The organism is Clostridium nigeriense, assembly GCF_050585265.1.
Classification (GTDB): domain Bacteria; phylum Bacillota; class Clostridia; order Clostridiales; family Clostridiaceae; genus Clostridium; species Clostridium nigeriense_B.
On the sequence record NZ_JBNOOE010000017.1, the window covers coordinates 1 to 57,671 of the forward strand.

A 57,671-nucleotide genomic window follows, 5' to 3' on the forward strand; every position below is an offset into this window, starting at 1 on the left:
AAAAGAGCAAGATATTAATTTATATCTTGCTCTTAGTAGATTTTTTTAAAACCAATTTCTTAACTTAATGACATTGGTCAAAGGACAGCTTCTTACAATAATTATTCATTTTTAATTCTTAATTATTAATTTTAAATGAGCTCTTAAGTGACACTATTCTATTAAATACTAATTTATCATCTGTAGTGTACTTTGGATCTACATTAAAGAATCCATTTCTAACTAATTGGAACTTATCTTGTGGTTTTGCTACTTTAGCAGTAGTATCTTCAATATATCCTTGTAGTACTTCTAATGAGTTAGGATTTATTTGTTCTAAGAAATGCTTACCCTCATTTTCAGGAGCATCATCTAAAATTAAAGGTTCATAAAGTCTAAATTCTGCTGGTTTTGCAGTTTTAGCATCTACCCAGTGAATAGTTCCTTTAACCTTTCTTCCAGTAAATCCAGAACCACTCTTAGTTTCTGGGTCATAAGTACAATGTAATTCAACTACATTTCCATTTTCATCTTTAATTACATCATTACATTTAATAAAGTAAGCACCGATTAATCTCACTTCGTTTCCTGGGAATAATCTAAAGTACTTTTTAACTGGTACTTCCATAAAGTCTTCTTGTTCTATATAAATTTCTCTTGAAAAAGGAACTTCCCTAGTACCAGCAGCTTCATTTTTAGCGTTATTTGGAACTGGTAGCATTTCAGTTTGACCTTCTGGATAGTTAGTTATAACAACTTTTAATGGTCTTATAACAGCCATAGCAGCATTTGCTTTTAATTGTAAATCTTCTCTTATGAAGTATTCAAGCATTTGAGAATCTACAACAGAATTAGCCTTAGAAACACCAATAGCACCACAGAAATTTCTAATAGCTTCAGGGGTATAGCCTCTTCTTCTTAATCCAGATACTGTAGGCATTCTTGGATCATCCCATCCATCTACTACATTTTCATCAACTAATTGTTTAAGCTTTCTTTTACTCATAACTGTGTTAGTCATGTTAAGTCTAGCAAATTCTATTTGTCTTGGAGTGCTGTCCATTTCACATTCTTTAACAAACCAATCATAAAGAGGTCTATGATCTTCGAATTCTAAAGTACAAATTGAGTGTGTTATTCCCTCAATAGCATCTTCAAGTGGGTGAGCAAAATCATACATAGGATAAATACACCACTTATCTCCAGTGTTATGGTGTGTAGCATGAGCAATTCTATATATTATAGGGTCTCTCATATTGATATTAGGAGAAGCCATATCTATTTTAGCTCTTAGAACTTTTGTTCCATCTTCAAATTCACCATTTTTCATTCTTTCTAATAAATCAAGATTTTCTTCTACTGATCTATTTCTATAAGGACTTTCCTTTCCTGGTTCAGTTAAAGTTCCTCTATATTCTCTTATTTCTTCTGGAGTTAAATCACAAACGTAAGCTAATCCCTTTTTTATTAATAACTTTGCCTTATCATACATAATATCGAAATAGTTAGAAGCAAAATAGATATCATCCCAATTACCGCCTAACCACTTAACATCTTCTTTAATTGACTCAACATATTCAGTATCTTCTTTAGTTGGGTTAGTATCATCGAATCTTAAATTAAACTTCCCTTTAAATTCTTCTGCAAGACCTGAGTTTAAAACTATTGATTTAGCATGACCAATATGTAGATATCCATTTGGCTCAGGTGGAAAACGAGTAATTATTTCATCGTGTTTTTTTGATTCTAAATCTTCAATAATTATATTTCTTATAAAGTTAGATGACATGTTTTCATTTGACATATGCAAACCTCTCCTATACAAATTATCTTTTATTGTTATATATAGTTATACACTATTTTTTACTTTTAAATCAAAGATTAAATAAATATGTATCTATAATTTTAAACTAAGGTTAGAAAAAAATAAAGGGATAGAAGATAAATTAAAGGTTATAGATATTTATTTATCAATATTAAGTGGATAATAGTTATAAATTATGGAATAAAAAGTAAAAATAATATATAATTAAAGTATAAACTAATTAAGTATAAAAGGGAGGATTATATGAAAGAAAAATTTAAAGCATTTTTCGCTTCTATTGGGTATTTACTTTTAACGGTTTTAATACAACTAGCTGTATCTATAGTAGGGGGAATTGCAATTGGCTTTTACTATGTAATTAATGGAGTCATTCAAATGGAGAATGGATTAACATTAGAATACGAAATGGATAGTACGATTAATTCTATTTTAAGTTTAACAAATATTTTCTTATTAATTTCATCAGTAATAACAATATTAGCTTTAATACTTATATATAAAATTAAAAGGAGAAATTATAAAGAGGAGCTTCAAATTGTAAAAGCTAATAGGTTTAATATTTTTTTTGCAATTATATTAGGGATTTCTTGTTGGCTATTTAATTCAGGAGTATTAAGCTTAGTTGAGGAAGCAGGTTTCTTTTCAAGCCAATTTGAATATATGAATGATATATTAGCTCCAATAAGCCAAGGAAGCATATTAATTTCAATGCTTACTGTTGGAATTGTTGCACCTATTGCTGAAGAGTTTTTATTTAGAGGTGTAATTTATAATACTTTAAAGAAGAAAATCTCTATTAAGTGGACAATAATTATTCAAGCAATTTTATTTGGTGTATTCCATGGAAATTTAGTTCAAGGTACCTATGCAACACTTTTAGGATTAGTATTTGGTTATGTTACTTATAAAACTAAATCTTTATGGCCAGCTATAATAATGCATATGGTAAATAATTTAACTGCAAATATAGCTTCTTTTATGCTAGGAGATTATATTGGTGGGACTTTACTTTATATTATATTTACAGTAGTAGGTACTATAGGAATGGCATTATTGATATTATTAATTAGAAAGAGCAATATTAATAATGAAGAGAAAATAATGAATTTTGAAGATTTTAATAATTTAAATTAATAACAAAAAGCTAGTAAGAAATTGTATAGATGATTTTACTAGCTTTTTCTATTGATAATCTAAAGAAAATAATACAAAATGGTAATAGAAGATAATAAATAATAATAAACGAGAAGAAAAGATGGTGCAGAATAATCTTAAAGCACTATATTAATATTTTACAATGGAGGAAATTAGATTATGATAAAATTAATAGCATCTGATATGGATGGAACTTTATTAAATAAAAAAGATGAAATAAATGAAGAATTTTTTGAGGTTTTTAATAAACTTAAGGAAAAAAATATAATATTTGCTGCAGCAAGTGGAAGACAATATTATAATCTATTAAAGAGATTCGAAAGAATAAGTGATGATATTATGTTTATTGCTGAAAATGGAACTTTTGTAGTGTATAAGGGAGAAGAAATATTACTTAATTCATTAGATAGGGAAATAGCAGTAGATCTTTTAAAGATAGCTAGAAATATAGATAATGCATTCCCAATTCTTTGTGGTAAGAAATCAGCTTATATTGAAAATAATGATGAAAGATTAATTAAAGAAACTGAAAAATATTATGAAAGATATGAAATAGTTGATGATTTAACAAAAGTAGATGATGATGTTTTGAAAGTTACTGTTTGCGATTTTTCAGGATCAGAATTAAATAGTAATAATCACTATAAGGAATATTGGGACAATCTTCAAGTAACAGTTTCAGGAAAAATATGGTTAGATATTACGGCTAAAGGAGTTAATAAAGGAGTAGCAATTGATAAGGTACAAGAAATACTTGATATAACTCCTGAAGAAACTATGGTTTTTGGAGATTATTTAAATGATCTAGAAATGATGGAGAAGGCTTATTACAGCTTTGCTATGGAAAATGCTCATGATGATTTAAAGAAAGTTTCTAGATTTATAGCAAAGAGTAATAATGATAATGGAGTAGTTGAGGCTATAAAAGAAGTTGTCAAATTGTAAATATTATAAATGGGGATATTTTTTTATATCCTATTTTAATCTTTAGGAAATTATATAGAAGAACTTTTTTAATAATTGCAATTAGATAATAGTTAAATAGGGGATTATAAATGAAATATGAAGAAGAAGTATTTAAAGTTATAAATAACATAGAAAAGGGAAACAAATCAGCCATAGATAAGGCTAAAAAAAGAGTAGATTCTCTAGCGAAGCCTTTAGGTAGTTTAGGAAAACTTGAAGAAATAGCGATAAAATTAGCAGGAATAACAGGGAAGATTAATAATGAAATAAATAAAAAGTGTATAATAATTTTATCTTCAGATAATGGCGTTGTAGAAGAGGGGGTTGCTTCATCTCCACAATATGTTACATTAGCTCAAACTATTAATTTTTCTAAAGGAATTACTGGTGTAGCTGTATTAGCAAAAGAAAATAATACTGATTTATTTGTTATAGATATAGGAGTTAATTGTGATGGGGAAATTCCGGGAGCTATTAATAGGAAGATTAGAAAAGGAACTTATAATATAGCTAAAGGGCCTGCAATGAGCTATGAAGAAGCATTAAAAGCTATTTACATAGGAATAGATATGGTTAGAGAAGCTAAGGAAAAAGGATATGAAATAGTTGGCGTAGGGGAAATGGGTATAGGAAATACTACAACAAGCAGTGCAGTCTTAGCTTCTTTATTGAATTGTGAAATAGAAGAAGTTGTAGGTAAGGGGGCAGGACTTACGGATGAAGCCTTTAAAAGGAAGATAGAAGTAGTAAGAAGAGCAATAAATATTAATAAACCAAAGAAAAATGATCCAATAGATGTACTTTCGAAGGTTGGTGGATTTGATTTAGCTGGAATGGTAGGAGTTTATATAGGAGCTGCTTATTACAAGCTTCCAGTGGTAATTGATGGATTTATATCAGCAGTAGCAGCCTTATTAGCAACTAAGTTATGCCAAGATATAAAAGACTATTTAATAGCATCACATATTTCTAAAGAAATAGGATATAAAATTGCTATAGATAACATTGGAATTGATCCAATGATAAATTTAGATATGAGATTAGGTGAAGGTAGTGGGTGCCCTATAGCATTTTCAATAGTAAATTATGCATGTGCCATGATGAATAATATGGCAACTTTTGAAGAAGCTGAAATAGATCCAAGCTACTTAGAAGAAATTAGAGATAAAAAAAGTTATATAGTAAATAAGAAATAAAGAGGCTTGATAAATATGATTATTTTATTAGTAGGTGGTTCAAAAAGTGGAAAATCAATGGCTGCGCAAAGATATGCAAAAGGGTTAGAGAATAGAGAAGGTTATTTATATTATATAGCAACAATGAAGCCATATGATGATGAGGATTTAAAAAGAATAAAAAATCATGTTGAAGATAGAAAAGGATGGGGATTTAAAACCATTGAGAAGAATCAAGATATAAAAGATATACTTTATAAGATTGATAATAAGGATACTATATTAATTGATAGTATAACCTCCTTAGTTACAAACGAAATGTTTCCTAAAGATGCTTTTATTTCTGAGGTTAGTGATAAGATTATTAGTGAAATAAAGTCTATAAGTAATAATGTAAAAAACTTAGTTATAGTTACAGATTATTTATTTAGTGATGGAATAATATATGATGATTATACAGATTCCTTTAGAAGAGAGTTAGGAAGTATTAATATATCATTAGCTTCTATAGCTGATATTGTTATTGAATTTTCCTTTGGTAATGAAATAATTCATAAAGGTAAAAATTATGTGAGGGATTTAAATGAAAAATTTATTTAATGGTTTTATAATGGCCATAAGCATGTTTACAATAATACCAATGCCTTATAAAAGTTGGAGGGATGAAGCAGTTAGACATATGATGAAGCTTTATCCTTTAGTTGGTTTAGTAGTTGGACTTATTAATTACTGTGTTTATAGAATTGTAGATTATTTTAATCTGTCTATAATTTTAATATCTGCAATTACTATGGTAACTCCTTTTGTAATTACAGGAATGTTACATTTAGATGGATTTATGGATGTAAGCGATGCTTTATTATCTAGAAGGGATCAAAAAGAAAAGATAAGAATACTGAAGGATCCAAATACAGGTGCTTTTGCAGTTATTTCTCTAGCTATTTTGTTTATTATTGATTTTGCAGCAACCTATACTTTAGTAGAAAATAAAGTAAATATAATTGGAATTATAATTATCCCTATAATATCAAGATGTTTAATGGCACTTATGCTTATAAAAAAAGATTCTATGAAAGAAAGCTCTTTAGGATCTTACTTTAAAAAGGACACTAGTAAAATAGATACAGTTATTTTATATTTATTTTTATTAGTTTCTTCAATTTCTTTTATTATAATATTTAATTTTAAAGCTATATTAGTACCTATATTTATGATAGTTTCTGCAGTATTATCTGTAAATAAAAGTACTAAAGAACTTGGAGGAATGTCTGGAGATAGTGCAGGGTATGGACTTGTAATTGCAGAAGTAGTAGGAATACTATGTTTATGTATAATATAGTAGGGGGTGATATTTTTGATATTAGTTTTTGGTGGTGCTTATAATGGAAAAGTTAATTTTGTTAAAGAAAAATTTAATATATCAAATGAAGATATTTTTACAGTTAATGATGATTTAAAAGACTTAAATGTAGATTTCTCTAAAAAAGTGATTAATAATTTTCATAAGTTAACTTATAAGCTTTCCTTAGATAATATAGATGCTTTAGATTATATTATAGAAAATCAAGAGTTATTTAAAAATAAAATAATAGTATGTGATGATATTTCCCAGGGAATAGTTCCATTAAAGAAAGAAGATAGATTTTGGAGAGAAAATACAGGAAGATGTCTTCAATATATAGGTAAGAACTCAGAAGTTATTTATAGAGTTTTCTGTGGAATACCAATGGTGATTAATGATGAATAAGATAGATATTTTTTTAATACGTCATGGAAAAACAATAGCTAATGAAAAAAAGTTGTACTGTGGAAAGACTGATTTAAAATTAAGCCATAAAGGAATAAATGAACTTATAGATTTAAAGAAAAAAATAAGTTATCCGGATTGTGAGATGTACTTTACTAGTGGTGCAAAAAGAGCAAATGAAACTTTTAGGGTTTTATATAAAGATTGCTATTATAAAGAATTAAAAGGTTTTTTTGAGTATGACTTTGGTGAGTTTGAAATGAAATCCTATGAGGATTTAAAAGAAGATAAAAATTATATTAATTGGATAATGGATAATACTGGTGAAGTTTTATGTCCAAAGGGAGAAAGTAAGAAGAGTTATAAAGCTAGGATAAAATCTGAATTTGTAAGATTTATTAATGATTTAAGAAAAAAAGAAATTAGATCAGCTTTATTAGTTTCTCACGGAGGCACTATAGGAACTATATTAGAAGAATTTTATGATGATAGTAAGAATTTCTATAGCTGGCAGCCAAGTTTTGGAGAAGGATATAAACTTTCAGTAGAATTTCTAGTTGATAGTTTTGAAATTAGAAAAGTTATGGAGTTAAAGAAATAATAGAAGTTAGGAAGAAAAAAATGAAGGAATTAACTATTGGTTATTTATTAGATTTAATAATTGGAGACCCTCAAAATCCAATTCATCCTATTAGATTAATAGGAAGCTTATGCAAGAAGTTAGAAAAGATATTTAGAAAAATTTTAAAAAATTCATTAAAGATTGCAGGATTATTAACTTGGATTTTTAGTGTTTTAATAGTTTATTTAGTAAGTTGTTACATTGTAAAGATAAGCTTTAGTATTAATCATATAGTTGGAATAGTTATTAGTGGTATAATGATATATTTTACTATTTCTACAAAGGCTCTAAAGGTTGAGGGATTAAAAGTAATAAAATTTTTATTAAAAGATGATATAGAAGGGGCTAGAAATCAGCTTTCATATATAGTTGGAAGGGATACGAAGTCATTAGATAAGGAAGGAATATTAAGAGCAGTAGTTGAAACTATAGCTGAAAATATGTCAGATGGAGTAGTTGCACCAATTTTTTATGCAGGACTTTTGGGAGCACACTTTGCTTTTGTTTATAAAGCTGTAAATACTATGGATTCTATGTTTGGATATAAAAATGATAAGTATAAAGATTTTGGCTTTTTTCCAGCAAAGCTAGATGATGTATTTAATTATATACCAGCAAGGCTTACGGGATATTTAATCGTGCTGGCATCATTTATATTAAGGTTAGATTATAAAAATTCATATAAGATTTATCATAGAGATAAAAGTAATCATAGTAGTCCTAATAGTGCTCATCCAGAAGCAGCAGTGGCAGGTGCTTTAGGATTAAAATTAGGTGGAGCTAATTATTACTTCGGTAAATTAGTGGAAAAGCCAACTATTGGTGATGAAATAAAGAAAATAAATATTGATGATGTAAATAAAACTAATAATATTTTATATTTAGTTTCATTTTTAAGTTATTTAATTGCTATGATTTTAACTTTAATAGGGAGATTTTTAATATGAGTAAAGTAGTTCATGGTGGAAATTTAGATGAATTGTCTAGAATTTATAAATTAAATAAGGAAAATTTAATTGATTTTTCTGCAAATATAAATCCTTTAGGGGTAAATATAAAAGTTAAAGAAGCAATTATTAATGCTTTAGATGAAATAGAGAGATATCCAGATATTACATATTACAATTTGAAATTAGCTATTAGTGAATTTGAAAAAATTAATTATAATAATTTAATATTGGGGAATGGGGCAGCAGAAATTATATTTAATTTAGTAAGGGCTATTAATCCAAAGAAGGTGCTGATTCCTGGACCGACTTTTGGAGAATATGAGGAAGCAGTATTAAGTGTTGGTAGTAATATTGAATATTACTATTTAAAAGAAAACAATAATTGGATGATAGATGAAGATATAATTAACCATATTAATGAGGATATAGACATGATATTTATTTGTAATCCTAATAATCCAACAGGGATACTTACTGATAAAGAAGTTATTATTAATATTGCTAAGAAAGCATTATCTACAAATACAATATTAGTAATAGATGAATCATTTTTGGATTTTGTAAGAGATGGAGAAAGCTACTCTGTAATTAATTTACTAAAGGAATATAATAATATTTTTATAATTAAGTCTATGACGAAATTATTTGCAATACCAGGTATTAGAATTGGTTATGGTATGTGTGAAAATAAAGAAATTATAAATAAGATGGAATTGGTTTCAGTACCATGGAATATAAATATTTTAGCTGAGAAAGCTACTTTGGAGGCTATAAAAGATAAGGAATATATTAATAGAACAATATCATATATACAAAAAGAAAAAAACTATTTATATAAAGAATTAAATAAATTTAATGATATAAAAGTATTTAATCCATCTGTCAATTTTATAATGTTTAAGATAATTAATAATATTGATTTAAAGCTAGAGTTAATGAAAGAAAATATAATTATTAGAAGTTGTAATAATTATATTGGATTAAATGATAGTTATTATAGAGTTGCAGTAAGAACAAGAGAAGAAAATGATAAATTAATCATGGCTTTAAAAAATGCAATTAATTAATACATTTTAATTGACATATAATAGCATTAATAATATAATTCAAATTGGAATTTAGGCTATATAACTATATTAGGTGCTTTTAAAAGCTTAATAGGGAATCAGGTATATTCCTGAGCTACCCCAGTAACCGTGTAATGGACGAAATCTATTAATGCCACTGCAATAGCGGGAAGGTTTGAGAGTAGGATGAAGTAAAGCCGGGATACCTGCCTTTTATGGGAAAACTATTATCTTCTGAGGGTTGGATAATAGGAATACTAACATAGTTTTGAAGTATATTTAAAATTCAAAACTATTAAAAAGTATTTAGGGCATACTCTTAGTATGTCTTTTTATTTTGTAAAATAATTACAGAATAACCCTAATAAAAAATTAGGAGGATTTATTATGAAAAAAAGAAGTAGAATTCTTTCATTAGTTTTTGCCATGATGTTTTCTTTAGCACTATTTACAGGCTGTGGCAAGACTGAAAAAACTATGACAGACAGGGAAGGTAATGAATTTACTTTACCAAACAAAATTGAAAAAATAATATCAACTGCACCATCTAATACTGAGGTATTAGTAGAACTTGGGCTTTCTGATAAACTTGTTGCTATAGATAAGTATTCAGCAGATGTGGAAGGTGTTAATACTGATTTACCACAAATAGATTTTAGAAACCCAGATGCAGAAACTTTAATATCATTAGATCCAGATATAATTATAGCGTCAGGACATAATAAGTCTGGAGAAGAAGATCCATTTCAATTAGTTAAGGAAGCAGGAATTCCAGTTGTATATATTCCAAGTAGTTATAGCATAGATGGGATATATGGAGATATTGAATTTATTGCAGACATAACTAACACTGAAAAACAAGGTAAAGAAATAGTTGAAAATATGAAAAAAGAAGTTGAAGCTATAAAAGAAATAGGAGACAAGATAACTGATAAGAAAACAGTTTACTTTGAAATTGGTTCAGGTTCATCTTTATATAGCTTTGGAAAAGATACTTTCTTAAACGAAATGATTCAAATAATTGGAGCAGAAAATATATTTGCAAATGAAGAATCTTGGATTTCACCAACTCCTGAATCTGTAATTGATGCTAATCCAGATGTAATATTAACAAATGTTCCAGATTCTAATGGAGTAAGTGCTGTTGATGACATAAAGAGCCGTGAAGGTTGGGATAGTATAACAGCAGTAAAGGAAGGTCAAATATATAGTATAGATAAGAATTCTTCATCTAGATCTTCTCAAAATGTAATTAAAGCATTAAAGGAAATGGCTAAGGCTATTTATCCAGATGAATATAAGTAGAGATAAGAAAAATAAAACCTTGATGATATTATCAATGCCACTAGTATTTATAACAATTTGTATTGGAACTTCCATAGGAAGTTCCAATATTAGCATTATGGATATTATTTCAATAATTGTACATAAATTATTTAATATAAATTTATTAGAGGGCATTGAGGCTAAGGATGTTTCAATAATTTGGAGTATAAGGTTACCTAGAGTATTATTAGCCTTTTCAGTTGGAGGAGCCCTAGCAGCTAGTGGAGCTGTTGTTCAATCAATTTTGAAAAATCCACTAGCATCTCCTTATACACTAGGAGTATCATCAGGTGCTTCATTAGGAGTAGGGCTTTTAGTAGTTTCTGGAGTTGCTATCCCATTCATAGGAAACTTCTCTATGCCCGTAGTTGGATTCTTATGTAGCTTAGCTACTATGATTATAGTATTATTATTTGCAAGTAAAGTGGATAAAAAGCTATCGAATAATACTATTATTTTAACAGGAATGGTTTTTTCACTATTTTTCAATGCTGCCTTAACTACTTTAACAGCATTATTTACAAAGAAAATGGAATCTGTAACATTATGGCAAATGGGTTCTTTTTCTATGAGAGGTTGGAGTTATCTAAGGGCTGGACTTCCATTTTTCTTAATTGGCATAATTGGTATTATGCTTTTTGTTAAAGAAATGGATGTATTAACTTTTGGAGAGGATCAAGCGAAAGCAATAGGAGTTGAAACAGAAAAAGTTAAAAGATATCTTTTTTTATTTGTAGCTATATTAACTGGAGCTGCTGTTGCTATAAGTGGAACTATTGGTTTCGTAGATTTAATTGCTCCACATTTAGTAAGAAAAGTTTTTGGTTCAAAACATTCTTATGTTATTCCTATGTCGGTAGTTTTTGGCGGATGTCTTATGGTTATTACAGATTTAATTTCGAGAACTATCATAGTTCCTTCAGAGTTACCAGTAGGTGCTGTAACTGCAATGATAGGTGCACCATTCTTTGCATATCTATACTTTAAAAAGTCAAAGTAGGTGATTGATTATATGTTAGAAGTTAAAAATTTATATTGTGGTTATAATGGAGAAGACGTAGTAAAAAATGTTAATTTTAAGGTGAACAGAGGAGAAAATATTTGTATAGTTGGTCCAAATGGATGTGGTAAAAGTACATTGCTAAAGGCTATATCAAATTTAATTACCTTTAAGGGAAGTGTATTTTTAGATGGAAAGGATACTAAATCATTAAAAAGAAAGGATTTAGCTATAAGAGTAGCATTAATGACTCAAAGTTCCAATATACTATTTCCATATAGTATATATGATACAGTTGCATTAGGAAGATATGCTCATTTAAATGGTGTATTTTCAAGATTAAATAAAAATGATGAAGAAATAATAAATAGTAGTTTAGATAAGGTTGGACTTTTAGATATTAAAGATAAACTTATAAGTGAATTATCAGGTGGACAGCTTCAAAGAGTATTTTTAGCTAGAGCATTTGCTCAAGATCCAGATGTAATATTATTAGATGAGCCGACAAATCACTTAGATTTAAGATATCAAATTGAAATGTTAGATTATTTAAAGCTTTGGGCAAGAGAAAATAATAAAATAGTAGTTGCTGTACTTCATGATTTAAATCTAGTACAAAATTTTGGTGACAAGGTATTAATGCTTAAAGATGGAGTAATTAAAAATAATGGAAACACCAGAGAAGTATTAAATGGTAGTGATTTAGAAGAAGTATATGGAATAGATATAAAAGCATTTATGCTAAGAACTTTAGGTAAATGGAAATAGGAGGAGAGCTATGAGTAAAAAATTTGTAATGTCATATAGTTGTGGAAAAGATAGTACACTAGCTTTATATAGAATGATAAGAAAAGGCCATAAACCAGTTGCATTACTTATAACTGTGGATAAAAAGGCTATAAGATCTTGGTTTCATGGAGTTCCAGAAGATTTATTACAAGAAATATCAAAATCTTTAAATATACCATTACTCTTAGTTAAATGTGAGGGAGAAGAATATGAGGATTCTTTTGATAAAGCTTTAAGTAAAGCAAAAAATGAGCTAGGAGCAGAGATATGTGTATTCGGAGATATTGATATAGAAGCGCATAGGAAATGGTGTACAGATAGATGTAATGAAGCTGAAATTGAAGCTGTTTTTCCTTTATGGCAGGAAAGTAGAGAGGGATTAACTTTTGAATTTATAGATACTGGATTTAAAACAGTTATTAAAAATGTAAGGTTAGATGTATTATCTACGGATTTCTTAGGGAAACAATTAACAAAATCAGTAGTTAAGAATATAGTTGAAGCAGGTTCGGATGCTTGTGGTGAAAATGGAGAATACCATACATTTGTTTTTGATGGACCATTATTTAAATATCCAATTAAGTTCAAAGATAATGGAATTATTACTAATGAGACACATGGATTTTTGGATATAGTAGGTGTTATGAATGAGTAAGAGTATTATGATTTTAGGAACAGCCTCATCAGTAGGAAAAAGTACTATTGCAACAGCTTTTTGTAGATATTTTAAAAATAAAGGTATGAAAGTTGCTCCTTTTAAAGCCCTAAATATTTCTTTGAATTCCTTTGTAACTAAGGATGGTCTTGAAATGGGAAGGGCTCAAGTAGTTCAAGCGGATGCTTGTGAATTAGAGCCAAAGGCATGGATGAATCCTATATTATTAAAACCAAGTGGAAATATGAAAACACAGGTTATAGTTAATGGTAAAGTAAAATGTAATATGGATTCATATAAGTATAAGGAGTTAAATAAGGAGTTAAAAGAAGTAGTTAAGGAAACTTATAATGAAATATCGCAATTCTTTGATATTATGATATTAGAGGGCTCTGGAAGTTGTGCAGAGATAAATTTAAAAGAAAGCGATATAGCAAATATGTATATGGCTAAAGCAAGTGATTCCAAAGTTATCTTAGTAGCAGATATTGATAGGGGAGGAGTATTTGCATCAGTTCTAGGAACTATAATGTTATTAGATGAGGATGAAAGACGTAGAGTTAAAGGTGTAATAATTAATAAGTTTAGAGGTAATATAGAATATTTTAAGCCAGCTATGAAGCAATTAGAAAATATTATAAAAATACCTGTTCTTGGAGTTATGCCTTATTATAATTTAGATATAGAGGATGAAGATAGTGTAACGGAAAGAATAACTAATAAAGGGAAAAAGAGTGATGGATTAGATATTGTAGTAATTAGATTACCGTATATGTCTAATTTTACAGATTTCAATTCTTTAAGTAGATTAGAAAATGTATCTTTAAGATATGAAAATGAGGTTAAGGATATTGGAAATCCACATTTGTTAATAATTCCAGGAAGTAAAAATACCATAGAGGATCTTAAATTTTTAAAGGAAAAAGGTATTTATGATGAAATTATTAAATTAGAAAAAACTAATACTATAATATTTGGAATTTGTGGTGGATATCAAATGCTTGGAGAAGCAATTGAAGATAAGTTTGGTGTTGAAGGAGAAATTAGAGCTGAAAAAGGTTTTGGATTATTACCTATTAAGACTATTTTAAATAAGGAGAAAGTAACTAAACAAGCTTCTGGGAGAATTATATCTAGTATACTAGAATCTATTAATGAGATTGAAGTTTCAGGTTATGAAATCCATAATGGAGAAACTACGATAAATAATAAAGATAATATATTTATAAAACTAGATAGTGGAGAAATAGCAGGGGCAATTAACAATAGTGGAAATGTGTTTGGAACATATTTACATGGAATATTCGATAATGGAGATTTTTTAAAAGCTTTTATAAAGTTACTATTAGAAAAAAATAATATAAATAATGAATTTAATGATACTATGTCTTATAATGAATATAAAAGTAATGAATTAAATAAATTAGCTAATATACTTGAAGAAAATATAGATATGTTAAAAGTTGAAGAAATTCTTAAGAAGTAGTAGGAAATCTTATAAAATTCTTAATAATAAAAATTTGAAGTACAATGTAAGTTTTATATTGTAAAATAAATATATGGAAAATTTTTATGTTCTAAAGAATCTAGGAGGAGTTTTTATGTCGAATATTTTTAAGAGTTTTATGTTAAAGCATAATTTAGAAGAAATTAAGTGGATAGACTTGATTTGGCTTTTAATTTTACCGGTAATAAATATAAATTATGTAATAGCTAGTGCATTATCTCAAAATGGTAAAAGCCTAGATTTAATTTTAGATAGGGAAATCCCTTTTGTATCTTTATTTGTTTTTCCTTATGTATATTGGTATATTTATATTTTTATTGGATTAATATTTATTTTATCTAAGGATAGAAAAAGATACTTAAGAACTCTTATGGCAATTTATATTGGAATGTGTATATGTTATGTTTTTTACTACTTATATCCAGTAGAGATATCAAGACCAGTAATTGATAATAATACAATAGCAAATAGACTTGTAAATATAATTTATGAAAATGATAGACCTGTTAATTGCTTTCCTTCAATCCATGTATTAAATACCTATATAATTATGAGGTTTACAAAATTTAAGGATAATAAATCTTGGTTTTATTATACAAATATAATTGGAATATTAATAATGCTATCAACATTATTTATAAAGCAGCATTTTATATTGGATGGAGTTGTAGCAATAATTTTAGCTGAGGTAGTTATATTAATAGCTAAAAAAGTTGAAGATAAATATATAAAGCATATATTAGGTTTACCGTATAAACTTTTAGATAGAATAAAGGAAAGTAAAGATATTACAATTAGCTAAAATAGTCAAAAGCTTGATTATGAGATATAATTAAAAAGTAAGTAAAAGATGAGGGCTACTTAGATTTACTCTCATCTTTTACATTTTATAAACAAAATTAAAATAAATTTTAATAAAAACTATTTACAACGGATAATAATTATTATATAATAAACACATCAAAGAAAATAATTAAAATAAATAATGTGGAAATTAGGAGGAGTTTAATTATGAAAAAATTTGTTTGTACAGTATGTGGATATGTTTATGAAGGGGAAGTGGCACCAGCACAATGTCCAATATGTAAAGCTGGAGCTGATAAGTTTGTTGAACAAACAGGAGATTTAAGTTGGGCAGATGAACACAGAGTTGGAGTTGCTAAAGATGTAGATCCAAGAATTATGGAAGGATTACAAGCTAACTTCATGGGTGAATGTACAGAAGTAGGAATGTACTTAGCAATGTCAAGACAAGCTGATAGAGAAGGATATCCAGAAGTAGCTGAAGCTTACAAGAGAATAGCTTTCGAAGAAGCAGAACATGCTGCAAAATTTGCAGAACTTATAGGAGAAGTTGTAGCTGCAGATACAAAAGCTAACTTACAAGCTAGAGTTGATGCAGAACACGGTGCTTGCCAAGGTAAGAAAGATTTAGCTACATTAGCTAAGCAATTAAACTTAGATGCAATCCATGACACAGTTCATGAAATGTGTAAAGATGAAGCTAGACACGGACAAGCATTCAAAGGTTTATTAGATAGATATTTTGGACAAAACTAATAAATATTATAGAGAAAAGGTCTAGTACAAGCTGTACTGGACCTTTTACTTTCTTTAGGAAATTATAAGACTGTTATCCATTAAGTAACCTTTTATAAATAAATTCCGTAAGCTTTGATGTAATTCTATTAATTTTGCGATGACTTGGAGCTTGCAATGTAGTAAGAAAAATTATACAATTACTTTTTTATAATTATGAATATTATAGTATTAAAGTAATAAAATAAATAAAATTATATAAGAAAACGCTTGCAAAGAAATAATTAATATGTTAATATAAAGTCAATAGAAATTAGGATGGTAATTGCCTTGAGCAAGCTAGACCTATTTATAAATAACGTAGATAGCTTTTATCTTCGTTTATTTATAAATAGGTTTTTTCTTTTGGAGGATATTAATATGATAATAAATAGAATACTCAATAATAATGTAGTAATTATACTTGATGAAAATGGTGAAGAACGTGTTGTATGTGGAAAAGGAATAGCTTTTAAAAAGAAGGTTGGAGATGAACTTGATAGTAAACAAATTAATAAAGTATTTGTTTTAAAAGATCAAGGTATGAATGAAAAATTTAAACAGTTATTATTAAATATTCCATTAGATCATATTCGATTAGCAGATGAGATTATAAATTTAGCAGAAGTAAAGCTAGGAAAACGTCTTAATGAAAGCTTAATAATATCATTAAGTGATCATATATATACCTCTATATCTCGTTATTTGGATGGAATTACTATCAAAAATGCTATGCTGTGGGATATTAAGCGCTTTTATGAAGATGAATTTGAAATAGGTATGAAAGCATTAAATATGATTGAAGAAGTATTTCATGTTCGTTTACCAGAAGATGAAGCTGGATTTATTGCATTACATATTGTAAATGCAAGTATGGATGAAAGTAATATGGAACAAATAATGGATATAACACGCATTATGCAGGAAATATCTAATGTTGTAAAATATTATTTTAGAATTGAATTTGATGTTAATTCAGTATATTATTTTAGATTTATAACACATCTTAAATTTTTTGCTCAAAGATTAGTATTAGGGAAAACAATTGATGATGGAAGCAATGATGGATTATTGGATGTTGTGAAGTTAAAATATCAAGCTGCATATAAATGTGTAGAAAAAGTTAATACATTTTTGAAACATAAATATAATTATGAATTATCCCATGAAGAAAAGTTATATCTCACAATTCATATTGAACGTGTGGTTTATAAAAGTAAAAATTAAAAAAATACCATTATAGGTATGATATAGATTTGAAAGGATGTGGTTAATGGTCGTATTTAAATAATAATAAAGGTTGTTTTTAAGTTTGGATGGTAACATTAAGTTGGCTAAACCTTCAATTTCTAAAATTTTAGTTAAAATGGAGGTAAAGAAAATGGGAAAATACTCAAAATTAGCTGATGATATTATTAAGAACGTCGGCGGAAAAGAAAATATTATTGGATTACAACACTGCATTACTCGTTTACGTTTTAATTTAAAGGATGAAAGTATTGCAAATGATGATGTTTTAAAAAATATGGATGGCGTAATTACAGTTATGAAAGCCATGGGACAATATATGGTTGTTATTGGTGAACATGTACCTCATGTATATGCAGAAGTTTGTGATAAAATCGGCATGAAACCTTATAGTGGGAAAGACGACACTGGTAATGAAGAGAAAAAAGCAAGTCTGTTTAATCGTGTTTTAAATGTAGTTATGGGAGGAATGGGCCCTTGCTTAAATATGATTTGTGCAAGTGGTATTATTAAAGGTCTTACAACTTTATTAACATTTTTAGGCGTTGTTAAACCAGAAGATGGAGCATATCTTCTTCTTACTGCAATTGGAGATGCAATTTTTTATTTCTTACCACTAATGCTTGGATATAATGTGGCTAAGAAAATTAAGATGGATCCTTTCTTAGGATTTCTTATTGGAGCAATTATGTGTTATCCAGCAATTAATGGTGTAGACATTAATTTATTTGGATATGTATTTAATGCTACTTATACAGGTACATTTTTACCAGTAGTATTTATGGTTGCAGCAGCAGCACCTTTAGAAAGATTTTTCAAAAAATATATACCAGAGCTTGTTAGTAATTTTATTGTACCAGTAATTGTATTACTAATTATTGTTCCAATAGGATTTGTTTTAATAGGACCTATGGCAAATTTAATTGGAGTAGGAATTAATACTGGAATTAATTCATTACTTAAAGTTAGTCCAATAATAGCAGGAACTCTTTTAGCTGGATTTTATCAAGTATTTGTATTATTTGGTGTGCATGGAGTATTATTTATGTTCCCATTCATGGATTTAATGCAAGGTATTCCTAGTCAATTAATGGCATATACATTCTTTGCATCTTTTGCACAAATTGGTGTTGTTTTAGCAATTTATTTAAAAACTAAAGATAAGAAGTTAAAATCAATTGCTTTACCAGCATTTATATCAGGAATATTCGGTGTTACTGAGCCAGCTATTTATGGTGTTACATTACCACGTATAAAAATGTTTGTAATTTCTTGTATTGCTGCAGCTACATCTGGTATTTTAGTATATTTAACTAATATTATGATGTATACATATACAGGTACAGGAGTAATTGGGTTAATAGGTTTAATAAGTCCACAAGACCCTAAAATATTACCACTTATTATTACATCTGTAGTACCTTTTGTTGTTGCTTTCGTTTTAGCATATATGTATTTCAAAGATGATAAAGTTGAAGGAAAAGTTAATAAAGAAGATAAAAAAATGGCACAAGAAATTATTTTTTCTCCTGCTAAAGGTGATTTAGCACCTTTAAAGGAATCATGTGATGAAGCATTTGCCTGTGAAGCATTAGGAAAAGGAGTTCTTATAAAACCTGTTGAAGGAAAAATAGTTGCTCCATTTGATGGAATAGTTAGAACTTTATTCCCTACAAAACATGCTATTGGTATTGTATCTGATAATGGCTGTGAACTACTTATTCATATTGGTTATAATACTGTACAATTGCAAGGAAAATATTTTGAAAGTTTTGTAGAACAAGGAGATACTGTTAAAAAGGGAGATGTATTAGTAACCTTTGATATAGATGCTCTTAAAAAAGAAGGGTATTCTACAGAAACACCTATTATTATTACAAATACTGATCATTATCTAGATGTTATAGAAATAAATAATAAAAATGTAGAAGTTGGTAATGAGCTTCTAAAAGTTATATTATAGGAGGAATTAAGTATGGGCTTTCCAAAAGATTTTTATTGGGGCGGTGCTACTGCTGCTAATCAATGTGAGGGTGCTTATAATATAGATGGTAGGGGACTAGCAAGAACGGATGTTACAACTGCTGGAACAGCTAAAACACCACGTGGTATAACTTATCGTTTACCAAATGGTGAAACTGGACTAGCTCCTCAATTTACACCATATCCAAAAGAGGCAAAAGGTGCTATTTTAGATGGTTATTACTATCCAAATCATAATGGAATTGATTTTTATCATCACTATAAGGAAGATATTGCATTATTTGCTGAAATGGGATTTAAAATGTTCCGTATGTCAATTTCATGGTCAAGAATCTTTCCAAATGGCATAGAAGAGAAACCAAATCAAAAGGGACTTGACTTTTATCGTAAGGTTTTTGAAGAACTTAAAAAATATAATATTGAGCCATTGGTAACAATTTCTCATTATGATACTCCACTATATTTAGAAGAGGAATTAGATGGTTGGAAAAATCGTGAGTTAATTTCATTATTTGATCGTTATACTGAAGTTTTATTTAAAGAGTATAAAGGTTTAGTAAAATATTGGTTAACATTTAATGAAATAAATAGTCTTTTAATGTTTAAGGATTTTATTCCTAATATGTCAAAAGAAGATATAGCAAATAATTATCAATGTTTGCATAATCAGTTTGTTGCAAGTGCAAGGGCTGTGAAACGTGCACATGATATTGACCCAGAATATAAAGTTGGTTGTATGATAGCAGGAGCATGTTCTTATCCATTAACATGTGCTCCAGAAGATGTATTAAAGAATCAAAAAAAGATGCAAGATAGTTTTTATTACTGTGGAGATGTTATGGTTCGTGGAGAATATCCGGTATTTGCAAAAAGATTATGGAAAGAAGATAATGTTAATTTAGAGTTTATAGAAGATGACTATAAAGATCTAAAAGAAGGAAAAGTTGATTTCTTTAGTTTTTCTTATTATTCAACAACTTGTACTTCAGCAGATGAAAGCGTTGCTAAGGATGGATTAGGTAATTTTAGCCTTGGATCTAAAAATCCATATATTAAATATTCTGAATGGGGATGGGGAATGGATCCTATTGGTTTAAGATACTATCTAAATGAAATTTATAATAGATATGAAATTCCTGTTATGGTTGTTGAAAATGGACTAGGAGCAATAGATAAACTTACAGAAGAAAATAAAGTACATGATGAATATCGTATTGAATATCTAAGAGAACATATTAAATCTATGGAAGGTGCCTTAGAAGACGGAGTTGATTTAATTGCATATACTCCTTGGGGATGTATTGATTTAATTAGTGCTTCTACTGGTGAAATGAAAAAACGTTATGGATTTATTTATGTAGATCTTGATAATGAAGGTAATGGAACAATGAAAAGATATAAAAAAGATTCGTTTTATTGGTATAAAAAAGTTATAGAAACTAACGGTAAAAATTTAGAATCATAAAAGTAATTTAAATAATTTGAAGAGCTATAGTACTAAAAATAATTAGTATATAGCTCTTTTAAAATAGAAATAATATTTTAAAGATGTGTTTATTAAGTAGAAAAAAAGGAGATATTTATAGATAAATTAGTTAACATATAGTTTACAAAATTTATACATTTATATATTGTACATATGATATAATATGGACGACTAGATTTAAGGAAAAGAGGTAAGCATATGAATATAAAGAAGATATCAGCACTTTTAGCAGCTGTAGTTTTAACAGTTGGACTAGCAGGATGTACAAGTGAAGCACAATTACCAGAAGGTGATGTTAAGATAGTAAATCAAGAAGTACAAGGAGTAGTTGAATTACTTTTAGAATCAGCTAATTATGGTAATGATAAGAGTACAGTAGCATCAATGGTATTACCAAAAGATTCTCAATATAATATTGATTTATTTGCTGAAAAGTATTCAAATGGTGATTTAATAGAAACTAATGAGATAGCTAATTATTCTACAGATACTATAGAAAAAGATTCAATAATTCATATTGTTGTTAATACAGCTAAGATTAATGATGGTGAAGCTGATAAATCCATATATTCCATAGCTGAAGTAGATAAAGAAAATACAGAAGATAGTAGTAATCCTGAATATAAGATAAGTAAATTCTATGGAGAAGCTTTAGATTTTGACAGTAAATCGGCTATAACTAAAGTTGGTAAAAATTTAGATGAGGATGTAGTATTAGTTGGATTAGTTAAATTCAAAGAAGATGATAGTGAAAAAAATACGATTAACTTAGATTCATATAAAGATGAAGTTGGTAAATATTCAGAAGTAACTATAATAAAGGCGAGAGTTACAAAAAAATAACTTAAGCAGTAAATATAGAAATAAATCCATTAGAAAAATAAAATTTGATATAATTATTATAAATTTGTATAATTGTAATGAATTATAGTAAATGGAGTGAATAATAAGATGAGATTAAGAAAAAAAACATGGGCTAGACCAGAATTAGAAGCATGTAATTTCTTTATAATAAATCCAAGCCAATATAAAGGAAAATGGAGAGAAGCTTTCAATAATAATAATCCAATATATTTAGAACTTGGATGTGGAAAAGGAACATTTATAGCTGTTCATGGCTCAGAAAATCCTGATATTAATTATCTAGCTATAGATATAAAGGATGAAGTTCTAGTTTTAGCTAAGAGAAATATAGAAAAAGCCTATGATGAAAAAGGTTTAGAAGTAAATAACTTAAAGTTCATGGCTCAAGAAATTTCTTTAATTAATGATGTATTTAGTGAGGAAGACATAGTAGATAGAATATATATTAATTTTTGTAATCCTTGGCCAAAGAAAAAACATAAAAAAAGAAGACTTACTCATAGTAAGCAATTAGAAAAGTATAAACAATTTTTAGCTAAGGGTGCTAAGATTTATTTTAAAACCGATGACGATGATTTATTTAATGAATCATTAGAATACTTTAAAGAGTCAGGTTTTGAAATTGAATATATTACTTATGATTTACATAAAAGTGATTTTGAAGGTAATGTAAGAACTGAACATGAAAATATGTTTAGTGAACAAGGCATTAATATTAAATTCTTAATAGCAAAAAGATAATAATTAAAGAACGAAGCGACAGAATAAAAATTCATAATTCCGAGGAATGAGTAATTATTACCTTGAGTTTGTAGAAGTAAATATGTTATATTAGGGCGACTTGGAGATTGTAAAGGAGACACTAATATAGCATATTTACTTCTTTTTTACTTATTTTTTAATTTACATATCAATTCTAAGGTGTTTAAGAAAATATCTACTTCTCTTATTGAATTATATACTCCAAAACTTGCTCTAACCATTCCTGGCATTTTGCAAGTTGAATCTACTAAATGTCTACTAGCTTCTTCGTTATTTATCTTTAGTAATCTTTTTACATATGGATGAGCACAAAAAGCACCCTGTCTAACGGCGATTGCTCTGAGTGATGCTAATAATTTAGCAGTTTCTGCATGATATATATCTTTAACATTGAAAACTACTATTCCAAGCCTGTCATCTATATTAATATTATCTCCATAATTAATTATATCCGTTATTGAATTTAATCCTTTAATAGTATGATCTAATAGTATTTTTTCATTTTTTTCTATAGTTTCATAGCCTATAGTATTAAGAGATTTCATTGCTTCAACTAAGGCTATAGCACCAAAAAAATTAGGACTTCCTGCTTCATCTTTTTCGGGGGGTGGCAGAAAAACTTCAGAATCATCTAAAACAGTGTCAACAGTACCACCACCTTTAAGATCAGAATTAAGTCTTTCAAATTCTTCTTTTAGGCCAATTATTGCACCACTTCCAAAGGGGGCATACATTTTGTGGGCCGAAAAAACTAAATAATCGATTAAAGTTTCAGTAAAATCTATTTTCTTATGGGCTACAATTTGAGCACCATCTATTATTAATTTAGCATTATATTTATGAACAAGCTTAGATATATAAGATAAGTCATTAAGATATCCAGTAACATTTGAAGCAGCAGTAATTGTAACGTATTTTACTAAGCCAGTATATTTTTCAAGTAAGTATTCTAGCTCATCTAGCTTTAACCTACCAAGTTCATCTACTTCTATATATTTTAAGTTACATTTTCCACGCCAAGGTAAATCATTAGAATGGTGCTCCATTCTAGTTGTTATTACAATATTATCTTTATCTTCTATTAGCATATTAGACAATCTATTTATACCCTCAGTAGTATTATTTACAAATATAACTGTGTATTTCTCTTTTGAAGCTTTAAAAAAATCCAAAATATAATTTCTAGATTCTAGATAAATCTTTGTTGAATACTCAGACTTTTGCCCTAACCCCCTACCTATGGCTCCATATAATTCACAAGCTTTTGTTATACTATTAAGAACACTTTTAAAGACAGGAGTTGTAGCAGCATTATCAAAATTTATTGATTCTATTTTATTATTGTTCAAAATTGGAACTTTTTTATCAAGGCCTATAAATAGATCTCTAAAAGAATTATTTGTTAAATCATTCATAGAAAAACCTCCCTTTATATATTATTCAGTTAACTAAATTAAGGTGATAATAAGATTGTTCTAATGACATTCCATAGAACATATATAAATATATAGCATATACTTATAATGAAATATTTTTTGGAGGAAATATATGTATTATAATAACCTAAATAGGCAACAAGAATACGATGATTTAAAATTCATGCCTTTAAATATAAGAGAACCATTTTTAGATAAAGATTCAAGTTGGTTTCCTATTATAGATATGGCTTTACCTACCTTTAGTGAACTTTCTAATAATTTTTTATTAGGTTTTGCAACTCCTGTTGATAATTCTAATTTGCAAGGAAATTCATTAAAAACCTTAGATTTTATTCAAAATAATAATTTGAATGTACAAAATGCACAAAATAATCAATCAGCTGAGGATTTCACTAAGGATTTTAATTTGGAATATCCATCTGAAACTCTATCAGAAGAACTATACTCATATAATAAAGATGAGGGATGCAAATCAATAAATAATTCTACTAATAATATGAATATGGAAAATACTAATATGCCAAATATCAATATGCAGAATATGAATATGCAAAATATGAATAATAATAAGGGTAATCAAGATGAGCCAATCCACATGAATTTATTAAGAAATTTTAACTTTGAATTCTATTTAGATAATTCATACAGAGGAGAGTCAAGTAATCAAATAGAGGAAATAGATAGGATATTTAATGTGATAAAAGGTGATAATTCTATTGTTGAAACCTTTAAAGCTTATAATATTCCAAAACCTATTTCTAATTTAATTATTAAAAAAATAATTAAAATAACATTAGAAAATTCAAAGTCTAAGTGGGGGGAATAAATATGCTATTTCGTCAGAACATGCCTAACTTGCAAAGTAAAATAAGATTTTTACATGCAATTCCAACTATGCAAGCTGTTGATATTTACTTAAGCGGATCATTATTTGGAAGAAACGTAGCGTTTTCAGATATTACCTGCTATGAAAATATATCACCAGGAAATTATGAACTTCAATTATATAAAACAGGTACTTATGATACTCCATTAATAAGTAAGGAGATTGATATTCTTCCCAATACTAATTCAACTGTAAATTTAGTAACTTTAGGTGGAGAATTATATACTTTAACATTAAATGATGCAACTGGTAAGGGTGGTTTAGCAAATTGCTTTTTAAGATTTATGAATTTGTCTCCCAATGCGCCTTTATTAACATTATCATTATCTAATGATACTTCTCTTTTTAGTAATGTTGAGTATTTAGAAACTACAGGATATTATGCTTTATCTCCAGCTATATATGATTTTAAAGTAAGTTTTTCATCTTTATCTGGAGTATATAAATTTATTAGTAATAAAACTTTAACTAATGGAAAATTTTATACCATATATATAATTGGTTTATTAAATAAACAACCCGGATTAGGATATTTGATGGTAGAAGATGGAGTACAATAATAAATGAGAAATAGAAGGAAATATGTTATGTAGGACGACTTGGAGCTTTCGACGGAGCAACTAACATAACATATCTCCTTCTTTCTTTTTTAATGGGAATATATATGGCTTAATATAATAGTAAATATACCAAGGAAAATTGAGAATAAATAAGTCTTGTGATGCTTATATTCTCTAGCAGCGGGAATAAGTTCAGCAAAGGAGATATAAAGCATTATACCTGCAACTAAAGCAAAGACTATGGATAAAATAGTTTCGTTTATATAAGGTCTTAGAAATAAAAATGCAATAAATGCGCCAAGGGGTTCTGCTAGACCAGAGTAAAGAGTATATTTAAAGGCTTTGAGTTTATTTTTAGTTGAATAATAAATTGGCATAGCTATCGATATTCCTTCAGGAATATTATGAAGGGCTATTGCAAGAGCTATGGATATACCTAAAGAGGTATTTTCATATCCAGAAACAAAGGTAGCTATACCTTCAGGAAAATTATGTATCATTAGGGCAATCATTGACACAAATCCAACCCTATATAATTTGTCAGGTGAATTACAATTATATCCTTTTGGTTCAGTAGGTACAAATTGATCTATAAGCAATGCCATTAAAGCACCTATAAGTAAAAATGATAATGAGTATACCACTCCTTTAAGGTTACCATTATATTTACTTAAGGTTTCTTCTGCAGATATAAAAAGATCAGTAAAGGAAACAGTTATCATTACTCCTGCTGAGTAGGATAAAGCAAAGGTTATTAATTTCTTATTTTCAGTTTTAGAAAAAAATAATATAAATGCTCCTAATACAGTAGAAAGGCCTGCAATCAATGAAAGTATAAGTGGAATAAAAGATTGATGTGATATCATAATATTTCTCCTCATAAAGTATTAAATATATTTATAAATATATTTAAATAAAAAAATACTATGCAAAGCAAGTGAAATTTTATAATATATAGTAGAATAAATTTATCAAAATTGGGAGATGAATATGTGGTTATATAAAATAGAGGAAAAGATAATAATGATTCCAATTATTATAAAGACCTTTTTCCTTAATATTAAGAGTAAAAAAAGTAATTTTATAACTTATAAATATGGAGAGAATATTAAGCAGTATTATAGGGTATATGAAGGAGATTTAAAGAAACCTACCATTGTATTTGTACATGGGGGAGGATGGTGGCATGGAAGCCCTAAAACTTCTAGTTTTATTGGAAAGTTTTTTAATGATTTAGGATATAATGTTGTAGTTCCTGCATATAGATTAGTTCCATTATATAAATATCCAACTCAGATTAATGATGTGTTTACAGCAGTTAAAGATTATTTGCAGAAATATAATAATATAAAAGAGCTTATTATAATTGGGTTTTCAGCTGGAGGAGAACTTTCTACTAATTTAGTTTTTAATAAAATTAAGCAAAAAGAATTTGGAATAGATAAAAGTATTTTCAAAGGTTTAATTACTTTATCAGGAGTTTTAGATTTTAATAAATGTACTTCTAAGCATTCAAAAACTTTAATTGAAAATTATATAGGTCTTGAAAATGAAATAGAGAAATTTAATCCAATTAATTTAGTTAATGAAAATGTGGATGTTAAAGTCTTATCTTTACATGGAGATAGAGATACTTTAATAAGTAAGAAAAACTCAGTAAGTTTTGTAGAGAGAATAAAAAAATTAAATGGAAGTGCTAGATTAAGCATATTAACTGGAAAGCATCACTCTGATATTGTATCTTTATTCATAAATAAAGGAGAAAAGGGATCTAAAGAAATTTTAGATTTTATAGAAGAAGTATGGAAGCAGTAAAAAGAAGAAATTATTTAATAGACAATTTAAAAGTAGTATTAATATTTTTTGTTGTATTTGGTCACGTAATAGAATATTACATAAAGGATAATGGTATTATTAGAACAATATATGTATTTATTTATATTTTTCATATGCCACTTTTCGTATTTATTTCAGGATATCTTTCTAAAAATTTTTATAGAATGAAAAGAAAGGCTATAAAAAATTTATTAATACCTTATATAATTTTTAATATGATTTGGTACACTGCAGTTTATATTGGGACTAAAGAAAATATGTTTTCATTACTTTTACCAGGATGGACCCTATGGTATTTATTAAGTCTCTTTTTTTGGCGGGTATCTTTAAAATATATAGTTAGGTTAAAACATGTATTATTATTTAGTTTTTTTATAGGAATACTAGTAGGGGTAGTACCAAGTGTAGGAAGTTTTTTATCAATTTCAAGAACAATAGTCTTTTTACCATTTTTCTTATTAGGTTATTATACTAAAGAGGAACATTTAACAAAGGTAAAAAGAGTTGATAAATCATTAGCTATTATAGGAATACTAATATTTTTATTTTTAGCACTATACATTGTTAAAATAGATTTATTTGATTATAAATTCTTATACTATTCTTATTCATTTAGTGCTCTAGAAGTTTCTTTAATAAGTGGTGTTATTTTTAGGGGAATATTATATATATCTTCAATTATTTTTGGAGTTTGTGTTATAGCAATAGTTCCTGAGAAAAAACAAACTTATTCTAGTTTAGGTAAATCTACTATGAATATATATGTTTTTCATATTTACTTAGTTATGTTAATTTACTTCTTTATACCTAAGTGGAATATAGGAATTATTCAAAATATATTAATTTTATTAAGTCCGTTTCTAATTATTTATATCTTATCTAGGAAAAAAGTAAATAAGGTTTATGATGGAATATTTTATCCTGTTAATATAAGTATTGATACAGGAAAAAGCTCTTATAAAAAATTAAAAAAAACAAATAAATAGATATAATTAAAAAGCTTACTAATACATTAGTGAGCTTTTTATATTTTTAATATTTACAAATGAATACTTTAGTAATATACTAATGTATATACACTAGTTAGGGGGAGTATTTATGGAAAGCAGAGAAAAAATTAGAAGGATGGTATTTGCAGCGGTTTTAACAGCTATTGCTATTATAATTCCAACTCAATTTGGATTTTTAAAAATAACTATAGGTCCATTTACGGCAACAATTGCATCACATGTACCTATGTTTTTAGCAATGCTAATATCACCATCAGTAGCAATATTTGTAGGACTAGGTTCAGCACTTGGATTTTTTATAACAACACCACTAGTTGTAGCAGCTAGAGCTGCTATGCATATAGTAGTTGGATTTGTTGGAGCATTAATAATTGACAAGGATAAAGATTTTAAAAAAGCCATTTTATTTACAGCACCTATTCATGGAATTTTAGAAGGACTAATAGTTATTCCATTTGGATTTTCAGTTTATCAATTTGTAGTAGTTGTTGCAGTTGGAACTATTATTCATCATTTTGTAGATGGAGCAATATCATATGCGTTAGCCAATGCATTAGCCAAGGCTAGAAGAAAAAATCTTTATGAAGTATTTACAAGTGAAGTAATGTAGTAAATAACATATTTAAAGGTCTGTCTATATAGTTGACAGGCTTTTTTTCTTCTTTAGGAAATTTATATACTTTCTAGTTATTTTAAAGCTAAAGTGATATAATTTAAAATTAATGGAAATGATTAGAGTATAAAAGTTTGGAGGAAGAAATATGGACAATACATCACTTATATTAGAAGGTGGAGGAATGAGGGGAGTTTACTCTGCTGGAGTTTTAGATTTGTTATTAGATAAAAATATAGATATTAAATATTGTATAGGAGTATCAGCAGGTGCATGTAATTGTGTTTCTTATATTTCAAAGCAAAAGAAAAGAAATTATAGAGTTAATATAAATTATATTAATGATAAAAGATACTTAAGTTTTAGAAATTTAGTTAAGACAGGTTCTGCTTTTGGTATGGATATGCTTTTTAATAAAATACCAAATGAATTAGAGCCTTTTGATCATGAAACATTTAAAAAAGCAGGAACAAAATTTTTTGTAGGAGTTACTAATTGTGAAACAGGATTACCTGAATTTTATAATATAAAAGATTTTAATGAAGATGGATATGATTCATTAAAAGCATCTATATCATTACCTTTAGTTGCAAGTATAATAGATTATGATAATAAAAAGTTTTTGGATGGTGGTATTGCAGCACCAATTCCAATTCAAAAAGCTATAGATGATGGAGTAAAGAAACATGTAGTCATTTTAACTCAACATAAAGGATATAAAAAAAGCAGAAATAAAATAATGCCTGTAATTAAAAGAAAATATAAAAATTATCCTAGTTTAATAGATACAATAGAAAATAGATATAAAATATATAATGATACATTAGAAATGTTAGATAAATTAGAGGAAGAAGGAAAATGCTTTATTATAAGACCTAGCAGTCCTCTTGAAGTAGGAAAGTTTGAAAGAAATAAGATTAAATTGGAAGAAATATATGATAAGGGATATGAAGATGCTAAAGCACTTTCAGAAGCTTTAATAAAGTTTATAAATAGTTAAAGATAGGAGGTACTTAAATGAGAATATTTCATATGGGGGATTGGCATATAGGAAAGCTTGTAAATGGCTTCTATATGACTGAGGATCAAAAATATGTTATAGAACAAGTTTACAAGGCAATAGAAGAAAAGAAACCAGATATAGTGATAATTGCAGGAGACTTATATGATAGATCGATTCCCCCAGTTCAAGCTGTTGAATTATTAAATGAAACCTTAAGAAAAATAGTTAAGGATTTAAATACTAAAGTAATAGCATTAGCAGGGAATCATGATAGTAATGAAAGAATAGAATTTGCTAGTTCACTGTTATATGATAGTGGGCTATATATAGTTGGTAATTTAAAAAATAAAATAGATAAAATAACTTTAGAAGACGAAAGTGGAAAAGTTAATTTTTATCCAATACCATATGCAGATGTTCCCTATGTTAGAGACTTATTTGAAGATGAAAATATAAAGACACATGATTTAGCAATGGAAAGAATAGTTTCAGAAATACATAAAGATTTTAATGGTGATGAAAGAAATGTTGCTATAGCTCATGGATATGTTACTAAAATAAAGGATGATGATTATGAATTATTAGAAGAAAGTGATTCAGAAAAGCCTTTATCAATTGGTGGAACTGACTATATTAATTCTAAGCATTTTGAAAAGTTTAATTATACTGCTCTTGGGCACTTACATGGTCCTCAAAAGGTAGGTTGTGATAAAATAAGATACTCTGGTTCTCTTATGAAATATTCTTTTTCAGAAGTAAATCAAAGAAAAGGAATAACTATAGTAGACTTAGATAAGGATGGGAATATTCATATTGAAATTTATGATTTGAAGCCAAGAAGAGATTTTAGAATAAAAATAGGAACTTTAGAAGAAGTATTAAATTCTTATGATAAGGATAAAGAAAATAATGAAGATTACATTAAGGTTATATTAAAGGATAAGGGTGAGCTTTTAGATCCAATGGCAAAGATTAGAGCAGTGTATCCAAATGTTATGGAGCTTACAAGGGAAGAGAGGGCTATAAGAGGAGGAAGTAGAAGCGTAGCTACTGATATTAAGGAGAGATCAAAGCTTTCATTATTTAAAAGCTTTTATAAGGATATAATGGACGAAGATTGTGAAGAAGAAGAATTAAATATAATGGAAAGAGTTATGGAATCAGCAGAAAGGGGAGTTGAATAATATGAAGATTAAAAAGCTTATAATTTCAGCCTTTGGACCCTATGCTGAAAGACAGGAATTAGACTTTGAAGCTAATCTTGATGGAAAGAATATGTTTGTTATAACTGGTAATACAGGAGCTGGAAAAACTACTATATTTGATGCTATAAATTTTGCACTATATGGAGAAGCAAGTGGAAGTGAAAGAGAAGGAAAGTCTTTAAGAAGTGATTTTGCTGATCTAACTACTCCAACGGAAGTGGAGCTTTGGTTTTCTCTAAGGGGAAAAAATTACTATATAAAAAGATCACCACAATATTTTAGGGCAAAACAAAGAGGTGAAGGTTTTACAGAAAGTAAGCCTTATGCAGAAATTAAGTTAGAAGATAAGACAGTTTCAGGACCAAAAGAAGTTACAAGATTAGTAGAAGAAATATTAGGAATAACCTGTGAGCAATTTAAGCAATTAGTTATGATTCCTCAAGGAGAGTTTAAAAAGTTATTAAATTCTGATAGTGATAAGAAAGAAGAGATATTTAGGAAAATATTTGGAACTAAAATATTTTCAGATATCCAACAAAATATTAAACTAGAAGCAAATAATCTAAAGAAATCTATAGAAGTAGTTCAAAGAGATAGAGAAAATAGAATTAGATCTTTTAGTTGTAGAAATGATGATGAAAATCTAATTAACATAATAAATAATAAGGACTTAAATATTGATTTAATTATGGATATGTTCAAAAATTCTATAATTAAAGATAAAGAAGAGGAAGAGATATTAAAGGAAAAATTAAATGTAATTAATGATGAAATTAATAATATCTCTAAAGAATTAGTATTAGCTAGAGAATCAAATAAAAAACTAGAGGATTTAGAAAAATATAAAGTTGAGCTTGAAAAATTAAATTTACTAAGGGATGAATATAAATTTAAAGAAGAAAAATTAAAATTAGCTAAAAAGGCACAAACAGCCTTATCCTTTGAAGAAAAATATGAAGAAAAGAAAAAATCCTTTAATAGGGTAAGAGAATCTTTAAAGATTAGTGAAGCTAATTTATTAAAATATAAAGAAGGTTTAGAGAAGGCAGATTTAAAGTTTAAAGAAGAAAGTAATAAAGAACCTTTAAAAAATCAATTAATTAAAAATTTAGATGAAATAGAAAAATTAAAAGAAAAATCTTTAAACTATTTAACTAATAAAGAAAAACTAGAGTTATTAAAATCTCAATCTAAAACTGTTGCTGAAAGAATTGTTATTATTAATAAGAATATAGATGAAAATTCTAGTAAGATTAAGATTTTATCTGAAGAGTTAGATAAGATAAGTAAACTAAAGGAAGATAGTAACAAATTAAAAATAGAAGAAATTAATTATGCTAGTAAAGAGGAAAAGCTAGATAAGCTTAGATCATCTTTAGATAAGTGTATAAAAGAATCATTAAGGCATGAAAAGGGAAGTAATTTTTATGAAGAAACTAATAAGGATTACTTAGATAAGAAGTCTGATTATGAAAAGCTAGAAGATATGTTTAGAAGAAATGTAGCAGGAATATTAGCAAAAGAATTAAAAGAAGGTGAGCGTTGTCCGGTTTGTGGATCAACTAATCATCCATCACTAGCAGTTCTTGAAGTAGATAGTGTAAATGAAGGGGCTGTAAAAGAGGCAAAGTTAAAAACAGAAGAAGCTTATAATACTAGAGAAAAATATTATAGGGAGCTTACTAAAATTAAGGCTGAAATAGATTCTCTTAAAAATGATTATATTAAGCCTTTATTTACTGAAATATTCAATGAGGATAATGTTGAAGATTTAAATATTAGCATTGAAAAGGTTAATGAGAATATAAGATTAATTAATGAAGAAGTAAATAAAGTAAAGAATAAAAAAAATGAGATGGAAAAAGAAATTTCAAAAGAAGTAGAAAAGAATAAGGAAAAACATGATATTGAAAAGTCTAATGAAATATTAAGATCAGAATTAGAAACTAAAAATAATGAACTTGTTATTATACAAGGAGAAGTTAAGTCCCAAGAAGCTAATTTAGATAATATAATAAAGGAATTTAATGGTGAAATTAAAACTATAGATGTTTTAGAAAAAGAAGAAGTAGAGATTAATAAAACATTAGATAAGTTAAAAGAAGATTACTCTAAGGCTGAAAAGTATTTTAACGATAGTAAAACTATATTTGATAAAGAAAATGGTAATAAGGTTTCTTTAGAATCTATGTTAAAAACCTTGGAAGAAGAATTAAACCTATCAATAGAAAAATTTAAAAATAAGGTTATTGAATTAGGTTTTAATGGATATAAAGATTACTCGGAAAGTAAAGTTACAGGGGAAGCTCTTGAGGTTCTTGAAAATAATATAAATCAATATAATATTAAGTTATCTAATGCAGAAAAAATTTATAATATCTCAGTGGAAGGATGCAAAGATTTAAAATTTACAGATATTAATTCTATTGAAGAATTATTAATATTAAAAAATAATGAAAAGAATAAGGAAGAATTAATAGAAAAAGATATTTATTTAAGAGTAAACCAAAATAGCAAAATACTTGAAGAGTGTAAAAGATTTAATAAATCAATAGAAGCTGATGAAGAAAAATATAAGACTGTTGGTAAATTAGCTAAGATAATTAATGGTGATAATCCAAGAAAAATTAGTTTTGAAAGATATGTGTTGGCTGCGTATTTTGAAGATATTATTGAGGCAGCTAATATAAGGTTTTCTCAAATGACTTGTAATAGATTTGAACTTTTAAGGAAAGAAGAACTAGGAGATAAAAGAAAAGGTCAAGGGTTAGATCTTGAGGTCTTTGATAATTATACAGGAAAATCTAGAGATGTTAAAACTCTATCAGGTGGAGAATCCTTTAAGGCATCATTATCAATGGCATTAGGTTTAGCAGATGTTGTACAAAGATATTCGGGTGGAATACAGTTAGATACTATGTTTATAGATGAGGGATTTGGTACCTTAGATCCAGAATCCTTAGATGCGGCAATAGAATGCTTAGTTGGACTTCAAGGTGATGGAAGAGTAGTTGGTGTAATTTCTCACGTTCAAGAATTAAAAGATAGAATAGATGTTAAATTAGAAGTAGTCTCAACAAATAAAGGAAGTAAAGCTGTATTTAAATAAAAAAATATTTATATTGTAACGAATGTTACCGAGTTAGTTCAGTAATATTAATATAATATAGCCATAAGATAAATAATTAGTCAGAAACAAGGGGGATTTGTTTTATGGAAAATAAGATGTTTTGTTTCCAATGTCAAGAAACAGCAGGATGTACAGGATGTACACAATTTGGAGTTTGTGGTAAATCACCAGATTTAGCAAGAATGCAAGATCTTTTAGTATATGTAAGCAAAGGATTATCAGAAGTTACAACTAGACTTAGAAAAGAAGGAAAAGAAATTTCAAGTGAAGTAAATCACTTTATAACTATAAATTTATTTACTACAATTACTAATGCTAATTTTGATGATGAAATATTCTATGAAAGAGTAAAAAGAGCTTTAGAATTAAAAGAAGACTTATTAAATAAATTATCAAATAAAGATGGTTTATCAGAAGCAGCATTGTGGAATGCTACTACTAGAGAAGAATATGATGAAAAATCAAAAGTAGTTGGAGTATTAGCAACTAAGGATGAAGATATTAGAAGTTTAAGAGAACTTATCACTTATGGATTAAAGGGATTAGCAGCATATATGAAACATGCTAATGAATTAAGTTATGATAATGAAGAAGTAAGCGCTTTTATGCAAGAAACTTTAGCTAAATTATTAAATAATAACTTAACAGTAGATGAATTAGTTGCCTTAACTTTAGAAACAGGTAAGGTAGGGGTAGATGGTATGGCTCTACTTGATAGTGCTAATACTGGAACTTATGGACATCCAGAAGTGACAAAAGTTAATATAGGTGTTAAAAATAATCCAGGAATATTAGTTTCAGGTCATGATTTAAAGGATTTAGAACAATTATTAGAGCAAACAAAAGGAACTGGAGTTGATGTTTATACTCACTCAGAAATGTTACCAGCTCATTATTATCCAGCATTTAAGAAATATGATCACTTTGTAGGAAACTACGGAAATGCATGGTGGAAGCAAAAAGAAGAATTTGAAAGCTTCAATGGACCAATTTTAATGACTACAAACTGTATAGTACCGCCAAAAGATAGTTATAAGGCTAGGGTATTTACAACTGGAGCAGCAGGATTCCCAGGATGTAAGCATATAGATGGAGTAGATGGAGAAACTAAAGATTTCTCAGAAATCATTGAGCTTGCTAGGAAATGTAAGGCTCCAACAGAAATAGAAAAAGGCGAAATCATTGGAGGATTTGCTCATAATCAAGTAATGCAACTTGCAGATAAGGTTGTAGATGCTGTAAAATCAGGAGCTATTAAGAAATTCTTTGTAATGGCAGGATGTGATGGAAGAGCTAAGTCAAGAAATTACTATACAGATTTTGCAAAGGCTTTACCAAAAGATACTGTAATATTAACAGCAGGTTGTGCAAAATATAAATATAACAAATTAGATTTAGGTGATATTGGTGGAATTCCAAGAGTTTTAGATGCAGGACAATGTAATGACTCATATTCATTAGCATTAATAGCATTAAAGCTTAAAGAAGTATTTGAACTACAAGATATAAATGATTTACCAATAGCATTTAATATAGCTTGGTATGAACAAAAAGCTGTTATAGTATTATTATCATTACTATATCTTGGCGTTAAGAACATACACTTAGGACCAACATTACCAGCTTTCCTTTCACCCAATGTTGCAAAAGTATTAGTTGAAAACTTTGGAATTGGTGGAATAACTAATGTTGAAGATGATTTAAAGATGTTTTTAGCATAAAATCTTAAAGTCATTGTAAAACTAAAGTGCTTAGTTTTACAATGACTTTTTTTATACAATTTGTTAAACTTAAAAATATAAAGAAAATAGTGGATAATATACAGTTTTAAGATTAGAAAATTATCAATACTAACTTAATATAAGAAAGGAATAAATTATGATAGAAGTTTTAAAAAACACCTGTTTTTTTAAGGGAATTTCAGAAGATGAGATAGAGGATATCTTAAAAAGTGAACTTTATTTAACAAGAGGATATAAGAAGAATGATGTAATAGCTAATCAAGGTGAGAAATGTAATAGTTTATCTGTAATCCTTGAAGGAAAGGCTGTTATACAAACTATATATGAAAATGGCAAGGTACTAACTCTATCTAATTTTAATGTTAGTGATGTATTTGCAGAGGCTCTTTTATTCTCTAAAGATAGGGAATATCCTGCAACTGTTATGGCAGTTGAAGACTGTAAGGTATTATCCTTCCCTAAGAAAAGTGTTTTAGGAATAATGCAGAAGAATACTAAATTTGCAGAAAATATGTTAGAACTATTATCTCAGAAGATAGTAATATTAAATAGAAAAATTAACTTAATAGAATTAGATTCTATTAGAAGGAAAATATGCAAAATACTACTAGACAATTATAAAAAATACGATAGTTATATTTATAAACTAGGATCTAAGAAAGAATTAGCAGAAGAACTTGGAATTCCGAGACCATCACTTTCGAGGGAACTTATTAAGATGAAAGAGATGGGACTAATTGATTTTAACTTGAAAGAAATTAAAATTATAGATCTTGAAGGTTTAGAGGATGAGTTTTTTATATAAGTTTTTGAATAGTAAAAAAATAAATTAAACAAAATATATATTTTTCATATAATTTATGGTAAAATTATACTATAATATATTTAATGTGCTGAGAGATATAGAGATAAGCATAAAAGTAAGATTTGCTCTTATTTTTATGCTTTTTTTGTTGTTTAAAAGCTGAATATAAGGGAAATATAAATATAATTTAGGGAGGTATTTTAATGTATGATGTAGCAATTATTGGAGCTGGAGTCATAGGAGCTTCAATATTTAGAGAACTATCTAAATTTAATTTAAAAGTTGTAATATTAGAAAAAGAAAATGATGTATCAATGGGAACTACAAAAGCAAACTCAGCAATAATCCATGCTGGATATGATCCTGAATATGGAACATTAATGGCTAAGTACAATGTTATAGGAAATGAGATGTTTGAAGATTTATGTAAGAAACTTTCTGTACCATTTAAGAGAAATGGGTCATTAGTTATTGCTTTTAATGATGCTGATATGGAAGTAATTAAACATCTTTATGAAAATGGAATTAAAAACAATGTAAAGGGATTAAAGATAATAAGTAAAGAAGAGGTTTTAGAGCTTGAACATAATATTAGTGATAATATTGTTGGAGCTTTATATGCACCAACAGGTGGGATAGTTGGACCTTTTGAATATACAATAGCCTTAGTTGAAAATAGTGTTGAAAATGGTGGAGAAGTTAAGCTGAATTCAGAAGTAATATCCATAACTAAGGAGGATGTATTTACAATTAAACTAAAAGATAGTAAAGAAATAAAAGCTAAATATGTAATAAATTCAGCAGGTGTTTATGCAGATAAAATTCATAATATGATTTGTGATGAAAGCTTTGAAATAATTCCAATTAGAGGCGAGTATTATGTTTTAGACAAGGATGAAGGAAAAAATTTTAGCCATACTATTTTCCAATGTCCATCAAAGGTTGGAAAAGGAGTTTTAGTTACTCCAACTGTACATGGAAATTTAATTGTTGGACCTAATGCTCAGGGAATAGATAATAAAGATTCAGTTAAAAACACTACAGAAGCCCTAGAGTTTATAAGAGAAACTGCTACTAGAACTACTAATAATATTAATTTTAGAAGTTCTATAAGAAATTTTGCAGGACTAAGGGCAGAGGCAGATATAGGTGATTTTATCATAGAAGAAAACAATAAAGTAAAGGGCTTTATAGATGTTTCTGGTATGAAATCTCCAGGATTATCAGCAGCACCAGCTATTGCAGAGGAAGTAGCTGAAATATTAAAAAACTCAGGACTTAACTTAGTTAAAAAAGAAAGCTTTAATCCATATAGAAAACAAATTAGATTTATGGAGTTATCTATAGAAGAAAAAAGAGAGCTTATTAAAAAGGATAAAAATTATGGAAGAATAATTTGTAGATGTGAAGAAATAACAGAAGGAGAAATTATTGATGCCATAAAAAGATCCTTTGGTACTATTTCTTTAGATGGGGTAAAGAGAAGATGTAGACCAGGTATGGGAAGATGTCAAGGCGGTTTTTGTGGACCTCGTGTACAAGAAATAATTGCCAGAGAATTAAATGTTCCACTTGAAAGTATAGTTTTAGAAAAATATGGATCTTATATTTTATCTGGGAAATCAAGATAGGAGTGATATTATGATATATGATTTAATTGTAGTTGGAGGAGGACCTGCAGGCCTAGCCGCTGCTTATGAGGCTTATATTAATGGGGTTAATAATATTTTAATTATAGAAAGAGATAAAGAACTGGGAGGAATATTAAATCAATGTATTCATAATGGTTTTGGCCTTCATACATTTAAGGAGGAGCTAACTGGCCCTGAATATGCAGATAGATTTATAAAACTTGTTAAAGATACAAATATAGAAGTTAAGCTAGATACTATGGTTTTAGAAATAGAAGAAGATAAAAAAATTCATGCGATAAATACTGAAGATGGATATATGATTCTAGAGTCAAAATCAATTATACTAGCAATGGGATGTAGGGAAAGAACTAGAGGAGCAATTGGTATTCCAGGAGATAGGCTATCGGGAATATTTACAGCTGGTGCTGCTCAAAGGTATATAAATATTGAAGGCTATATGCCAGGAAAAGAAGTAGTAATTTTAGGATCTGGTGATATTGGATTAATTATGGCTAGAAGAATGACTTTAGAAGGAGCAAAAGTTAAGGCAGTAGTTGAACTTATGCCTTATTCAAATGGATTAAATAGAAATATTGTCCAATGTTTAGAGGATTATGATATACCTCTTTATTTGTCTCATACAGTAATAGATATTATTGGAGATAATAGAGTAGAAAAGGTTATTATTTCAAAAGTAGATGAAAATAAAAAGCCTGTTAAAGGTAGTGAGATAGAATTTATGTGCGATATATTACTTTTATCAGTAGGGTTAATACCGGAAAATGAATTATCTAAAAAGGTTGGAGTTAACTTAGATAATAGAACAAATGGCTTAATAGTAACAGAAAGTATGGAAACTAATATTGATGGAATTTTTGCATGTGGAAATGTAGTGCATGTTCATGACTTAGTAGACTTTGTCACTGAAGAAGCCAGGCATACAGGAAAGGCTGTAGCTAAATATTTAAATAATAATTTAGAAAAGAAAGCTTATATTAATATTAAAAATGCTAATGGAATTAATTATACTGTGCCACAAAAAATATCTATTGATGATATAGAGGATAAATTAACTATTTTTATGAGAGTTAATAATGTTTATAAAGATAAGATTTTAAAAATTACATCAGGAGAAAAGATAGTTCAAATATTAAAGAAAAAACACTTAACTCCATCAGAAATGGAAAGAGTTATATTAAAAAAAGATTTATTAAAGGACTTAAAAGATGATATAGTAATATCTTTAGAAGAAGTTAATTAGGGGGAGAAAAATGGAAAAAGAATTAATTTGTATATGTTGCCCCATAGGATGTCACTTAAAAGTAAATATAGAAGAAAATAAAGTTATAGGTAATGGCTGCAAAAGGGGAATAAATTATGGCTTAAGTGAATTAACAAATCCAGTTAGAGTTGTAACTACAACAGTTAAAGTGAGAGGTGGAGAAAATATTCTTCTTCCTGTTAAAACAAAAGGTGAGATCCCTAAAGAATTAATATTTAAGTGTATGGAAGAATTGAAAAATATAGAAGTAATTGCACCAATTAAAATAGGAGATATTATTGTATCAAATATTCTAAATACAGGAATAGATATTGTAAGTTGTAGAGATTGTTTAATTTCGCAAAGCGAAATTTAAAATTGATAATGCAGTAGGCATTAGCAATTATCCATTATAAAAATGTTCGCATTTTCATCTATGTTATAAAATTGACAAAAAACATTAGTAAGGATAAAATTATATTAACTTTTTTTGGATATAAAATAATTAGATGAAAGTAGGAGATGAAGATTATGAAGGGGATTTTAACAGTAATTGGAAGAGATAAAGTTGGTATTATAGCAGGTGTTAGTAATGAGCTATTGAGATTAAATATCAATATTTTAGATGTTAACCAAACCATAATGGACAAGTATTTTACAATGATAATGATGTTAGATTTAAAGGAGTCAAATTCAAGTTTTGATGAAATTAAGAGTTCCTTGCTTTCTAAGGGAGAGGAATTAGGTGTTGAAGTTAAAATACAAAGAGAAGAAATATTTAATTCAATGCATACTCTATAATTGCATGATGGGGAGGTTAAGACATGAATAGTAATAATATATTAGAAACTATAAAAATGATAGAAGAAGAAAAATTAGATATAAGAACTATAACTATGGGAATATCTTTATTAGATTGTATAGATTCAGATGGAGATAAAGCTAGAGAAAAAATATATAATAAAATAGTAAGCAGTGCTAAGGATTTAGTGAAGGTTGGAAAAGAAATTGAAAATGAATTTGGAATACCAATAGTAAATAAGAGAGTTTCAGTTACGCCAATTTCTATAATTGCTGGAGCTACTGATGAAAAAGATTATGTTAAGTTTGCAGAAACTCTAGATAAGGCTGCTGAAGTTTTGGGTGTAGATTTTATAGGTGGATTTTCTGCCTTAGTTCAAAAAGGATATACTAAGGGTGATAAGATACTTATTAACTCTATACCTGAAGCATTAGCCAAAACTAGTAAAGTATGTTCATCTGTAAATGTGGGTTCATCTAAATGTGGAATAAATATGGATGCAGTTAAAGAAATGGGTGAAATAATTAAAAAAACTGCGGAATATACAAAAGATACTAAAGGTTTTGGATGTGCTAAACTTGTAGTATTTTGTAATGCAGTAGAAGATAATCCATTTATGGCTGGAGCTTTCCATGGGGTTGGTGAAGCTGATAAAGTAATTAGTGTAGGAGTAAGTGGACCTGGAGTTGTTCAAAGGGCTTTAGAAAAGGTTAAAGGTGAGTCTTTTGATGTAGTAGCGGAAACTATAAAAAAGACGGCATTTAAAATAACAAGAATGGGTCAATTAGTAGCAAAGGAAGCATCTGAAAGGTTAGGAGTGCCATTTGGAATAGTAGATTTATCATTAGCACCAACTCCTGCAGTTGGAGATTCTGTTGCTCATATATTAGAAGAAATGGGCCTTGAAGTAGTAGGAACCCATGGAACTACAGCAGCCTTAGCTTTATTAAATGATGCTGTTAAAAAAGGTGGAGTTATGGCATGTAGTCATGTTGGAGGATTAAGTGGAGCATTTATTCCAGTATCAGAAGATGCAGGAATGATAGATGCTGTATTGAATGGATCTTTAAATTTAGAAAAATTAGAAGCTATGACTGCAATTTGTTCAGTAGGATTAGATATGATAGCTGTACCAGGAGATACTCCAGCAGAAACTATAGCAGCTATGATTGCAGACGAGTCAGCAATAGGTATGATTAATAATAAGACAACTGCTGTAAGAGTTATTCCGGCTCCAGGATGTAAAGTAGGGGACTTAGTTGAATTTGGAGGATTATTAGGAACTGCTCCAGTAATGCCTGTAAATAAATATTCATCATCTTTATTTATTGATAGAGGTGGTAGAATACCTGCCCCAATTCACTCATTTAAAAATTAATATGAGAAATTTAAAATACTTATCAAAGCAAGGCTCAAATATTAAGCCTAATGAAGATAAGATAACTATATTAGATGGAGCAGCTTGGGTATTAGATGGAGCGACAGGTATTACAGGGAAAAGAGTTACAGATAAGGAAACAGATGCACTCTGGTATGTAGAATTTATAAATAATTATTTAAAAGAAAATATAAAATCTTCTAGAAGTCTTAAAGAAATAATGAAATGTGCAATTAAAGAAGTAAAGAAAAACTATAGTAAGTTTAATGGATATAAGAACCTAGAAGAAGCAGATTATCCATGTGCTGCCATAGCCCTAGTAAGATTTACTGATAGGGAGCTTGAATACTTTGTTCTTGGAGATTGTACACTTATATTAAAGGAAAAAGGAAAAAATCCAGTAGAGATAGTTAATAAAGAGTTAATAGACTTAGAAGAATATATTTTAAATAGAATGGTAGAAGTAGCAAAGAAAAATAAAATATCAATTTTAGAAGCTAGAAAACATTGTGGTGATGAGGTCCTTAAGGTTAGAAAAAAGAAAAATACATTAGATGGATACTGGATATTAGAATTAAATGAAGAAGCTATAGATAAGGCTTTATATGGTAAAATTTTAATATCTGAAGAATTAGATATCTGTTTAACATCGGATGGATTTTCTCAGTACTACGATACTTTTAATTTAGCTAAAGGATATGATGAATTTATAAACATAGTAAAAAGTATAAATATAGATGATTTATATGATAACTTATATACTAGTCAAGAAAAAGATGATGAATGCAATTTATTTCCAAGACTTAAGAAGAGAGATGATTCTAGTATAATATTCTTTACCATTTAGAAAATAATCTTAAATGGAGATGAAATTAAAATAGTAATATAGAAATTTGAAGGATGTATGATTTATTAAATAATAAAAAGCCTAGATAAGGAATTTCCTTAAACTAGGCTTTTTTTACTTATTAGCTATTGGTAGAGAAATATAATTTTTTACTGTTTCTAAAACAGAGTCGTCTCCAACGTATACAATTATATCTCTTTCATTTATTATAAAATATGGTCCTGGTGATAAGAACATATCTCCATTTCTTTTAACTGCAATAATAGTAGCTTTTGTATTATGCCAAAAGTCTAACTCACCGATGCTTTTCCCTACGGCAATACTATCTTTTTCAACTATGCTTTCAAAAGGAATAATAGAACCAACGTTTCTAAGTTGAGTTGCAAATTCAATTATTGAATTAATATTTTTTTCTAATTTATCATCTATTTCTTTTCTCTTTTTTATTAGTTCAAAAGTTTCATTATTCAAATATGTAAAATCTGATTTAGTCTTAAATTTATTTAAAAACTCTTTTGCTGAGATCTTGTCATTAATTATAATTCCACTTTTCTCATTAATAGTAACAACATTCATATCTTTAAGTAGAGCTAATGACCTTCTGATAGTCTCTGGAGATACGTTATATATACTAACTAAAGTTGTTCTACCTGTTATTTTTTCACCTTCAATAAATTCATTATTTATAATTCTATAAGCTATATCTATAGCTATTTTTATGTAGTTAGGTGTTTTGGTTTGTTTAGACAAAATTATCAACTCCTTTACATACAAATTCTAGCACAGAAAGGTAGAAAGTAAAACATTAATTAGTTTATATATGTAAAATAAAGAAAATATAATAAATAAAGAGAATAATAATTATTTTTTAAGTAGATAATTTTAATATATAAACAGTTATTTAATGTAAATTTATATAGTTAACTTATTACTTTAAATGGCTATTTCATTGAATTTGAGTTTTACTTAGCCTATAATTGAAAGAGAAAACTAAGATAGAGGTAATTTGTATGGAGAAAGAAGGTTTAAGATTAGAAAAAGAGATTCTTAAGGATAAAAGAAAAAAGATAAATGAAGAACTTATAGAAAAGAAAAGAAGTTATGAATTTATAGATGAAAAACTTAAGAATTTAAGAAAAGAAGCAAAAGGAAGTTATAGTGAAGAAAAGGAAACTACAGAAAAAATATATTCTGTATTAAAAAAAGACATTCAAAATTATGAAGAAGCAATTAAGGTCCCTTACTTTGGAAGAGTAGATTTTAGGGAAGCAAAGGGAGAAAATGAAAATATTTATATTGGTAAACAGTCAGTAAGTTCAAGTCTAGATGGAGAAGAAATAGTAGTAGATTGGAGAACTCCAGTAGCAGATCTTTATTATAGTGGTACTGGTGGATATGCATATTATAAATCACCAAATGGAATAATAGAAGGTAACTTGTCTTTAAAAAGAAAATTTTTATTTAAAGAAGACTCACTACAAGAAATATTTGATGAAGGAATTAACGAAATAATAGTAAAAAGTGGATTAGAAGAAAATGATTTAGTAGATGAATTTCTAAAGATTAATCTAGAGGAAAGTAGAGGGAAAAAGTTAAAGGAAGTAGTAGCAACTATCCAAAAAGAACAAAATGATATTATAAGATGGCCTAAGAATTTACCTATTATAGTACAAGGATCAGCAGGTTCAGGTAAGACAACAGTTGCTTTACATAGATTAGCTTATTTAATTTATAGATACTCAGAAACTATAAGAGGGAAAGATATATTAGTTTTAGCACCTAATAAATTATTTTTAGATTATATTTCAGATATACTTCCAAACCTAGGAGTAGATGAAGTAAATCAAACTACCTTTCAAGATTTGTCTCTAAAGCATTTGAAATCTAGATATAAAATCAAGGGTAAAGATGAGAAAATAAGAGAAATAATTGAATGTAATGACCTTGAAAAATGTAGATTTATTGTAAATTCATCTAAGATTAAGGGAACATTAGCATTTAAGTCTATAATAGATAGATATATTTCTTTATTAGAAAGTGCTTCTGTAGATATAGCTGATATTACTATAGATAATTATGTCTTATTTGGTAAGAGAGAGATAATGAGACTTTATTTAAAGGACTTAAAGTCATATCCAATTAATAAAAGAAAAGATGAAATAAAGAGATATTTAAATTTAAAACTTAAAGAAAAAATTGAGGTCCTTTGTCTTCAAGTAGATTTAGATTGGGACATAAAAATTAAGGAAGTTAAAAGAGAAATTGAAGATGGTGACAAAAGAAGAGAAAAACTTATTAAAATTTATTCAGAGAGAGATAGTATCAAGGATAATATAAAAAATAACTCTAAAAAAATTATGAATGAGTATTTTAAAAACTGGAGAGGAATAACCTCAAAAGATATATATTTTGATCTATTTAGAAATGAAGAATTTTTTGAAATTGCTTCATTAGGAAATATTCCTGAAGAACTTTCAGAATTTATGAAGGAAGAAATAGAAGTTAATAATAGTAAAGGAATAATAGATGAAGATGATTTAGCTCCATTGTTATATATAAATATGCTTTTAGAGGGAGTTGAAGAAAAAGAAAAATATTCACATATTGTAGTAGATGAAGCTCAAGATTATAATCCATTTCAAGTATATCTAATAAATAAATTAACTAAGGGAAATTCTTTAACATTAGTTGGCGATATTGCTCAAGGAATTTATTACTATAAAGGTTTAAAGAATTGGGAAGATATAGTGGATAAAGTATTTGAAGGAAAAGCTACATATATTCAACTAACACAAAGTTATAGATCTACTGTAGAAATAATAGATTTTGCAAATGGTGCTTTAGAAGCACAAAAATTGAATTTAAAAAATGCAAGACCTGTTTTAAGACATGGAGAAAAGCCTAAAATTATTAAATGTAATGAGTCAAAGGAAGCTGCTAAAAAAATAGAAGAAATAGTTTATGAAGTTAATAATAAAGGTAAAAAAAGTATAGCAATTATTACTAAGACTTTAGAAGAAGGAAAAGTCTTGGAAAGACTTATTAAAAAGGTAACAAATCTAAAAATTTCCTTAGTAAAAGGTAATGAAAAAGAAAATAATGAAGATATAATAATAATTCCATCTTATTTAACTAAGGGATTAGAATTTGATGCAACTATAATATATAATCCAAGTGAATTTCTTTATAAAGATAATATACTAGATCAAAGGCTTCTATATGTTTCACTAACAAGAGCGTTACATTATGAATATTTAATTGAAATTGATAATTTAACTAAATTGATAAAACCTTAGATTTTAAAAACTAACTTAAAGTGCATTATAAAGTAGGAATATACAATAAATAGTCGAATTTTATATTTGTTTGACTAGTAATTTTATGGTAAAATATTACTAAGGAAATGAACTACTAGATTAAAATTGGAGGCAGGGAAATGTTACAGGAAAAATTAAAAGAAAACATCTATTGGGTTGGAGTTAAAGACCCTAAATTAAAAGTATTTGACATAATAATGGAAACAAAAAAAGGAACAACCTATAACTCCTATGTAATTAATGATGAGAAGGTAGCAGTAGTTGATACTGTAAAAACTGGATTTTATGATGAATTTAAAAAAAATTTGGTATCTGTTATTGGAGATAAAAAAGTCGATTATGTTATAGTTCAGCATACTGAATTAGATCATAGTGGTTCTCTAATTAAATTAATTTCAGATTATCCAGAAGCAAAGATAGTTGGAACAAAAGCAGCTATAACTTATTTAAAAAACATTTTAAATAGAGACTTTGATTATGTTGAAGCTAGAGAAGAAATAAATCTTGGAGAAACTACTCTTAAATTCATTACAGCACCAAATTTACATTGGCCTGATACAATGTTCACTTATGTAAAAGAAAGAAAATTATTATTTACATGTGATTTTACTGGATCACATTATTGTCCTGAAGGTGGTATTACCTCAAGTTTAGACGAAGATTACTTTGTTGAAATGAAGTATTATTTTGATTGTATTATGGGACCATTTAAGAGATTTGTATTAATGGGACTAGATAAAATCAAAGACTTAGATATTGAATGTATTGCCACAAGTCATGGCCCTGTACACGTTGAAAATATTGATAAGATACTAAATCTTTATAGAGAATGGGCAACAGAAGAAAAAATAGATGATAAAAAGGTGGAAATTTTCTATATTTCAGCTTATGGAAATACAGAAGATATGGCTAAATTCCTTAAAGAAAAAGTTGAAGCTAAGGGATATAAGGCTGATATTACCGAAATAACTTCAATTCCACTAGAGGAGAGTATAGCTAAAATAGAAAGAGCTAAGGGATTTATGATTGGCTCTCCTACAATAAATCAAGATGCAGTTAAACCATCTTGGGATTTATTATCTCTAGTTAGCCCTATTGTTAATAGAGGAAAAGCAGCGTTAGCTTTTGGTTCGTTTGGTTGGAGCGGAGAAGGTGTAAAAATGCTTACAGCTAGACTTAAGGATTTAAAACTTAAAGCTGTAGAGCCAGGTTTATCTTTCTGTTTTGTACCTTCAGAAGAAGATTATAAAAATGTAGAGGAAGTAGTAAATAAATTTATAGAATTAATGTAATAAAAAAGTGTAACTATTAATTTTGCTTATTCCGTCGCTATTCTCCAAGTCATCACAAAATTAATAGTTACACTTCAAAGCTGAAGGAAGGAAATTATAAAATGTTATTCATAGGGTAACATATTTATAATTTCCTAAAGAATAAGAAGGTTGTTGAGAAGCTATTTTAATATGGTTTTTCAACAACCTTTTACTTTTTTTAAACTGTCATTAGTTAATTGTAATACTCATATAATAAAATGTATTTATATAAAATAATTTATTTTCAAATTTTATTCCCTAAACAGCTATTAAAAGAATATCTATATAATAAATAACTATCAAAAGGGGGGGAACTGCTTCTAAAATTTGCAAAAGCAATTTGAGGGTAGGAAGATTATGAAAAAAGAATTGACTTCACAAGAAGTAAAATTTAATTTTAACTTTAAAGAAAGTAGACTAGAAGGTAGTGTAACAATGATACCTGAAATAGATGGAGAGTATGAAAAAATAGGAAGAGCTCTTGATATTAAAAAAGAGGGCTATAATATTTATTTAATAGATTCATTTTCTAAAGAAAAACTAATGAAACTTCAAGCTTATATAAGGGAGCAGTACAAGTATTTAGAACCTCCAAAAGATATTTGCTATGTAGTATTAGAAGATTATAAAAAACCAGAAGTTTTATTTGTATCTAATGGTAATGGCAAAAAGTTAAAAGATGCAGTTCAAGAAGTAAGAAATAATTATATAGACTTAGTAGAAGAATTTTATAACTCTTCTACAGAAGATGAAAAAGATGAATTAATTGAAGAAATACAAAATAAGAGAAACTCTTATATAAGCGAATTGATGGAAATGGCTAAAAAAGAAAATTTTGAAGTAAAAGTTACTAATAAGGGGTTTGCATTTATACCTCTAATAAATGGAAAAGTAATTAGTGAAAGAGAATATGACAATTTAGAAAGAGAGAAGAAAGAAGTAATAGTATCAAAGGCTACAGTATTGAAGAAAAAGGCAGAAGTAATATTAGGAAAGATTAAAGAGATTGAAGTAAAATCCATAACAAAGTTAAAAGAAATATATAGTGATTTTTTAACAAAAGAAATGGAAGATTTAAAAGATGAAATATTATTTCAATTTATAGATGATGATAATTCCTATGAATATTTAGAAAAGTTATTTCTTTTACTGGAAAAAGAGATTATAGAATGTTATAGCATGGATATAGATGAGGATGAAGAAAAGTTATATGAAGTTATTAATAAGTTTGAGATACATTTATTAGTGGATAACAGTATGCTTCATAATCCACCAATAATATATGAAGAAGATCCAAGCATTAATAATTTACTTGGCTTTTTAGAATATGAGAATCATAATGGTGTGTATACTACAGATATAGATTTAATTAATTCTGGATCCTTATTAAAAGCTAATGGAGGCTGCTTAATAATACGGATGAATGCATTGGTAAGTAATGGATATTCTTACTATCATTTAAAAAAGGCTTTAATGACAAATAAGATAACCTACGATGCTTCAAAGTCATATTTAGATATAATATCTATTAATCCCCTTAAGCCACAGCCTATACCTATAAATGTTAAGGTAATATTAATAGGGGATATGGAAACTTATGATACATTATATAATTTGGATGAGGATTTTGGAAGACTTTTTTCATTAAGAGCAGAATTCTATCCTATAGTTGAGGCTAATGCAAATGTTACTAATTATGTGAATAAGTCTATTGATAGTAAGATAAAAGATAATAATTTAATGCCGATTACAAAAGAAGGAAGAAATGAAGTTATAAAATATCTATCAAGAAGTGCCAGTAGAAAGACAAAGGTAAATGTAGATACAGTAGAAATAGATAAAATAATTATTCTAGCTAATGATAATGCTAAAAAAAGAAGAGCTTTGCTAATTGATGGTGAAGATATAAGAAAAATTGCTTATGCTAAGGAGAGAATTGAGGAAGAATATGATAAGCTCTATGAAGAAAATAAAATACTAATTTCTGTAACAGGGAGTAGGGTTGGGGTAGTTAACGGTTTATCTGTTTTAGATACTGGGTATCATTCCTTTGGTAAGCCAGTTAGAATAACTTGTGTTACTCATAAAGGAAATGGAAAAATAGTTGATATCCATAAAGAAAGTAGATTAAGTGGGAAAATTCATGAAAAATCTATTAATATTTTAAGAGGATTATTAGGAAATATATTAGGAGCTTATGAAGATATCCCAGTAGATTTTTATTTAAGTTTTGAGCAGTCATATGGAATGATTGATGGGGATAGTGCCTCTGTTGCAGAAACAATATGTATGCTGTCAGCTTTAACCAAGAGGCCTATAAATCAAAACATCTCTGTAACTGGATCTATAAATCAATTAGGGGAAGTTCAAGCGATTGGTGGAGTAAATGAAAAAATAGAGGGATTTTTTAGAGTTTGTGAATTTTTAGAAAGTTATAAGGATAAGGGCGTATTAATACCATCTTCAAATAAAGATGAATTAATATTAATGCCTGAAGTAGAGAAAGCAATTGAAGATGGAGATTTTCATATATATATTATGGATACTTTAGAAGATGCAATAGAAACTTTAATTTTAAAAGATAATGAAAGTCTAGAGGATTTTTATATATCATTAAATGAAGAATTAGAAAAGTATAAAAATAAAAAATAAAATAAATTAAATAGTTAATTATCAAAGAATTAGTATGAAGTTCCATATTAATTCTTTTTTTTGTATTATTTTAATTTAAAATTCATAAATATGTTTGACTATGAATAAACTAATATGTTAAAATTATGGAAAAAGAAGGAAATTAATAAGGCGGTGGAGGAGGTGACGACTCTAAGGCAAATAGCCTTAGAGTATATTGTATGTATCTAAAGTTTGATAAAAAAGGTGATAAGCTAATTATAAATTTAATGGGAGAGCTTGATCATCATAGTGCTGAAGAGGTTAGAGTTAAGATCGATGATAGAATTGATAGAGATAACATAAAAAAAGTTATATTAAATTTTAATGGTGTAACTTTTATGGACAGTTCAGGAATTGGAGTTGTAATTGGAAGATATAAAAAGATGCAAAATAGAAGTGGAAAGTTATGTGTGGCTGAAATAAATAGAACTGTAAATAAAGTTTTTGAAATCTCTGGTATGTATAAGATAATAGATGTTTATAGAGATATAGATGAAGCCATAGTGAATATTTAGTGGAGGGTTTAAAATGGTAGATAATAAAATTAGTATTGAATTAATGAGTAAATCCCAAAATGAGGGTTTTGCAAGAGTTGCAGTAGCTGCTTTTGTATCTCAATTAGACCCAACGGTTGAAGAGTTAACAGATGTAAAAACTGCTGTATCAGAAGCTGTAACAAATTCTATAATTCATGGTTATGAAAATAAAAAAGAGGGCATAATCAAAATAGAGGCAAGTATCAGTGGAGATGAAATAACTATAATTATTGAAGATAATGGTAAAGGCATTAAAGATATTAAACAAGCGATGGAACCATTATATACTTCTAAGCCTGAACTTGAGAGGTCTGGAATGGGATTTACTGTTATGGAAACCTTTATGGATAGTTTAGAAGTTAGTAGTGAATGTGGAAAAGGTACAAAAGTTGTTATGAAGAAGAAATTTAATACAGTAAGTTAGGTGAAGTAGATGGAAAATGGAAGTGTAAGAAAAGAGGTGTACAATTACGAAGAAAATTCACAATTAATACCTCTAGCCAAAGCAGGTAATCAAGATGCCATGAACAAAGTTATTGAAATGAATTTACCTCTTGTATCATCCATTAGTAAAAAATTTCTAAATAGAGGGTATGATTATGAAGATATATTTCAAATAGGATCTATTGGTTTAGTTAAGGCTATAAATAACTTTGATGAAAAATTTAATGTAAAGTTCTCTACTTATGCAGTTCCTATGATAATAGGAGAAATAAAAAGATTCATTAGAGATGATGGGATGATAAAGGTTAGTAGAAATGTTAAAAGTTTAGCAAGAAAGCTTCATTTTGATAGAGAAGAACTAACTAAAAAATTAAATAGAGAGCCAACAATCGAGGAATTATCTGAATACTCAGGTATAGAAAAAGAAGAAATTTTATTTGCTATAGAATCTTCAGTAAATATGCAATATCTATATGATACTATTCACCAAGATGATGGGGCTCCAGTTTTGCTAATTGATAAATTAAGCGAAAAAGGAGAAGATGACAGTGATATGATAAACAAAATTGCACTTAAGGAGGCATTACGAAGCTTAGATAGTAAATCAAGGCAAATAATAATGCTTAGGTATTTTAAAGATCAGACTCAGGTGCAAGTTGCAAAGATGCTTGGAATTAGCCAAGTTCAAGTTTCTAGAATAGAGAAAAAAGTATTAGGACTAATGAGAGAAAAACTGCAGGAATAAATGTTTATTTAAAAAGCCTTTAAATTTGAGGCTTTTTTTTCGTATAAAAAATTCCAGTGTTATATTTAAAGTAAGTGGAATAATAAAACTATACAATTATAGAAAGGAGTAATATTATGCATAAGAAGAAATTACCTAGTGAACAACAATTATTTCAAAAATTTAAAACAATTGCAGATCAGACAAATCCAAAGCCAAAAATTGTTAGAAACTGTTCAAGGGCTTTTTTAGTTGGAGGAGCCATTTGTACTATAGGGCAAGTATTTCAAGAGCTATTATTGAAATATGGGTTTCCTGAGGAAGATGTTAAGATGTTACTTCCTATAATTATGGTGTTTTTAGGAGCACTATTAACTGGAGTTGGAATATATGATAAAATTGCAGCTTATGCTGGAGCAGGTACAGTGGTTCCAATAACAGGATTCTCTAATGCTATAGTTGCTCCGGCTATAGAATTTAAAAAAGAAGGTTTTGTATTTGGAGTAGCAGCTAAAATGTTTACTATAGCAGGACCAGTATTAGTATATGGAATAGGAAGTTCAGTAATTGTAGGAATTATTTATTATATAATACAACTATTAACTTAAGAAAGGTGAGTAGTTATGAGTAACAATACAAAAATAAAAAAGATAGGAAAACAAACTGTAAAGCTTATTCATCCTCCTAAAATTGTAGCAACTTATTCAATTGTTGGACCAAAAGAAGGGGAAGGACCATTAGGAAATTATTTTGATGAAATTTTAAATGATGATTTATTTGGAAAAGAAAGTTTTGAAAAAGCAGAAAGTGAAATGTTATATACAGCAATTACATCAGCAATAAATCGTGCTAATTTAACAGAAGATGATATAGATTATTTATTTGCAGGAGACCTTTTAAATCAATTAGGATCCTCTTCTTTTGCAGCAAGAAAATTAAATATACCTTTTTTTGGGTTATATGGGGCTTGTTCTACTATGTCTGAATCATTGAGTGTGGCATCTATGATGTTAGATGGAGGATTTGCAAATTATGTAGTTGCAGCAACTTCATCACACTTTAGTTCAGCAGAAAGACAATTTAGATTTCCATTAGAATATGGAGCTCAAAGAAGTCCTTTAGCTCAATGGACAGTTACTGGAGCGGGTGCTATGGTACTTGCAAAAGAAGGGAACTTTCCAGAAGTTACTCATATAACAACTGGTGTAGTTAAAGATTATGGAATAAAAGATCCAAATAACATGGGAGCTGCTATGGCTCCAGCAGCTGTAGATACAATATCAATACATTTTAAAGATACGGGAAGAGATCCAAGTTATTATGATGCTATAGTAACTGGAGATTTAGGAAAAGTGGGAAAAGAAATCATAAGTAAATTACTTTTAGAATATGGTTATGACATTAGAGAAAATTATTTTGACTGTGGAGACATGATATATGATGATACAATTCAAAAAACAGATTCAGGTGGAAGTGGATGTGGATGTTCTGCAGTGGTATCATCAGGATATTTCTATAAAAAGATGATTAGAAAAGAAATTAAAAATATGTTGCTAGTTTCAACTGGAGCATTAATGAGTACTACGTCATCTTTACAAGGAGAAAGTATTCCAGGAATTGCACATGCAGTTGCAATTGAATTCAAGCAATAGGAAGGAGAAATAGTTATGCAATATGTTAGTGCTTTTATAGTAGGTGGTCTTATATGTATTATAGGTCAAGTGCTTATGGATACAACTAAGTTAACTCCTGCTAGAATATTGGTGATTTTTGTGACAGCTGGAGTTGTATTAGGTGCTTTTGGAATATATGATAAATTAGTAGCTATAGGAGGTGCTGGAGCAAGTATTCCTTTACCTGGTTTCGGAAATTCATTAGCTAAAGGAGCTATAAAAGCAGTGGAAGAAAAGGGATTAATAGGAGCTTTTACAGGTGGAATAACAGGAACAGCTGCAGGAATAACAGCAGCAATATTCTTTGGATATATTATGGCATTAATATTTAATCCAAAGACAAAATCCTAAGTTAAGTGAAGCTCTAAATCTTTGATTTAGTTAGCTGAACTTACTCCTACGAAGGGCGTGGTAGTGGGTTTCCTTTATAATAAAGTAGATATTAAGTATATATTAGGTATTATGATATCTTTTTTATTTCATAAGATTTAATTATATAAAAATGGTAATACTTTAAGATGAGGTGTTACCATTTTATGATTAAAGAAAAAACAAACATATTACTTTATATATTTATAGTTTTTATATTATCAAGTTGTATATTTTTACTTTATTATAAAGATAGGTGGCTAGCAATAATCCTTGTTAGCTGTTTTTTTATTTTCTTTATTTTATATAAGAAAATAGATTTATTTATTATATTATCAATTTTCTTTTTAATACCTATAGTAAATAATATTTACTATTATAATATAGACCTAAAAAATGTTGAAGAAATAAGGATAATATCACTTAATAGTTACGGGGGAATCGGAGAGATAAAAGGTAGAAAGGCTTACTTATCTGGAAATTTAAATGATTTAAGTTTAGGTGATAGAATAATAGCTGGTATTAAATTAAATAAAGATATAAATATAGAAAAGGGCATTATTGGAGAGATAGAAATAAATGATTTTGACAAATTAAATTTAGATATTAAAGGGAAAATTTATAGAATTAGAGAAAATATTTTTAATGCAGTTAGTGAAAAGCTAGGAAGTAGAAGAGCTGCACTAATTACATCTATGTCCTTTGGATATACTGAATTTTTAGATAGAGAAGATGAGACCACAATGAAAAATTTAGGGGTATTGCATGCTGTTTCTGTATCTGGACTTCATATGGTTTTAGTTTACACCATATTAAAAAAGATTTTTGGAGGAAACATAGCTCCAATAGTAGCAGTTATATATGTAATTTTTACAGGTGCTGCAATATCAACAATTAGATCTTATATTATGCTTTTAAGTTTAAGCTTAGCAGTGCCATTAAGAAGAAATTATAATCCTTTGGCTGGGTTATCCTTAGCAGGAATAATACTTATTTTATATAAGCCCTATAGTATCTTCGAAGTAGGATTTCAATTAAGCTTTTTATCTACTCTTGGAATTATTTTATTTAATAAGAAATTTAATAAAGTTTTCTATAAGCTTCCCAAAGTAATTAGGGAAGGAGTAGCAATAAGCTTGGCCTCTCAAGTATTTACATTTCCATTTTTAGTTTTATATTTTAGAGAATTTTCATTAGGTTTTCTTGCGGGAAATCTAATTTTAATGCCTTTAATGAATGCTGTTGTAATCTTAGGTAATCTTTTAGCATTAACATTTAAAATAAAATTTATATTTAATTATTTATCATTTATTGCTTATTATGCTACCTTAGCTTTAGATATACTTTCAGAAAAACTACTAAGTATTTTACCGAGTATTTTATATTTAAATGAGATAATTGCAATAAGTTATATTGTTGTTATTTTTACAATTTATTTTTATAAAAAAGGGTATAAAAATATTGTGTATTTTCCTGTTGTGATTTTAATGTATAGTTATATTGATATTTATAGTCCTCTACCAAAATTAGAATATTATAAAGATGGAATAATATCAGTTAGTTACAAAGGTGATAGAAATATATTTGCATTAAAAGAAGGAGTAGATTTAGAAAAATATAAGATTATTACATTATCAAATAATGAATATAAAGATTTTAATAAAATAAAGATAAAATATGGCGTAGAAATAGAAAAAAGCAATAAAGATATATTAATAAAAAATAAGGATAAGAATCATTTAATAAAGCTTTCTAGAGGGAAAATAGATTATAATTATGATATAATAGACTGCAAATATAGTAATTATATAAAAATTATTTTATATAAAGATCAGGTTTTAGTATTTAATTAAGAAAGGTAGATTGCTTTGATAGATTTTGATGTACTAGAAGGTGAAGTAAAAAAAGGTAAGATTGATAATTCTTATATTTTTTGCGGATTAGATGAAGAACTAATTAAAGAAGGTATAAGTTTAGTAGTTAATAGCACTGTTGATAAATCTTTATTAGACTTAAATTATATAAGATTAGATGGATTAACTACAACTTTTGATGATATTATGAATGCTTGTGAAACAATGCCTTTTATGGGAGATAGAAAGGTAGTAGTAGTTTATAGAGCAAGTTTTTTAAAGGATAAAACAGATTCAGCTGGAACTAAAACATATAATGAAATTTTAAAATATCTAAAAGATTTGCCACCCTATACTGTCCTTATTATGTATTATTTATTTAATGATAAAAGAGATACTCCAAAGAAAAGCAATAAAGTAAGAGCTTTAGATAAGGTTTCTAAAGTTGTACATTTTGATAAATTAAAAAAAGATAGATATTATAAAAAAGTAGAAGATGTATTTAAAGAAAAGGGAAAAGAAATAGGAAAAATTGAATTAAGATATTTTGCTGAAAAAGTACAAAATAATTTTGATATTATTAGAAGAGAAGCTGATAAGCTTATTTCTTATACAGGTAACAGGGGAGTAACTAAGAGTGATATAGATAAATTAATAGCAAATTCTAGTGAAGATGATATTTTTGATTTGGTTGATTTTATATCACAAAAAAAAGCTGAAAAAGCATTAGATTTGCTTTATGAATTATTATCAAAAAGTGATCAACATATGCTTATTATTTCTAATATAGAAAATAATTTTAAGAGGCTTTATGAAATTAAAATTTCTCTTCAAAATGGAGCAAGGGTAAATGATATTTCTAATAAGTTTAAGCTTCCAACCTTTGTTTGCGAAAAACTTATTAATCAGTGTAGTAAATTTTCTGTTAAACAACTTCAAAGACTAATGGAAATTTGCTTAGAAACTGAAAATAAGATAAAAACCACTGGTGTAGACAAAAATATGGAGATGGAGCTTATGATATTTAACATATTTATGGTTAAGTAAAAGATATATATTAATAAAAAATTAAGAATTTAAAAGGAAAAATTAATAAAAAAACTCCCTTAGGAGTTTTCATAGTGACTAAGTAATAAAATAATAGCCGATCCAATGGATCGGCTTCTTATTTGATTACGCCATAGCGTTTAACTTTGCAGCTAATCTTGATTTCTTTCTAGCTACCATGTTCTTGTGACATACTCCTTTTTGAGCAGCCATGTCTAAAGCTTTAACAGCCTTAGGAAAAAGAACTTTAGCTTCTTCTACGTTGTTTGCAGCAACAGCTACTTCAAACTTCTTTACAACAGTTTTTAAAGCTGATTTAATCATTCTGTTTTGAGCAGTTTTAGTTTCAGTAACCTTTATTCTCTTTTTTGCTGATTTAATATTTGCCATTCTAAATTCACCCCCTTAATAATTTTATTAGGGTCTCTTTGCAGTTTTGGGGAAATCTGCGTTCGAGTTCGTTTTTAACATACTAGATTATATCATTGAAAGTTTAGAAGTTCAAGTATTAAATTACGACATTAAGGAAAAATAGAATAGATAATAGTTTTTTTGGAGGTATTTTTATGATTAATGTAAGAACTGATTTGGCAATTGAAGCAAGAGATATGTATACAAAAGAAAATAAAAGAGAGCTTGATGGAGTTATTGTAGATGAAGAGAAAGAGGGAGATATAAAGATAACTACAGTAACTATTGAAAGTGATGAGGCTGGTAGTGAACTTGGAAAACCAAAAGGAAATTATATTACTATAGATTTCCCAGAATTTACTCATTACGATGGAGAATCTATGGATAAAGTTTCAAAGGTTGTTGATAATGTTTTAAGTAGATTGGTAAATATGCCAGAAGAAAAAACTGCACTAGTTGTAGGTCTTGGAAACTGG

At 27.7% G+C, this 57,671-nt stretch carries 54 protein-coding genes and 1 riboswitch (1 of these 55 running past the window's edge); of the genes, 49 read left to right on the top strand and 5 right to left on the bottom strand.

Annotated elements, in window-relative coordinates; translation table 11 throughout:
• Nucleotides 1-118 precede the first annotated feature (118 nt).
• Nucleotides 119-1,783, bottom strand: a complete 1,665-nt coding sequence (locus tag ACQPVP_RS13735; RefSeq protein ID WP_430850844.1) for a glutamine--tRNA ligase/YqeY domain fusion protein — start codon at nt 1,781-1,783, stop codon at nt 119-121.
• 264 nt (nt 1,784-2,047) lie between these two features.
• On the opposite strand from ACQPVP_RS13735, the gene ACQPVP_RS13740 reads away from it, so the two are divergent.
• From ACQPVP_RS13740 to trmB, 21 genes are all read left to right on the top strand, one after another.
• Nucleotides 2,048-2,938: a lysostaphin resistance A-like protein gene (locus ACQPVP_RS13740; RefSeq protein WP_430850846.1), complete on the top strand. Its 891-nt coding sequence runs from the start codon at nt 2,048-2,050 to the stop codon at nt 2,936-2,938.
• Between the two features lie 180 nt (nt 2,939-3,118).
• Nucleotides 3,119-3,904, top strand: coding sequence for an HAD family hydrolase (locus ACQPVP_RS13745; RefSeq protein WP_430850848.1), 786 nt, complete (start codon nt 3,119-3,121; stop codon nt 3,902-3,904).
• Between the two features lie 110 nt (nt 3,905-4,014).
• Nucleotides 4,015-5,121, top strand: a complete 1,107-nt coding sequence (cobT, locus tag ACQPVP_RS13750; RefSeq protein WP_430850850.1) for a nicotinate-nucleotide--dimethylbenzimidazole phosphoribosyltransferase — start codon at nt 4,015-4,017, stop codon at nt 5,119-5,121.
• Nucleotides 5,122-5,136: 15 nt separating this feature from the next.
• The gene (locus tag ACQPVP_RS13755) at nt 5,137-5,700 is read left to right on the top strand and encodes a bifunctional adenosylcobinamide kinase/adenosylcobinamide-phosphate guanylyltransferase (RefSeq protein ID WP_430850852.1); all 564 of its coding nucleotides are present in this window, start codon (nt 5,137-5,139) and stop codon (nt 5,698-5,700) included.
• Complete coding sequence (locus ACQPVP_RS13760) at nt 5,684-6,439, top strand: adenosylcobinamide-GDP ribazoletransferase (protein WP_430850854.1); 756 nt, start codon at nt 5,684-5,686, stop codon at nt 6,437-6,439. Before ACQPVP_RS13755 ends, ACQPVP_RS13760 begins: the two co-directional genes overlap by 17 nt.
• Nucleotides 6,440-6,454: 15 nt before the next feature.
• Complete coding sequence (locus ACQPVP_RS13765; protein WP_430850855.1) at nt 6,455-6,847, top strand: bifunctional adenosylcobinamide kinase/adenosylcobinamide-phosphate guanylyltransferase; 393 nt, start codon at nt 6,455-6,457, stop codon at nt 6,845-6,847.
• Nucleotides 6,840-7,448: a histidine phosphatase family protein gene (locus ACQPVP_RS13770; RefSeq protein WP_430850857.1), complete on the top strand. Its 609-nt coding sequence runs from the start codon at nt 6,840-6,842 to the stop codon at nt 7,446-7,448. Before ACQPVP_RS13765 ends, ACQPVP_RS13770 begins: the two co-directional genes overlap by 8 nt.
• 20 nt (nt 7,449-7,468) lie before the next feature.
• Nucleotides 7,469-8,416, top strand: a complete 948-nt coding sequence (locus ACQPVP_RS13775; RefSeq protein ID WP_430850858.1) for a cobalamin biosynthesis protein — start codon at nt 7,469-7,471, stop codon at nt 8,414-8,416.
• On the top strand, nt 8,413-9,486 hold the full coding sequence (gene cobD / locus ACQPVP_RS13780) for a threonine-phosphate decarboxylase CobD (protein WP_430850860.1): 1,074 nt from the start codon (nt 8,413-8,415) through the stop codon (nt 9,484-9,486). Before ACQPVP_RS13775 ends, cobD begins: the two co-directional genes overlap by 4 nt.
• Nucleotides 9,487-9,540: 54 nt before the next feature.
• A riboswitch (cobalamin riboswitch) is annotated at nt 9,541-9,714 on the top strand.
• A gap of 159 nt (nt 9,715-9,873) precedes the next feature.
• Nucleotides 9,874-10,791, top strand: coding sequence for an ABC transporter substrate-binding protein (locus tag ACQPVP_RS13785; RefSeq protein ID WP_430850862.1), 918 nt, complete (start codon nt 9,874-9,876; stop codon nt 10,789-10,791).
• Nucleotides 10,778-11,812, top strand: a complete 1,035-nt coding sequence (locus ACQPVP_RS13790) for a FecCD family ABC transporter permease (RefSeq protein WP_430850864.1) — start codon at nt 10,778-10,780, stop codon at nt 11,810-11,812. The genes ACQPVP_RS13785 and ACQPVP_RS13790 overlap by 14 nt, the downstream gene beginning before the upstream one ends.
• 12 nt (nt 11,813-11,824) lie before the next feature.
• On the top strand, nt 11,825-12,580 hold the full coding sequence (locus ACQPVP_RS13795) for an ABC transporter ATP-binding protein (RefSeq protein WP_430850866.1): 756 nt from the start codon (nt 11,825-11,827) through the stop codon (nt 12,578-12,580).
• Nucleotides 12,581-12,590: 10 nt separating this feature from the next.
• Nucleotides 12,591-13,256, top strand: coding sequence for a diphthine--ammonia ligase (locus tag ACQPVP_RS13800; RefSeq protein WP_430850868.1), 666 nt, complete (start codon nt 12,591-12,593; stop codon nt 13,254-13,256).
• Nucleotides 13,249-14,742, top strand: coding sequence for a cobyric acid synthase (locus tag ACQPVP_RS13805; protein ID WP_430850870.1), 1,494 nt, complete (start codon nt 13,249-13,251; stop codon nt 14,740-14,742). The genes ACQPVP_RS13800 and ACQPVP_RS13805 overlap by 8 nt, the downstream gene beginning before the upstream one ends.
• A 115-nt stretch (nt 14,743-14,857) precedes the next feature.
• On the top strand, nt 14,858-15,565 hold the full coding sequence (locus ACQPVP_RS13810) for a phosphatase PAP2 family protein (RefSeq protein WP_430850872.1): 708 nt from the start codon (nt 14,858-14,860) through the stop codon (nt 15,563-15,565).
• Between the two features lie 209 nt (nt 15,566-15,774).
• On the top strand, nt 15,775-16,323 hold the full coding sequence (locus ACQPVP_RS13815) for an NADH peroxidase (protein WP_430850874.1): 549 nt from the start codon (nt 15,775-15,777) through the stop codon (nt 16,321-16,323).
• A 399-nt stretch (nt 16,324-16,722) separates the two neighbouring features.
• Nucleotides 16,723-17,568 carry a BglG family transcription antiterminator LicT gene (gene licT, locus ACQPVP_RS13820; protein ID WP_430850875.1) on the top strand — a complete coding sequence of 282 codons (846 nt, stop codon included), beginning with the start codon at nt 16,723-16,725 and terminating at the stop codon, nt 17,566-17,568.
• Between the two features lie 154 nt (nt 17,569-17,722).
• Nucleotides 17,723-19,552, top strand: coding sequence for a beta-glucoside-specific PTS transporter subunit IIABC (locus ACQPVP_RS13825; protein WP_430850877.1), 1,830 nt, complete (start codon nt 17,723-17,725; stop codon nt 19,550-19,552).
• Between the two features lie 12 nt (nt 19,553-19,564).
• Nucleotides 19,565-21,037, top strand: coding sequence for a glycoside hydrolase family 1 protein (locus ACQPVP_RS13830; protein ID WP_430850879.1), 1,473 nt, complete (start codon nt 19,565-19,567; stop codon nt 21,035-21,037).
• A 219-nt stretch (nt 21,038-21,256) separates the two neighbouring features.
• Nucleotides 21,257-21,901 carry a hypothetical protein gene (locus tag ACQPVP_RS13835; protein ID WP_430850881.1) on the top strand — a complete coding sequence of 215 codons (645 nt, stop codon included), beginning with the start codon at nt 21,257-21,259 and terminating at the stop codon, nt 21,899-21,901.
• Nucleotides 21,902-22,009: 108 nt separating this feature from the next.
• Nucleotides 22,010-22,663 (top strand): tRNA (guanosine(46)-N7)-methyltransferase TrmB, encoded by a 654-nt coding sequence (trmB, locus tag ACQPVP_RS13840; RefSeq protein ID WP_430850883.1) that lies wholly within the window; start codon nt 22,010-22,012, stop codon nt 22,661-22,663.
• Nucleotides 22,664-22,809: 146 nt separating this feature from the next.
• Here the strand turns inward: trmB and ACQPVP_RS13845 are convergent, their stop codons facing one another.
• Entirely contained in the window at nt 22,810-24,099 is a 1,290-nt protein-coding gene (locus ACQPVP_RS13845; RefSeq protein WP_430850885.1) for an aminotransferase class V-fold PLP-dependent enzyme, read from the bottom strand.
• 133 nt (nt 24,100-24,232) lie between these two features.
• On the opposite strand from ACQPVP_RS13845, the gene ACQPVP_RS13850 reads away from it, so the two are divergent.
• Together ACQPVP_RS13850 and ACQPVP_RS13855 are read left to right on the top strand one after the other, a co-directional pair.
• Entirely contained in the window at nt 24,233-24,949 is a 717-nt protein-coding gene (locus tag ACQPVP_RS13850) for a hypothetical protein (protein ID WP_430850887.1), read from the top strand.
• 2 nt (nt 24,950-24,951) lie between these two features.
• Nucleotides 24,952-25,569: a DUF4397 domain-containing protein gene (locus ACQPVP_RS13855; protein ID WP_430850889.1), complete on the top strand. Its 618-nt coding sequence runs from the start codon at nt 24,952-24,954 to the stop codon at nt 25,567-25,569.
• A gap of 89 nt (nt 25,570-25,658) precedes the next feature.
• Here the strand turns inward: ACQPVP_RS13855 and zupT are convergent, their stop codons facing one another.
• Nucleotides 25,659-26,435 carry a zinc transporter ZupT gene (zupT, locus tag ACQPVP_RS13860; protein WP_430850891.1) on the bottom strand — a complete coding sequence of 259 codons (777 nt, stop codon included), beginning with the start codon at nt 26,433-26,435 and terminating at the stop codon, nt 25,659-25,661.
• Nucleotides 26,436-26,559: 124 nt separating this feature from the next.
• Between zupT and ACQPVP_RS13865 the strand changes: the two genes are divergently transcribed.
• From ACQPVP_RS13865 to ACQPVP_RS13930, 14 genes are all read left to right on the top strand, one after another.
• Nucleotides 26,560-27,384, top strand: a complete 825-nt coding sequence (locus ACQPVP_RS13865) for an alpha/beta hydrolase (protein WP_430850893.1) — start codon at nt 26,560-26,562, stop codon at nt 27,382-27,384.
• Complete coding sequence (locus ACQPVP_RS13870; RefSeq protein WP_430850895.1) at nt 27,372-28,391, top strand: acyltransferase family protein; 1,020 nt, start codon at nt 27,372-27,374, stop codon at nt 28,389-28,391. Before ACQPVP_RS13865 ends, ACQPVP_RS13870 begins: the two co-directional genes overlap by 13 nt.
• A 112-nt stretch (nt 28,392-28,503) precedes the next feature.
• On the top strand, nt 28,504-29,025 hold the full coding sequence (locus ACQPVP_RS13875) for an ECF transporter S component (protein ID WP_430850897.1): 522 nt from the start codon (nt 28,504-28,506) through the stop codon (nt 29,023-29,025).
• Between the two features lie 151 nt (nt 29,026-29,176).
• On the top strand, nt 29,177-30,028 hold the full coding sequence (locus ACQPVP_RS13880) for a patatin-like phospholipase family protein (RefSeq protein WP_430850899.1): 852 nt from the start codon (nt 29,177-29,179) through the stop codon (nt 30,026-30,028).
• Nucleotides 30,029-30,045: 17 nt separating this feature from the next.
• Nucleotides 30,046-31,215, top strand: a complete 1,170-nt coding sequence (locus ACQPVP_RS13885) for an exonuclease SbcCD subunit D (RefSeq protein ID WP_430850901.1) — start codon at nt 30,046-30,048, stop codon at nt 31,213-31,215.
• Between the two features lies 1 nt (nt 31,216).
• On the top strand, nt 31,217-34,345 hold the full coding sequence (locus tag ACQPVP_RS13890; RefSeq protein ID WP_430850903.1) for an AAA family ATPase: 3,129 nt from the start codon (nt 31,217-31,219) through the stop codon (nt 34,343-34,345).
• A 104-nt stretch (nt 34,346-34,449) separates the two neighbouring features.
• Entirely contained in the window at nt 34,450-36,087 is a 1,638-nt protein-coding gene (gene hcp / locus ACQPVP_RS13895; RefSeq protein ID WP_430850905.1) for a hydroxylamine reductase, read from the top strand.
• A 157-nt stretch (nt 36,088-36,244) separates the two neighbouring features.
• Nucleotides 36,245-36,913: a Crp/Fnr family transcriptional regulator gene (locus tag ACQPVP_RS13900; protein WP_430850907.1), complete on the top strand. Its 669-nt coding sequence runs from the start codon at nt 36,245-36,247 to the stop codon at nt 36,911-36,913.
• 203 nt (nt 36,914-37,116) lie between these two features.
• A complete protein-coding gene (locus tag ACQPVP_RS13905) occupies nt 37,117-38,544 on the top strand; it encodes an NAD(P)/FAD-dependent oxidoreductase (protein ID WP_430850909.1) in 1,428 nt (475 codons plus the stop codon).
• A 10-nt stretch (nt 38,545-38,554) separates the two neighbouring features.
• A complete protein-coding gene (locus tag ACQPVP_RS13910) occupies nt 38,555-39,808 on the top strand; it encodes an NAD(P)/FAD-dependent oxidoreductase (RefSeq protein ID WP_430850911.1) in 1,254 nt (417 codons plus the stop codon).
• Nucleotides 39,809-39,818: 10 nt separating this feature from the next.
• Complete coding sequence (locus ACQPVP_RS13915; protein WP_430850913.1) at nt 39,819-40,184, top strand: DUF1667 domain-containing protein; 366 nt, start codon at nt 39,819-39,821, stop codon at nt 40,182-40,184.
• Nucleotides 40,185-40,339: 155 nt separating this feature from the next.
• On the top strand, nt 40,340-40,609 hold the full coding sequence (locus tag ACQPVP_RS13920) for an ACT domain-containing protein (RefSeq protein WP_430850915.1): 270 nt from the start codon (nt 40,340-40,342) through the stop codon (nt 40,607-40,609).
• 23 nt (nt 40,610-40,632) lie between these two features.
• Entirely contained in the window at nt 40,633-41,988 is a 1,356-nt protein-coding gene (locus ACQPVP_RS13925; RefSeq protein ID WP_430850917.1) for a PFL family protein, read from the top strand.
• A 1-nt stretch (nt 41,989) separates the two neighbouring features.
• On the top strand, nt 41,990-42,835 hold the full coding sequence (locus tag ACQPVP_RS13930; RefSeq protein WP_430850919.1) for a protein phosphatase 2C domain-containing protein: 846 nt from the start codon (nt 41,990-41,992) through the stop codon (nt 42,833-42,835).
• 114 nt (nt 42,836-42,949) lie between these two features.
• Here ACQPVP_RS13930 and ACQPVP_RS13935 read toward each other — a convergent pair whose 3' ends face one another.
• Nucleotides 42,950-43,585, bottom strand: a complete 636-nt coding sequence (locus ACQPVP_RS13935) for a TrkA C-terminal domain-containing protein (RefSeq protein ID WP_430850921.1) — start codon at nt 43,583-43,585, stop codon at nt 42,950-42,952.
• Nucleotides 43,586-43,845: 260 nt separating this feature from the next.
• Here ACQPVP_RS13935 and helD point away from each other — a divergent pair, with 260 nt between their 5' ends.
• From helD to holA, 11 genes are all read left to right on the top strand, one after another.
• Entirely contained in the window at nt 43,846-46,131 is a 2,286-nt protein-coding gene (gene helD / locus ACQPVP_RS13940) for an RNA polymerase recycling motor HelD (protein ID WP_430850923.1), read from the top strand.
• Between the two features lie 140 nt (nt 46,132-46,271).
• Nucleotides 46,272-47,444, top strand: a complete 1,173-nt coding sequence (locus tag ACQPVP_RS13945) for an FprA family A-type flavoprotein (RefSeq protein WP_430850924.1) — start codon at nt 46,272-46,274, stop codon at nt 47,442-47,444.
• A 378-nt stretch (nt 47,445-47,822) separates the two neighbouring features.
• Nucleotides 47,823-50,117: an AAA family ATPase gene (locus tag ACQPVP_RS13950; RefSeq protein WP_430850926.1), complete on the top strand. Its 2,295-nt coding sequence runs from the start codon at nt 47,823-47,825 to the stop codon at nt 50,115-50,117.
• A gap of 200 nt (nt 50,118-50,317) precedes the next feature.
• Nucleotides 50,318-50,653, top strand: coding sequence for an anti-sigma F factor antagonist (spoIIAA, locus tag ACQPVP_RS13955; protein ID WP_430850928.1), 336 nt, complete (start codon nt 50,318-50,320; stop codon nt 50,651-50,653).
• Between the two features lie 13 nt (nt 50,654-50,666).
• Nucleotides 50,667-51,098, top strand: a complete 432-nt coding sequence (gene spoIIAB, locus ACQPVP_RS13960; RefSeq protein ID WP_430839893.1) for an anti-sigma F factor — start codon at nt 50,667-50,669, stop codon at nt 51,096-51,098.
• A gap of 9 nt (nt 51,099-51,107) precedes the next feature.
• Nucleotides 51,108-51,863, top strand: coding sequence for an RNA polymerase sporulation sigma factor SigF (sigF, locus tag ACQPVP_RS13965; RefSeq protein ID WP_430850930.1), 756 nt, complete (start codon nt 51,108-51,110; stop codon nt 51,861-51,863).
• A gap of 116 nt (nt 51,864-51,979) precedes the next feature.
• Nucleotides 51,980-52,450 carry a stage V sporulation protein AC gene (gene spoVAC, locus ACQPVP_RS13970; RefSeq protein ID WP_430850932.1) on the top strand — a complete coding sequence of 157 codons (471 nt, stop codon included), beginning with the start codon at nt 51,980-51,982 and terminating at the stop codon, nt 52,448-52,450.
• 15 nt (nt 52,451-52,465) lie between these two features.
• A complete protein-coding gene (spoVAD, locus tag ACQPVP_RS13975; protein WP_430850934.1) occupies nt 52,466-53,494 on the top strand; it encodes a stage V sporulation protein AD in 1,029 nt (342 codons plus the stop codon).
• Nucleotides 53,495-53,509: 15 nt separating this feature from the next.
• Nucleotides 53,510-53,866, top strand: coding sequence for a stage V sporulation protein AE (gene spoVAE, locus ACQPVP_RS13980; RefSeq protein ID WP_430850936.1), 357 nt, complete (start codon nt 53,510-53,512; stop codon nt 53,864-53,866).
• Nucleotides 53,867-54,051: 185 nt separating this feature from the next.
• Nucleotides 54,052-55,737, top strand: coding sequence for a ComEC/Rec2 family competence protein (locus ACQPVP_RS13985; protein WP_430850938.1), 1,686 nt, complete (start codon nt 54,052-54,054; stop codon nt 55,735-55,737).
• A 15-nt stretch (nt 55,738-55,752) separates the two neighbouring features.
• Entirely contained in the window at nt 55,753-56,784 is a 1,032-nt protein-coding gene (gene holA, locus ACQPVP_RS13990; protein ID WP_430850940.1) for a DNA polymerase III subunit delta, read from the top strand.
• Between the two features lie 126 nt (nt 56,785-56,910).
• Here holA and rpsT read toward each other — a convergent pair whose 3' ends face one another.
• Nucleotides 56,911-57,174, bottom strand: a complete 264-nt coding sequence (gene rpsT / locus ACQPVP_RS13995) for a 30S ribosomal protein S20 (protein ID WP_430839906.1) — start codon at nt 57,172-57,174, stop codon at nt 56,911-56,913.
• 176 nt (nt 57,175-57,350) lie between these two features.
• On the opposite strand from rpsT, the gene gpr reads away from it, so the two are divergent.
• Nucleotides 57,351-57,671 carry the 5' end (the start) of a GPR endopeptidase gene (gpr, locus tag ACQPVP_RS14000; protein WP_430850942.1) on the top strand. It continues 654 nt past the right edge of the window, so the window shows 321 of its 975 coding nt (coding positions 1-321); it begins with the start codon at nt 57,351-57,353; its stop codon lies beyond the right edge, outside the window.

Excerpts from the sequence above, each read along its gene's own strand:
- ACQPVP_RS13735 (WP_430850844.1), bottom strand. The coding sequence starts at position 1,783 with ATGTCAAATGAAAACATGTCATCTAACTTTATAAGAAATATAATTATT.
- ACQPVP_RS13740 (WP_430850846.1), top strand. The coding sequence starts at position 2,048 with ATGAAAGAAAAATTTAAAGCATTTTTCGCTTCTATTGGGTATTTACTT.
- ACQPVP_RS13745 (WP_430850848.1), top strand. The coding sequence starts at position 3,119 with ATGATAAAATTAATAGCATCTGATATGGATGGAACTTTATTAAATAAA.
- cobT (WP_430850850.1), top strand. The coding sequence starts at position 4,015 with ATGAAATATGAAGAAGAAGTATTTAAAGTTATAAATAACATAGAAAAG.
- ACQPVP_RS13755 (WP_430850852.1), top strand. The coding sequence starts at position 5,137 with ATGATTATTTTATTAGTAGGTGGTTCAAAAAGTGGAAAATCAATGGCT.
- ACQPVP_RS13760 (WP_430850854.1), top strand. The coding sequence starts at position 5,684 with ATGAAAAATTTATTTAATGGTTTTATAATGGCCATAAGCATGTTTACA.
- ACQPVP_RS13770 (WP_430850857.1), top strand. The coding sequence starts at position 6,840 with ATGAATAAGATAGATATTTTTTTAATACGTCATGGAAAAACAATAGCT.
- ACQPVP_RS13775 (WP_430850858.1), top strand. The coding sequence starts at position 7,469 with ATGAAGGAATTAACTATTGGTTATTTATTAGATTTAATAATTGGAGAC.
- cobD (WP_430850860.1), top strand. The coding sequence starts at position 8,413 with ATGAGTAAAGTAGTTCATGGTGGAAATTTAGATGAATTGTCTAGAATT.
- ACQPVP_RS13785 (WP_430850862.1), top strand. The coding sequence starts at position 9,874 with ATGAAAAAAAGAAGTAGAATTCTTTCATTAGTTTTTGCCATGATGTTT.
- ACQPVP_RS13790 (WP_430850864.1), top strand. The coding sequence starts at position 10,778 with ATGAATATAAGTAGAGATAAGAAAAATAAAACCTTGATGATATTATCA.
- ACQPVP_RS13795 (WP_430850866.1), top strand. The coding sequence starts at position 11,825 with ATGTTAGAAGTTAAAAATTTATATTGTGGTTATAATGGAGAAGACGTA.
- ACQPVP_RS13800 (WP_430850868.1), top strand. The coding sequence starts at position 12,591 with ATGAGTAAAAAATTTGTAATGTCATATAGTTGTGGAAAAGATAGTACA.
- ACQPVP_RS13805 (WP_430850870.1), top strand. The coding sequence starts at position 13,249 with ATGAGTAAGAGTATTATGATTTTAGGAACAGCCTCATCAGTAGGAAAA.
- ACQPVP_RS13810 (WP_430850872.1), top strand. The coding sequence starts at position 14,858 with ATGTCGAATATTTTTAAGAGTTTTATGTTAAAGCATAATTTAGAAGAA.
- ACQPVP_RS13815 (WP_430850874.1), top strand. The coding sequence starts at position 15,775 with ATGAAAAAATTTGTTTGTACAGTATGTGGATATGTTTATGAAGGGGAA.
- licT (WP_430850875.1), top strand. The coding sequence starts at position 16,723 with ATGATAATAAATAGAATACTCAATAATAATGTAGTAATTATACTTGAT.
- ACQPVP_RS13825 (WP_430850877.1), top strand. The coding sequence starts at position 17,723 with ATGGGAAAATACTCAAAATTAGCTGATGATATTATTAAGAACGTCGGC.
- ACQPVP_RS13830 (WP_430850879.1), top strand. The coding sequence starts at position 19,565 with ATGGGCTTTCCAAAAGATTTTTATTGGGGCGGTGCTACTGCTGCTAAT.
- ACQPVP_RS13835 (WP_430850881.1), top strand. The coding sequence starts at position 21,257 with ATGAATATAAAGAAGATATCAGCACTTTTAGCAGCTGTAGTTTTAACA.
- trmB (WP_430850883.1), top strand. The coding sequence starts at position 22,010 with ATGAGATTAAGAAAAAAAACATGGGCTAGACCAGAATTAGAAGCATGT.
- ACQPVP_RS13845 (WP_430850885.1), bottom strand. The coding sequence starts at position 24,099 with ATGAATGATTTAACAAATAATTCTTTTAGAGATCTATTTATAGGCCTT.
- ACQPVP_RS13850 (WP_430850887.1), top strand. The coding sequence starts at position 24,233 with ATGTATTATAATAACCTAAATAGGCAACAAGAATACGATGATTTAAAA.
- ACQPVP_RS13855 (WP_430850889.1), top strand. The coding sequence starts at position 24,952 with ATGCTATTTCGTCAGAACATGCCTAACTTGCAAAGTAAAATAAGATTT.
- zupT (WP_430850891.1), bottom strand. The coding sequence starts at position 26,435 with ATGATATCACATCAATCTTTTATTCCACTTATACTTTCATTGATTGCA.
- ACQPVP_RS13865 (WP_430850893.1), top strand. The coding sequence starts at position 26,560 with ATGTGGTTATATAAAATAGAGGAAAAGATAATAATGATTCCAATTATT.
- ACQPVP_RS13870 (WP_430850895.1), top strand. The coding sequence starts at position 27,372 with ATGGAAGCAGTAAAAAGAAGAAATTATTTAATAGACAATTTAAAAGTA.
- ACQPVP_RS13875 (WP_430850897.1), top strand. The coding sequence starts at position 28,504 with ATGGAAAGCAGAGAAAAAATTAGAAGGATGGTATTTGCAGCGGTTTTA.
- ACQPVP_RS13880 (WP_430850899.1), top strand. The coding sequence starts at position 29,177 with ATGGACAATACATCACTTATATTAGAAGGTGGAGGAATGAGGGGAGTT.
- ACQPVP_RS13885 (WP_430850901.1), top strand. The coding sequence starts at position 30,046 with ATGAGAATATTTCATATGGGGGATTGGCATATAGGAAAGCTTGTAAAT.
- ACQPVP_RS13890 (WP_430850903.1), top strand. The coding sequence starts at position 31,217 with ATGAAGATTAAAAAGCTTATAATTTCAGCCTTTGGACCCTATGCTGAA.
- hcp (WP_430850905.1), top strand. The coding sequence starts at position 34,450 with ATGGAAAATAAGATGTTTTGTTTCCAATGTCAAGAAACAGCAGGATGT.
- ACQPVP_RS13900 (WP_430850907.1), top strand. The coding sequence starts at position 36,245 with ATGATAGAAGTTTTAAAAAACACCTGTTTTTTTAAGGGAATTTCAGAA.
- ACQPVP_RS13905 (WP_430850909.1), top strand. The coding sequence starts at position 37,117 with ATGTATGATGTAGCAATTATTGGAGCTGGAGTCATAGGAGCTTCAATA.
- ACQPVP_RS13910 (WP_430850911.1), top strand. The coding sequence starts at position 38,555 with ATGATATATGATTTAATTGTAGTTGGAGGAGGACCTGCAGGCCTAGCC.
- ACQPVP_RS13915 (WP_430850913.1), top strand. The coding sequence starts at position 39,819 with ATGGAAAAAGAATTAATTTGTATATGTTGCCCCATAGGATGTCACTTA.
- ACQPVP_RS13920 (WP_430850915.1), top strand. The coding sequence starts at position 40,340 with ATGAAGGGGATTTTAACAGTAATTGGAAGAGATAAAGTTGGTATTATA.
- ACQPVP_RS13925 (WP_430850917.1), top strand. The coding sequence starts at position 40,633 with ATGAATAGTAATAATATATTAGAAACTATAAAAATGATAGAAGAAGAA.
- ACQPVP_RS13930 (WP_430850919.1), top strand. The coding sequence starts at position 41,990 with ATGAGAAATTTAAAATACTTATCAAAGCAAGGCTCAAATATTAAGCCT.
- helD (WP_430850923.1), top strand. The coding sequence starts at position 43,846 with ATGGAGAAAGAAGGTTTAAGATTAGAAAAAGAGATTCTTAAGGATAAA.
- ACQPVP_RS13945 (WP_430850924.1), top strand. The coding sequence starts at position 46,272 with ATGTTACAGGAAAAATTAAAAGAAAACATCTATTGGGTTGGAGTTAAA.
- ACQPVP_RS13950 (WP_430850926.1), top strand. The coding sequence starts at position 47,823 with ATGAAAAAAGAATTGACTTCACAAGAAGTAAAATTTAATTTTAACTTT.
- spoIIAA (WP_430850928.1), top strand. The coding sequence starts at position 50,318 with ATGTATCTAAAGTTTGATAAAAAAGGTGATAAGCTAATTATAAATTTA.
- spoIIAB (WP_430839893.1), top strand. The coding sequence starts at position 50,667 with ATGGTAGATAATAAAATTAGTATTGAATTAATGAGTAAATCCCAAAAT.
- sigF (WP_430850930.1), top strand. The coding sequence starts at position 51,108 with ATGGAAAATGGAAGTGTAAGAAAAGAGGTGTACAATTACGAAGAAAAT.
- spoVAC (WP_430850932.1), top strand. The coding sequence starts at position 51,980 with ATGCATAAGAAGAAATTACCTAGTGAACAACAATTATTTCAAAAATTT.
- spoVAD (WP_430850934.1), top strand. The coding sequence starts at position 52,466 with ATGAGTAACAATACAAAAATAAAAAAGATAGGAAAACAAACTGTAAAG.
- spoVAE (WP_430850936.1), top strand. The coding sequence starts at position 53,510 with ATGCAATATGTTAGTGCTTTTATAGTAGGTGGTCTTATATGTATTATA.
- ACQPVP_RS13985 (WP_430850938.1), top strand. The coding sequence starts at position 54,052 with ATGATTAAAGAAAAAACAAACATATTACTTTATATATTTATAGTTTTT.
- rpsT (WP_430839906.1), bottom strand. The coding sequence starts at position 57,174 with ATGGCAAATATTAAATCAGCAAAAAAGAGAATAAAGGTTACTGAAACT.